Origin of the sequence: Rhodococcus sp. NPDC057014 (assembly GCF_042673295.1) — a bacterium.
GTDB lineage: Bacteria > Actinomycetota > Actinomycetes > Mycobacteriales > Mycobacteriaceae > Rhodococcus_F.
The window spans coordinates 6,740-52,491 of record NZ_JBHUSF010000024.1; the positions used below are offsets into that span (position 1 = coordinate 6,740).

General features: G+C 63.4%; 37 protein-coding genes, 4 pseudogenes and 1 other annotated feature. Of the genes and pseudogenes, 22 read left to right on the forward strand and 19 right to left on the reverse strand.

Annotation, left to right across the window (positions count from 1 at the left end):
- The first annotated feature begins 455 nt into the window (after positions 1-455).
- The gene (locus tag ACFTZB_RS07750; RefSeq protein WP_378430888.1) at positions 456-923 is read left to right on the forward strand and encodes a helix-turn-helix domain-containing protein; all 468 of its coding nucleotides are present in this window, start codon (positions 456-458) and stop codon (positions 921-923) included.
- A 571-nt stretch (positions 924-1,494) separates the two neighbouring features.
- Here ACFTZB_RS07750 and ACFTZB_RS07755 read toward each other — a convergent pair.
- The 4 genes from ACFTZB_RS07755 to ACFTZB_RS07770 are packed head-to-tail and all read right to left on the reverse strand — an operon-like array spanning position 1,495 to position 6,852.
- Complete coding sequence (locus ACFTZB_RS07755) at positions 1,495-3,858, reverse strand: FtsK/SpoIIIE domain-containing protein (protein WP_378430889.1); 2,364 nt, start codon at positions 3,856-3,858, stop codon at positions 1,495-1,497.
- A gap of 57 nt (positions 3,859-3,915) precedes the next feature.
- Entirely contained in the window at positions 3,916-5,961 is a 2,046-nt protein-coding gene (locus ACFTZB_RS07760) for a cutinase family protein (RefSeq protein ID WP_378430891.1), read from the reverse strand.
- Positions 5,962-5,977: 16 nt separating this feature from the next.
- The gene (locus tag ACFTZB_RS07765; protein WP_378430892.1) at positions 5,978-6,226 is read right to left on the reverse strand and encodes a hypothetical protein; all 249 of its coding nucleotides are present in this window, start codon (positions 6,224-6,226) and stop codon (positions 5,978-5,980) included.
- Between the two features lie 14 nt (positions 6,227-6,240).
- On the reverse strand, positions 6,241-6,852 hold the full coding sequence (locus ACFTZB_RS07770) for an RNA polymerase sigma factor (protein ID WP_378430893.1): 612 nt from the start codon (positions 6,850-6,852) through the stop codon (positions 6,241-6,243).
- A gap of 566 nt (positions 6,853-7,418) precedes the next feature.
- On the opposite strand from ACFTZB_RS07770, the gene ACFTZB_RS07775 reads away from it, so the two are divergent.
- From ACFTZB_RS07775 to ACFTZB_RS07815, 9 genes are all read left to right on the forward strand, one after another.
- Complete coding sequence (locus ACFTZB_RS07775) at positions 7,419-7,682, forward strand: hypothetical protein (protein WP_378430894.1); 264 nt, start codon at positions 7,419-7,421, stop codon at positions 7,680-7,682.
- Positions 7,679-8,860: a conjugal transfer protein gene (locus tag ACFTZB_RS07780; RefSeq protein ID WP_378430895.1), complete on the forward strand. Its 1,182-nt coding sequence runs from the start codon at positions 7,679-7,681 to the stop codon at positions 8,858-8,860. Before ACFTZB_RS07775 ends, ACFTZB_RS07780 begins: the two co-directional genes overlap by 4 nt.
- A 6-nt stretch (positions 8,861-8,866) precedes the next feature.
- A complete protein-coding gene (locus tag ACFTZB_RS07785; protein ID WP_378430896.1) occupies positions 8,867-9,193 on the forward strand; it encodes a hypothetical protein in 327 nt (108 codons plus the stop codon).
- Positions 9,194-9,350: 157 nt separating this feature from the next.
- A complete protein-coding gene (locus ACFTZB_RS07790; RefSeq protein WP_378430897.1) occupies positions 9,351-9,968 on the forward strand; it encodes a hypothetical protein in 618 nt (205 codons plus the stop codon).
- A 17-nt stretch (positions 9,969-9,985) separates the two neighbouring features.
- On the forward strand, positions 9,986-12,496 hold the full coding sequence (locus ACFTZB_RS07795; protein ID WP_378430898.1) for an ATP-binding protein: 2,511 nt from the start codon (positions 9,986-9,988) through the stop codon (positions 12,494-12,496).
- A complete protein-coding gene (locus ACFTZB_RS07800) occupies positions 12,493-14,772 on the forward strand; it encodes a hypothetical protein (RefSeq protein WP_378430899.1) in 2,280 nt (759 codons plus the stop codon). The genes ACFTZB_RS07795 and ACFTZB_RS07800 overlap by 4 nt, the downstream gene beginning before the upstream one ends.
- On the forward strand, positions 14,772-16,421 hold the full coding sequence (locus ACFTZB_RS07805) for a peptidoglycan DD-metalloendopeptidase family protein (RefSeq protein WP_378430900.1): 1,650 nt from the start codon (positions 14,772-14,774) through the stop codon (positions 16,419-16,421). The genes ACFTZB_RS07800 and ACFTZB_RS07805 overlap by 1 nt, the downstream gene beginning before the upstream one ends.
- Before the next feature lie 1,566 nt (positions 16,422-17,987).
- Complete coding sequence (locus ACFTZB_RS07810) at positions 17,988-19,283, forward strand: Rep protein (RefSeq protein WP_378430901.1); 1,296 nt, start codon at positions 17,988-17,990, stop codon at positions 19,281-19,283.
- A gap of 233 nt (positions 19,284-19,516) precedes the next feature.
- Complete coding sequence (locus tag ACFTZB_RS07815) at positions 19,517-20,524, forward strand: acyl-CoA dehydrogenase (protein ID WP_378430902.1); 1,008 nt, start codon at positions 19,517-19,519, stop codon at positions 20,522-20,524.
- A gap of 389 nt (positions 20,525-20,913) precedes the next feature.
- On the opposite strand, the pseudogene ACFTZB_RS07820 reads toward ACFTZB_RS07815, so the two are convergent.
- The 4 genes and pseudogenes from ACFTZB_RS07820 to ACFTZB_RS07835 all read right to left on the reverse strand — a co-directional run.
- Positions 20,914-21,174, reverse strand: a pseudogene (locus tag ACFTZB_RS07820) (alpha/beta fold hydrolase); the annotation flags it as partial.
- A 170-nt stretch (positions 21,175-21,344) separates the two neighbouring features.
- A complete protein-coding gene (locus ACFTZB_RS07825) occupies positions 21,345-21,605 on the reverse strand; it encodes a Txe/YoeB family addiction module toxin (RefSeq protein WP_072948949.1) in 261 nt (86 codons plus the stop codon).
- On the reverse strand, positions 21,602-21,853 hold the full coding sequence (locus tag ACFTZB_RS07830) for a type II toxin-antitoxin system Phd/YefM family antitoxin (RefSeq protein WP_005569061.1): 252 nt from the start codon (positions 21,851-21,853) through the stop codon (positions 21,602-21,604). Before ACFTZB_RS07830 ends, ACFTZB_RS07825 begins: the two co-directional genes overlap by 4 nt.
- A 124-nt stretch (positions 21,854-21,977) precedes the next feature.
- The gene (locus ACFTZB_RS07835; RefSeq protein WP_378430903.1) at positions 21,978-22,406 is read right to left on the reverse strand and encodes a hypothetical protein; all 429 of its coding nucleotides are present in this window, start codon (positions 22,404-22,406) and stop codon (positions 21,978-21,980) included.
- Between the two features lie 306 nt (positions 22,407-22,712).
- Between ACFTZB_RS07835 and ACFTZB_RS07840 the strand changes: the two genes are divergently transcribed.
- The 3 genes and pseudogenes from ACFTZB_RS07840 (at position 22,713) to ACFTZB_RS07850 (ending at position 26,206) form a co-directional block, all read left to right on the forward strand.
- Positions 22,713-24,419, forward strand: a complete 1,707-nt coding sequence (locus tag ACFTZB_RS07840) for a DEAD/DEAH box helicase (RefSeq protein WP_378430904.1) — start codon at positions 22,713-22,715, stop codon at positions 24,417-24,419.
- A gap of 422 nt (positions 24,420-24,841) precedes the next feature.
- Positions 24,842-25,291, forward strand: a pseudogene (locus ACFTZB_RS07845) (zinc-ribbon domain-containing protein); the annotation flags it as partial.
- A gap of 36 nt (positions 25,292-25,327) precedes the next feature.
- On the forward strand, positions 25,328-26,206 hold the full coding sequence (locus ACFTZB_RS07850; protein ID WP_378430921.1) for a zinc-ribbon domain-containing protein: 879 nt from the start codon (positions 25,328-25,330) through the stop codon (positions 26,204-26,206).
- A 24-nt stretch (positions 26,207-26,230) separates the two neighbouring features.
- Here the strand turns inward: ACFTZB_RS07850 and ACFTZB_RS07855 are convergent.
- The 5 genes and pseudogenes from ACFTZB_RS07855 to ACFTZB_RS07875 all read right to left on the reverse strand — a co-directional run.
- Positions 26,231-26,830 (reverse strand): annotated as a pseudogene (locus ACFTZB_RS07855) (IS256 family transposase); the annotation flags it as partial.
- 48 nt (positions 26,831-26,878) lie between these two features.
- Complete coding sequence (locus tag ACFTZB_RS07860) at positions 26,879-27,928, reverse strand: integrase (protein WP_378430906.1); 1,050 nt, start codon at positions 27,926-27,928, stop codon at positions 26,879-26,881.
- Between the two features lie 563 nt (positions 27,929-28,491).
- A complete protein-coding gene (locus tag ACFTZB_RS07865) occupies positions 28,492-28,809 on the reverse strand; it encodes a helix-turn-helix transcriptional regulator (RefSeq protein ID WP_007296740.1) in 318 nt (105 codons plus the stop codon).
- Positions 28,810-28,811: 2 nt separating this feature from the next.
- Complete coding sequence (locus ACFTZB_RS07870; RefSeq protein ID WP_378430907.1) at positions 28,812-29,864, reverse strand: tyrosine-type recombinase/integrase; 1,053 nt, start codon at positions 29,862-29,864, stop codon at positions 28,812-28,814.
- A 143-nt stretch (positions 29,865-30,007) separates the two neighbouring features.
- Positions 30,008-30,673: pseudogene (locus ACFTZB_RS07875) on the reverse strand (IS256 family transposase); the annotation flags it as partial.
- A gap of 32 nt (positions 30,674-30,705) precedes the next feature.
- On the opposite strand from ACFTZB_RS07875, the gene ACFTZB_RS07880 reads away from it, so the two are divergent.
- Both ACFTZB_RS07880 and ACFTZB_RS07885 read left to right on the forward strand, forming a co-directional pair.
- Positions 30,706-31,041: a zinc-ribbon domain-containing protein gene (locus ACFTZB_RS07880; protein WP_378430908.1), complete on the forward strand. Its 336-nt coding sequence runs from the start codon at positions 30,706-30,708 to the stop codon at positions 31,039-31,041.
- A 251-nt stretch (positions 31,042-31,292) separates the two neighbouring features.
- Entirely contained in the window at positions 31,293-31,661 is a 369-nt protein-coding gene (locus tag ACFTZB_RS07885) for an Lsr2 family protein (protein WP_378430909.1), read from the forward strand.
- A gap of 867 nt (positions 31,662-32,528) precedes the next feature.
- Here the strand turns inward: ACFTZB_RS07885 and ACFTZB_RS07890 are convergent.
- A complete protein-coding gene (locus tag ACFTZB_RS07890) occupies positions 32,529-32,732 on the reverse strand; it encodes a cold-shock protein (RefSeq protein WP_124396545.1) in 204 nt (67 codons plus the stop codon).
- A gap of 359 nt (positions 32,733-33,091) precedes the next feature.
- Between ACFTZB_RS07890 and ACFTZB_RS07895 the strand changes: the two genes are divergently transcribed.
- The 4 genes from ACFTZB_RS07895 to ACFTZB_RS07910 all read left to right on the forward strand — a co-directional run bounded on the left by ACFTZB_RS07895 (position 33,092) and on the right by ACFTZB_RS07910 (position 37,176).
- Positions 33,092-34,150, forward strand: coding sequence for a hypothetical protein (locus ACFTZB_RS07895; RefSeq protein ID WP_378430922.1), 1,059 nt, complete (start codon positions 33,092-33,094; stop codon positions 34,148-34,150).
- 6 nt (positions 34,151-34,156) lie between these two features.
- Positions 34,157-35,143, forward strand: coding sequence for a hypothetical protein (locus ACFTZB_RS07900; RefSeq protein WP_378430910.1), 987 nt, complete (start codon positions 34,157-34,159; stop codon positions 35,141-35,143).
- 84 nt (positions 35,144-35,227) lie between these two features.
- Positions 35,228-36,520, forward strand: a complete 1,293-nt coding sequence (locus ACFTZB_RS07905) for an adenylosuccinate synthetase (protein ID WP_378430911.1) — start codon at positions 35,228-35,230, stop codon at positions 36,518-36,520.
- Between the two features lie 8 nt (positions 36,521-36,528).
- Positions 36,529-37,176: an NUDIX domain-containing protein gene (locus ACFTZB_RS07910; RefSeq protein WP_378430912.1), complete on the forward strand. Its 648-nt coding sequence runs from the start codon at positions 36,529-36,531 to the stop codon at positions 37,174-37,176.
- Between the two features lie 424 nt (positions 37,177-37,600).
- On the opposite strand, the gene ACFTZB_RS07915 is transcribed toward ACFTZB_RS07910, so the two are convergent.
- Both ACFTZB_RS07915 and ACFTZB_RS07920 read right to left on the reverse strand, forming a co-directional pair.
- Complete coding sequence (locus ACFTZB_RS07915) at positions 37,601-38,029, reverse strand: nitroreductase/quinone reductase family protein (RefSeq protein WP_378430913.1); 429 nt, start codon at positions 38,027-38,029, stop codon at positions 37,601-37,603.
- A 372-nt stretch (positions 38,030-38,401) separates the two neighbouring features.
- Positions 38,402-38,644 carry a hypothetical protein gene (locus ACFTZB_RS07920; RefSeq protein ID WP_378430914.1) on the reverse strand — a complete coding sequence of 81 codons (243 nt, stop codon included), beginning with the start codon at positions 38,642-38,644 and terminating at the stop codon, positions 38,402-38,404.
- Positions 38,645-39,806: 1,162 nt separating this feature from the next.
- Between ACFTZB_RS07920 and ACFTZB_RS07925 the strand changes: the two genes are divergently transcribed.
- Together ACFTZB_RS07925 and mihF are read left to right on the forward strand one after the other, a co-directional pair.
- Positions 39,807-41,041 (forward strand): IS3 family transposase gene (locus ACFTZB_RS07925; RefSeq protein ID WP_378430915.1). Its coding sequence is split into 2 segments (ribosomal slippage): positions 39,807-40,086 and positions 40,086-41,041, totalling 1,236 coding nucleotides; the frame shifts between segments, so codons are not numbered across the junction.
- Positions 40,085-40,213, forward strand: a sequence feature (AL1L pseudoknot). Its footprint overlaps the gene before it by 129 nt.
- Before the next feature lie 42 nt (positions 41,042-41,083).
- Positions 41,084-41,401: an integration host factor, actinobacterial type gene (mihF, locus tag ACFTZB_RS07930; RefSeq protein WP_378430916.1), complete on the forward strand. Its 318-nt coding sequence runs from the start codon at positions 41,084-41,086 to the stop codon at positions 41,399-41,401.
- Here the strand turns inward: mihF and ACFTZB_RS07935 are convergent.
- Positions 41,391-41,822 carry a histone-like nucleoid-structuring protein Lsr2 gene (locus ACFTZB_RS07935; protein WP_378430917.1) on the reverse strand — a complete coding sequence of 144 codons (432 nt, stop codon included), beginning with the start codon at positions 41,820-41,822 and terminating at the stop codon, positions 41,391-41,393. The two genes, mihF and ACFTZB_RS07935, sit on opposite strands and share 11 nt — an antisense overlap.
- A gap of 528 nt (positions 41,823-42,350) precedes the next feature.
- On the opposite strand from ACFTZB_RS07935, the gene ACFTZB_RS07940 reads away from it, so the two are divergent.
- Complete coding sequence (locus ACFTZB_RS07940; RefSeq protein ID WP_072951035.1) at positions 42,351-42,830, forward strand: helicase associated domain-containing protein; 480 nt, start codon at positions 42,351-42,353, stop codon at positions 42,828-42,830.
- Positions 42,831-43,083: 253 nt separating this feature from the next.
- Here the strand turns inward: ACFTZB_RS07940 and ACFTZB_RS07945 are convergent, their stop codons facing one another.
- Both ACFTZB_RS07945 and ACFTZB_RS07950 read right to left on the reverse strand, forming a co-directional pair.
- Positions 43,084-44,199 (reverse strand): hypothetical protein, encoded by a 1,116-nt coding sequence (locus tag ACFTZB_RS07945; RefSeq protein WP_378430918.1) that lies wholly within the window; start codon positions 44,197-44,199, stop codon positions 43,084-43,086.
- 136 nt (positions 44,200-44,335) lie between these two features.
- On the reverse strand, positions 44,336-45,298 hold the full coding sequence (locus ACFTZB_RS07950) for an integrase (RefSeq protein ID WP_378430919.1): 963 nt from the start codon (positions 45,296-45,298) through the stop codon (positions 44,336-44,338).
- Positions 45,299-45,752 lie beyond the last annotated feature (454 nt).

Sequence of the window (45,752 nt, forward strand, 5' to 3'; positions counted from 1 at the left end):
TTTTTTTGTTTAACTTTCACCATTTTTTTTTTTTTGTGTGGTACCGCCAAAACCGCGTGCCTCTGTTGGGTGTGGCGGGTGAACACCCCGCCCCGCCACGTCCCCCTACACCCGACTGTCGCGATGTCTGGAACCACCCGTCGTCGCGACTGGGCAAATCAGACCGGGCGGGGAATCCGGCTGCATTCAGCCTAGCTAGCTGAGCGGCGCATACGGACGAGCGTGCGTCGCGTCGATGCGCAGAAGGCTGGGACAAGGGTGGGGCAGTTGAAACGGTAGTCGTCATCGGATGCTCTTTTCCGTTTAGCGGCTGGTCAGGCCGCATGTACGTGGGAATTGTTCGTACTCGAGCGCACCGGGGTTCGAAGGTCAGTGAGTGATCGTCAGCGCTGCATCGCATTCATCACTGGAATTTAAACCCGGTATGCAACGATGGTATCTACATCTTTAATAGGATGTCCAGCGATGAACGGACAATCGCAGTGAGATCGCCCCTGAACGGCTTCCAGCCCCAGGCCCTCGAAGACGCGCGCACTGCTGCCGGAATCTCGCGCGGCGACCTTTCCCGCGCAATAGGCGTCGACCCGACCACGATCCACAACTGGGAAACCTCGCGATCGAACCCTCAGCCCGACCACCTCGCCCGGGCCGCCGAGAAGCTCGGGATACCCCTCGACCATCTCATCATCGTTCCGGAGGACAATCGGACAATCGCCGACCTGCGGAACCTTTCGGGATTGACGCAGAAACATGTCGCGGACCGAACCGGGCTCAGCACCACGACCATCGGCCGGATCGAGCGTGGCGAAGGAAGCCTGTCCGACTCCCACGCCATTGCACTCGCTGACGCTCTGCGCTTGGAACAACGGACAATCCGTGACGCATTCATCCGCGCACGGAACCGTCCCCTTCCACCGCGGTAACGCAGCAATAATCACGGCGCACTCATGCGCTGTCGCCACGACGCAACCGTCGCTGCCGTCGACGATCGATGGAACGTCGCGCGCCGCTCAGCACAAAAGCTGCCGAGATTGCCAGCGCTGCCACGGCGACGATCAGCCGACGAAGATCAAGGCCGGCGCCGTCCGTGCCAGGAATAGTCACAAGCGGTGTCGCCGAGGCCGCAACTATGAACTCATGCGCGAGCAGCCACCCCGTTGCCCTACTTGATATCGCCGGAAGAGTTGCTGCGACCACACCCAAAGCCAGCGGGACAGCCATCAACAGAGACAGTTGGTCCTCGTCCGACAGGCATGCTGGTTTCTGCGCAGATTTGCGTGGCGGCTGTGCCTGAGTCGGTTGCATAGGAAGTCCTTCCTCCTGAAGTGGGCCTCTTGCATGGAGGAAGATCCGGTCAAGCGGACTTGTGTGACAAACGTCGGCGGTCTTCTCACAACCCAGCACGAGCAAATCCGCTGTCGGTCACCCGAGACGGCGCCGGACAACTGGGCGGTGACATCCAGGCTCAGTTTGCTGCCTCGCTGCTGTCGTTCCTCACACCGAAACCTGAAGAGGTTTACGAATCGATACGTAAGAGCTGTCGGGTAAGGCGAGTTCGCCGTACTCATCGCTGTCGCTGCGCCAGGTCAGGGATAACAGCGAATCGTCGATGATGTCTAATTCGGGATCGGTATCGACGACCACCCATTCGTCGAGGTCGTCTATCAGCAAAAGGTCCCCGAGTGCGACGTCCGCGGCGCGAACGTCGTGGACCGGCCCGTACTGGTCCTCGTCGGTCCGATGTGAAGTCGACCGATCGTCAACGAAGTCGGAGTCACGGCATCCTGGCATCTCCGGTTCCATTCCTGCCGGCTCTTTGACCAGCGCCAGCCGAGTGCGCATTGACTCCGAATCCTCCGAAGAGGATTCACCGGGTTGTGGAGCTGAAAGCTGATCGAGAAACGAGGCGGGATCGTTGGCGTCGTTCGAGGCGGTCAACGGCTGGGGGTGGTCGTTGGGTGCTCCGGTCGCTTCGACGGTCGGCGCGGCGCCGCCGCCGAGGAGTCCGAGGAGCGCCGTCGGAGATGCGATACCGTGGTCGACTTCGTGGGTCATGTTCGCTCTTCTGAGGATCGGATCGAGGTCGGGTCGGTCGCTGGCCAACACCCATTCAGCGTCTATGTAGTCGAAGTACGTCAGCGGCGCAGGTTCGGACGTGTTGTTGGTGGCATCGAGGTCGGGAAGTTCGTCCGGCGGGACGATCAGCAATCGAGGATGGCGTGTCACCGGGGGCCGGAGGGTGTCGAGTAGGTCCGCTTCGAAGGAGTCGGGTCGCGTCTTCCGCGGGTCAGGTACGCGGTAGCACTGGATCTCGATTGGTTGATAGTTGTCGGTGACGGTGGTGCCGCGACCGCGGCACTTGCGGGGCACGCTGGTGCCGATCGTTGGAGACTGCCACATCATCAGCGCACCTTGGGGAGAAAGTCGGCCCATCGAGATGCGCATGGCGAAGTTGTCACGCATGTCGCCAAAGAAGTACTGCGCATCGGGACGCTGGGTTCCGAAGACCAGATGCACCCGTGCGGTGCGGGCTTTGCGCGCCATGGACGCGAGCATGGTTATCACGGGCGGTAGACGGGGTCCGCCCTTCGATTTGACTCCCAGGTACCAATCTTCGACGTTCCCGCGGAATTCAGCCCATTCGTCGAGGAAGACCAGAACTGGCTCGAAGTCCGTTTCGGTAGCCTCGCCGGTGACAATTTTTTGGTACCGAAACTCCATGAGATCGCGGGCGCGATGGACCAACGCTACTTGCTGCTCGATGGTGGTGGCGACCACTTGCACGTTGGGCCAGTCCTGGAATCCCAGAAATTCGACGTACTTTCCATCGAGAACCCAAATCGGCCATCCACGTCGTGAGAAATTGACCAAGAGATTGTGCGCGGTAACGGTTTTACCGCTGCCGGGTGGTCCGATCAACATCATGTTCGGGTCGATCGCTGGTCGCCACACTACTTCGTTGCCGTCTTCGTCGATACCGTAGGGAATTTCGACCGAGTCGTAGCTGGCGAGGAGATCCGCGTCAGGGTCGAGGTCTGTCTTCGGCAACCAGATGCTGTCGAGGAACGCTGTGCGTAGTTCGAACCGGACCCAGTCCGTCTCAAGGTTCCATTTTGCTCGCCAGCGACCGGGCAATGTCGCGCTCATTCCTCGTTCGACTCGGGTCCGGTATCCCTCCGATGCCAGTTTCGGGCCGAGTTCGTGGCGGACTTCCATCGAGGTGACGTCGCCGGTTTCAACGTCAACTTCGATCGCTGTTGCGGCTGCGGTAGGCCCCAGCAGTTGAGTGACGATCCGCTTCGCGCGTGTGACCTGGTCACTGTCTGGGGCTTCTCGGTTCGGTTCGGCGGCGGATGTAAAGATCAGCCGGCGGCGGGCGGGGTCATGCTTGTCGAGCTCGAAGAAGCCCCAACCCTGGTGTTCGAAGATCTCGCAGATGTCGGCGAGCCACGTTTCATCATTCAGTGCCTGGGTCGAGTCGTAGTGCACGGTAAGTTTCCGCGGATGTCCTGGCCATTCGCGACGACTCCATCTTGCTGTGGACAGGACCGCCCGGCTCGCTTCCGGTAGCCCCACGATCGGACATAGCTTCTCTACCACCTCGTCGACGTCGGCATCGCGAAGCTGTCTTCGCTTGCCTGTTACTGCGGTGTAGGCGGCGGCGATCGAGAATCCTGCGGAGGCAGGCATTGGGAGGGCGCTGTACCCGAACAGCGGGGCGGCGGCACAGATACCTACTCCGGTTGTAGCTAGGCAGAAGCTGTCGCGGATCCATGTGAGTGACCGTGGCGGCAGGGAAGGGATCCGGGATGAACGGGTGAATCGCGTAGCACTTTGTTGCGGTGGTGGTTTCGTCATCAGTGGGCCTCACACTCGCCGTTCGTCGGGACGGAAATTTGAGCGGTCACGCGTGCTTCATTTCTGCAGGACACTGTGAGCACCGATCGGTTTAGCCACCGCCGTCGCGATCGGATCGCGGAAGTGGTTGGTCATGTCCTGTAGGGCCGTTGTGCCTGATGAATCGACGACGAGTCCCCCGTAGTTCTGGTGAGTTCCGGACCCGATGAATGAGGCGAACTTGAGTCCTTCGGCACCGATCTGGGAGAGGGCGTCTGCACCGTCTGAGCCTGCCAAGGCGGTGAGGCTCGAGGCGAGCCCTCCTAGGTCCCCAGCCTGTGACTGCTGGGTGGGCTGCTGTCCGGTCGTCGTGGACGCAGACGCTGAACCGAGCTTGGACGCCTCGGTTTTCTGGCCACCGTTGAGTGTGCCCACCGCGATCTTCGCGAAGTCGAGGATGTGTGGGAGTGCGCCGAGGCCGGCTCCGATGATGTCGCCGGTTTCGATGGCGTGCCAAAGTTGCTTTTGGAGTTCGCCGGCGGTGTTGGCCAGACCGATGATGTCGAGATTCCCGACGAGGCCGACGATCATCGAGATGATCTGTGCGGCGCCGGACGGGTCGGGAATCATCGCGATCAGGGCCGCAGCCGTCTTGTAGTCGAGTCCGGCGGCGAGTTTGATGAGTGGCTCGAACAGGACGTTGATGCGGTCGAAATCGGCGTGGACAGCCTTGACCTTTGACATCGGATCGAGACCCGGATCGAGAACGATGTGCGGGATCCGGTTGAACAAGATGTCGAGAACTGGCGGGATGTTGTTGGCGAGGTCGAATGCGTTCGTCCCGATGTGCGTGACCTGGTTGATGAGCACGCTCGGCTTGATGATCGAGAGTGCGTCCGCCGCGAGTGACAGACCATCGGCCGGAGCGGCGGCCAAGGGGGAGACCTGAGTGGACAAGGTGTCCACCGAGGTCTGCAGCTGCTGTACCCGATCCGGCGTAGAGGCATTCTGAACTGTCCGCGCGATGGTGTCCGCGGCCTGAAATGCACTCCCCAAGTCGATGCCCTTGACCTTGTCGACGATCTGACCGGCGGCGTATTCGGGAGTCGAAGCGTCCGCCGCCTTGAGCGTCTGTTCCACGGCCGGATTCTGGGTGACCCAGCTCGTCGTATCGGCCACCGGAACAAGGGTGTTGGCAACATCTGTCGCTGCCGATTCCATGCTCTCCAGATTCGGAGCGCCGGACTGCAGCTGCTGCTGCAGGGTCTCGATGTTGCCAGCCAATCCCGGAAGATCGACCTTCGAGTAGTCGGACACCAAGGCGTTCTGCAGACCCGCGGTGGTGGGCTGAGATCCATCGCTCTGCTGCGGACCGGAAGCAGTCGGAGGCTGCGCAAGCACCCGCCCAAGTCCTGCGAGCAATCCATCCTTGCCGGCGTTGGTCGAGCAGTAGAGGTCGTCGGGGGCGCAGTACGAACGCGTGACTGCAGCAGTCTTTCCGAACCCGCCCGGCCTGGCCCCCGCGATCCCAACACCGTCGACGGGCGGACCGACGAGAGTGTTGTCGCCATTCAAACTCTGTCGTGGGTCTGCAACAAGCCCGACAGCGATCAACTTCTCTGCGGGGATCGGTCCCTTGTCGTGTCCGATCAACCATGCCAAGTCGCCGGCCACGTCCGCACCCTGGCTGTAGCCGCCGAGTGCGAACTGAGTGTTTGGGCATTGCGTTGCACGAGTTTGCATCACGCGCGCACCGGCCTTGATGCCGGATGCCTTACTGGTGCCATAGGTCTTGCCCTTGTTGAAGGCGGACGCTTCGTACGCCGGGTAGGTGATCTTGATGGAGCTGCCGAACAGCTGGGAAAGGGGATCGGTGACCTGCTTGAGCAGACCCGTCGCGATGTCAGGATTAGCGGTCGAGTCCGTTTCGAACGTTCCCGGCATCATCACCACTTCCACTGCCGGGCAGCCCGACGATGCCGGCACCGCCTCGGCCTGACGTGGCGACACAACCGTGATGAGGGAGGCGAGGAGTGCAGCGTGCAAGAAGGCGACGAGTAGGGGCACCCGGGCACTGTGATTGGTGCGACCGCCCGCAGAAGTTGGCGCGTGAAGGTTCGTCATGAGTGTTCTCTTTTCGTCAGCGATGCAGCGCCGGCTCGATGACCCGACCGCTGTCAATGTGAGTGGTGATGTCGCGGGGGAGGAAGTCGGCGACAGTGAGAGCGACCCTGTTCATCGCATGCGAGGACTCGGCGAGCAGTCCGGGACGAGTGATTGTGGGGTGGGTGAGTGCAGCATCGAATCCTCGCGTCGCTGCGAGGAGCAAGGACGTTTCGGTCAGAAGAAGCGCCGCCGCGATGAAGACCATGACGGTGAACAGAGGCACGAAACTACGGGCCATCAGATCGCCGCAGTAGTCGTTGCGGTCCGACGACGACCACGTGCAAACCGGGGTCGAGAAGGCGGCTGGTTGGAGGCGGCGACACTTTTACGAAGGCGTGTGACCGCGCGGTAGAGCCGCTGGCGAAGCGCTGCCGGAGTCATCCCCACCTCCGCGGCGATCCCGGCCAGGTCGCAATCGGTCTGCTCGAGGTATGCCCGCTGAATCAGGGTGCGATCGAGGTCGTTGATGACCTTCTTGTCGACCGCCCAGGCGAGCAGAGCTGATGCAGAGATATCCGCTTCCGGCTCGTTCTCAGCACTGTCCGACTCGTCCATGACATCGGAGGCGGGGATCTCCTGGGCGAAGGTTTCCTCACGCGTGATCTTCTTCAGCGTGTGCAGGAAGAGCGCCGCGTAGACGTTCTCACCGGACGGCCTGTAGGTGGCGATCAGAGACATGAACGTGGCCACCGTGGAGGCCGCTCTCTCATCGCACGCGTGGAACCGATCGTGCCCACTGACCCGTGCGTGGCGCGTCAGGGCGATGAGCTTGCCGAGCATCAACTGCAGTAGCGCTCGCCCGGCAAGGGAGCTTCCTTCCTGATGCAGTGTCAGCAGTGCCAGAAGCACACCATCACGATCTCGGCGGTGCGCCGCGGCGAGATCGTTGAGATCCGCGACCTCACGGAGCGCGTCCTGGCTCACCGACCACGTCAAGACTTCGGCGGCGGCTACGGGGCGAGCGCACAGGTACATCCACTCGGTGTTCAAGCGGCTGTACAGATTGCTCGGCGCGGTGCTACGAACCGGCGTTGCCGATGACGCTGTGGTGGCGGTGGGGGCGTGGGTGGACGTTTCCACGATCGGTCTCCTCTGGGCGCGGGCGAGGTGGTCTCGCGCCCAGTGCAGCAACCGGATATTGCCTCTGACCTGCATGTTTGTTGTTGCCGGAGGGGTTGTCGGTTATTGCCAAGGCGTTGTTGCCGTGAAGGTTCCGGCAGTGCGGCGGTGGGCAGGGAGTGCCCCTCACGTGCGCTCTTTCGGCTGAGGCAATAACCCAGTGGCGACAGCAGAAGAAACTTCAAAAAGTTTCGCGAGCGATGTCACTCAAGCCCCCCGGACCCGGATCTTCCTCCAAGTACAGCCCACCTTTTCTGTGTGGCGCTCTTCCACACCCCAGTCGCCAGGAGGACCGGATGCACGAGCTCGACAACTCGCTGCAAGCCCAGCTGCACGATCTCGGCTACGTGCACGCCGTCACCGAAGAAATCCGCCGAGTCGCGGCAGCCCTGGCGGTGAACCCTCTCGATGAAGAGGCGAGCACTTCGCTGTGGCTGTTGGTGTTCGTCGGAGCGCCAGCCGCGCGCGCCGCGCTGTCGCGCGCGTGCGCACTCGACATCGCGGATTCCGTCCCCGCTTGCACATCCCCCGACCCGACGACAGAAGCCGGCATCCGATGAAAATCGACCTCGCGAAAATCAACAACTTCGGCCGCAGCCCCAAGAGCACGACCGATCCCGCGACCGAAAACGGCGCCGACTCCGTTGTCGACGAAGCCGAGGAGTTGGCGCGCGCGGAGCGTGCACAGTGGGGCCTTCGGCAGGTGTGGACCACCCGAATTCTCAGGGCAGGAATCCTCGCCGCACTCGGCGCCGGAACAGTCGCCTTGATCCTTGTCGTCTTCGGATCCTCGCCCACTCCAAACCTCACCGACAACGCCACCAAGGACACCGCGGCCGTCGACACAATCGGTCAAGCGAAAGCCGAAGATCTTGCTCGGCAGTTCGTCGTTGCCTGGCTCCAGGCATCGCGTGGGAATGAACAAGAACTCGATCATTTCGTCTCGGGAAACCCCAGCCTTCCGACCGCGCCGTTGTTTGCCGCGACTGATCCGGCCGTCGCGTCGATCGACTTCGAGCAGAAGTCACGGACATACGCGGTGACGGTCTCGGTGTCAGTTCGAGCCGCCTCGAACGCGAATGCGGCCACAGTTCGTCGCTACTTTCAGGTGCCGGTTGTGGTTACCGAAGCGGGCGTGAGGGCGGCCGCATTCCCCGCCGAAGTAGCTGAACCGTCGACCTCGATCGACGTCAAACTCGGCTACAAGTACCGGGTCGCCAACCATCCCATCGCCACGTCCGCGCACGAGTTCCTGTCCGCGATGTTGACCGGCAACGGGGAAGTAGCCCGCTATCTCACGCCGGGGGTTTCGATCGCCCCGATTGTCCCGGCGCCGTATCGCAGCGTGGCAATCACCGATGTCTATTCGTCGGAAGACCTGAGCGCTGCCAGTGCATCGGCACAGCGGCCTGACGGCGATGTTGTGCGCCTCCTGGTGACGGCAGCGCAGAAAGTCACCGAGGCCGATTCGGTCAGTGGGCAGTACGCGCTGACGATGACCTCACGCGGCGGCCGGTGGGAGGTCAGCGCAATTGACGCAACGCCGTTGTACCCGCCGGCGGCACCCCGAACACCATCCTCGTCAACGACCACACCGAACTCGACCACACCACGTGCGGATGCCCCGGAGTCCGCATCGTCTGAATCAAGGCAGCCCCCCGCACTTTCAGTGCCGACTGCCGGCGACGTGCCGTTGTTCTCGCCGTCAGGAACCGATCCTCATTCATCCGGAAGGTAACCCATCATGTCCACTGCGCTCGCAGCCACCGATCCCAGCAACGCGGTCCTCGCAATAGGGCTTTTCGACAAGGCGCAGGAGATCACTAGCGACGGCAAGCTGCTCCTCCAGTCGGCCGCCGGCTGCCTCGTTTTGTTCTTTCTTCTCAAGAATCTGATGGCCTCATTCACAGTTGCCCGACTCATCATTTCCGCGCTCATCGGCGGCGCAGCACTGTGGGTCGTCTTCAACATGGACGTCCTGAAGGACTCGACAGGTGAGGAGTTGGAGAGCGCTCCCGCCGTGGTGCACATCGTGGCCGAGCCAAGTTCCGGCTTAGACCTGCCGGTGTGATCTCCGCCCGTTCGCACCGGCTGAAAGACGACTTGTCGGCAATGACCTCATTGCGCGACGACCTCTTCAAGGAGGCTCCAATGTTCGATGTAGCTAGCACTGCGGAACCGGGTTCGCGGCCTCGCCGGCATGAAGTCACGAGTGGGCCGGTGCTGCGATGAGCGACGAGCGCACCACCGGGGAAGTCATCAAGAACTTCACCCGCGCTCGCAAGGTGCCGCAGCTGATCGGGCGTACACCTGACGGAAAGAAGCTGCCGTTCGGTCCCTATACTGTTCCGCAGGCCGTCAGCGGTGCGATCGTCGGTGGGCTCCTGTGGCTCTTGCATCCACTGTGGCTTCGGGACAGCATTTCCTGGAACGTCGGATTCTTCGCCTTCTGGTCACTGGGCACCGTCTTTGTCGTCGGCAAACTCCGGTTTGCCGGCCGGAGCCCCGCCTCAGTGGCACAGGGAATCTGCGCCGCAGCCTTCGCGCCGGCCGGTGCCAAGATCCAGATCAACGGCCGCCGGGTGACCATCCGGCCACCCCACCTCGTGCGTCCGAGTGGCTTCATCACTGCCGACCCGACGGCCGCCGAACTGAGCGCCACGGTCATCCCGCAGGCCGTGCACATCGCCACCGCCGAGGTCACCGGAACCGCATCGGCGGAACATGTCGCACCACGACCGCCGACCTCCGCTCCGGTGCCCACACCGGCGAGCGGGCCCACCCATCGCGCCGGCCGATCGAGCGTCAAGGAACTCCTCGCTCTGGCTGCTGCAGGCGCCTCCTAGTAGAAAGCACCGCCACTATGGAACAGCCGACGCTGTCAATGGCCGCGAACATCCGGTGGACGAAGTCCGGCGTTGTCTGGGCGGACTACGTGCTCACGGGAATCGACTACGGTTACCGCCCCGACGTGGACAAGCGCACTGCTCGTACCCTGCACACGATGCTCGTCCGCGCCCTTCCGGGCGAGTCACTGTTGATGGGCATTGCAGCATCGTTGAGCGCCGAGGCCGTCGTTTCCCGAATGACCGAAGGCGTCGATCTCGATGCACACCCGGACTGGGCAACCGAATGCGAAGCGACTCTCGACTCGATCGAGCTATACCGCCCAGGCCAGCGGATCTACTGGCTGAGCATTCCGCTGACCACACCCAGGGTCGTCGATCAGGTCAAGGCCGCGGCTCATTCGGCCTGGACCACACTCTCCGACTGCATCGGGCTGCCGCGGGCCGCAATTGACGATGACGAGATCCGGGCCCGTGTCCGGCAGGCCAACCGGATCATGGCCGACATCCCCGGTGTCTTCGATGCGCAACCTGCCACTCCCGCTCAGATGGTGTGGCTGTGGCGGCACGCGATGACGCGCGGACTGCATATCGACCCTGACCTGCCGGACGCAGTCGTGACGCCAGGAGCAAAGTCAGGTGCCGCCCTGTCCGCATGCCGGATCGACGAGGGCGCCCAATCGGATCGAGAGAAGGCCTCGGGTTGGCGAGGCAAGGTCCCGACGTTCAGTCGGGTCCTGAAAGTCGACCAGCCGTACGAAATCGTCGACCACCCTGCCTCCTACCAAGTGCTCCTCGCGCTCGCTGACACCCCCGCCGGTGGCGTCTATTTCCCCGGCTCGGAGTTCTTCACCCTCGCTGACGACTTCGGCGATATCGATGTCGATTTCGCGGTACGGCTCAAGGTCACCGCCGGTGCCGATGTCATGCGAGCGAACAAGCGCGCGCTCGAGAACCTGAAGGAGCAGTACGAACAGCGGGAAGGAGAGTTGGCCGGCGGCCAAGGTGTTCTCGACCTCGCTGCCGCCGCGTTGACCGAATACACCTCGTTGCTCGAGACGAACCGCGATGAGGTCGAGGTTGCCTGGACGGCGTTATTCGCGGTAGGAGCCGATTCCGAGGAGCGCGCACTCGCTGACGCGAAGGCATTGGCGAAAGCGTTCGAACAGCAGGAATACAAGGTGGTCGCACCGGTCGGCTACCAGGAAGACCTGTGGTGGGCGATGTTGCCTGGCGTTCCCACATCGAAGATCGTCCGCGAGTTCGCCCAGATCACCACGTCGACGCATTTCGCGGCGTACATGCCGTTCATTCGCAACGATCTCGGCGATGGCAGTGGTCCGCTACTGGCACTGAACATCACCACCTCTCGGATCGGTGTGGTTCACCACGACGTCGCCGGAAAGTCCCTGCGCGACCAGTCCGGATCCTTCGCGGTCACCGGTGAACTCGGATCGGGCAAGTCGGTCACCATGAAGGTGATCGCCGGCCAGGTCGTCGACTGCGGGGGACAGGTCATCGGTATCGACCAAAGCGACCTCGGCGAGTACGCCAACTGGGCCCGCGCCGTCACCGAGGCAGTCGTGGTCGACCTCGTCGAACCCGAATACAGCATGGATCCACTGAGGATCTTCGACGCCGGGATCGCAGCAGAAATGGCCCAGTCCGTGTTGTTGACACTGCTCCGGATCCAGCCATCCTCAGACCTGGGCATCGCCTTGGCGAAGGCGCTCGAGCCCGAGTACCGCGCAGAGCACCCCTACCAGGGTTTGGGCGAGCTGACCAAACACCTCCTGTCCGGTGCTTGCCCGATCGCCCACGCCCACGAGCTCGGCGAAGCGATGAACGTCTACGCCCGCCGCACCTACGCGGCGGCACTGTTCGGCACAGATCTACCCCCGCTGCCCATTACTGCTCCCGGCATCATTTTCCGCACCCACAAGGTCGACTTGCCGACCCAGCTGCAGACCGAGAAGCAGCACCTCTACGAGAACCTGCCGCTGGAGAAGCGATTCGGTCACGCGGTGTACACCCTGATCGCGAAGCTCGCCCGCGGGCAGTGCTTCGCCGACCCCGACCAGATGGCGTTATTCCTCGTCGACGAGGCACACCACCTCCTGGGCGCCGACGACGGAATCGACATCGTCGAGGACTTCGTGCTGCAGGGCCGCAAATCCTCGGCCGCCGTGGGACTCGGCGACCAGGACTGCGCGTTCGGCACCCCGAAGCTACGCGGACTGATCAAGACCCGCATCGCGCACCGTCATACAGACGACACCCTCGCCAAGCGCGCCATTGAATGGCTCGGCCTCGACCCGGACGACGACGGACTGGTCAAGCAATACATGGAGCAGACAGCTCCGGTAACCGGAAAAGACAAGTACGTCGAACCTCACCGCCGCGGTGAAGGCTACATGCGCGATGGCAGCGGAAACGTCGGTCGTATCAAGACGCTGCTGCCGGCAACCGAGTCTCGCCGAATTGCAGTGTCGACCACTCCGAAGGACACCAAGCTGGTGAAATCATGACCGCGGCCGCGGCGCCCTCCCGTGAACGGGAGGTGGTCGGCACCCCCGAACCCCGGGAGTATTTCAGTGTCCGCGCCGCGGCCACACGCTCACTGCTGTGGCTTGTCACCGCATGGATTCCGCAATCCTGGCTGACCGCACTGATACACCTGACCCGTCCGGTAACCCGCTGGCTGTGGGCACGCTGGTGGAGCCGGCTACTCATCCGCCTCATCGCCGGCTGGCACGCGGCCGGCGCCATCTTGATGATCGTGGCCACCCCGGCTCTCGCCGATCCCGCCGGCGGCGGCGGTGCGAACCCGTTCTTCGCCTGGATGAATCTGAAAGATTCGCACGGCATCGACGCGTGGAGCTACTTCCTGTCCATCGACAAAGGCAACGCCTCGGTGGGCGGCGGCTGGCGCATGATCTGGGCGTACATCATCACCCTCGAATACGAGGTCTTCCGCTTCCTGATGGCAACGGCCATCTGGTTCATCACCTGGGTGCTCTCGTTCGAATGGCTCGACCTGATCCTCACCCCCGTGCGCACCATCGCCGACTCGGTCACCTCCATCACCAACCAGTTCGCGTTGACCCCGCTGATGCTCACAGTCGCCGGACTCAGCGTCGCCATCTGGATCATCCGCGGCCGATTCTCCACCGGAATCTACGAGCTCCTCATGTCCTGCGTCATCGCGGCCGCGGCCGTGGGCGTTCTCTCGAACCCGGTCGACCGGGTCCTCGGGGACGACGGGCTGGTGCTGTCGGCGCGAGATGCGGGCCTGGAAGTTGCCTCAGGGCTCGCGAACGGTGGTGATACCAGCGGAAACCCGCAGACCGAGATCGACACGATCGAATCGAAACTCATCGATACGTTCATCCGCCAACCAACGCAACTGATCAACTTCGGAGTCGTTCTCGATGCCCCGGAAAACAACGGGAAATGCGTCAAAGAGTTCGACGCCGCGTACCTCGCGACGCCCAAGGAACCTGGACTCGCGGATAAAGCGCAGGACGTCGTCTCCGAGGTCGCCCCTGGGGCAGGCGTAGCCCTTGACCTGATCAATCCCGACGCGAAACCGGAAGACCGCGTCAAAGATGCCATCGCCAAGTGTGAGGGGGAGGACGGGCCGATGAAGGCCTATGCCGACAACCCCGGTCCCGGACAAGCGATGGGCCTGTTCTTCCTGAACTTCGCCGGCGCACTCCTCATGGCCTTCGCGATCTACCTCGCCGGCCGATTGATCATCGCCGCAGGTGTCTCGATCGGCAATGCCATCAAATCGATACCAGGAGTCGTCCTCGCCATCGCACCCCCGATGCGCGGGCAGTTCTGGCGGACCATTGCCAACGCCGCAATGGCGTTGCTGCAGATGATCTTCGCCATCGTCTTCCTCGTGGGATACGTCATGGTTGTCGAGGATCTCTTCGCTGCAGACGAATCGAACCTGATCCGCACGGTGTTCTTCGTCGACATCTTCCTGGTCACCGCACTTCTCCTCTTCCGCCGAGCGGTCAAGGGAATGAAGCGAATGTCGGACAACCTGGCAACAATTCTGGCTAAACGGCCTAACGCCGCACCGACCGCCATCAGTCGCTCGACGCCCACCACAGCGCGCGACATCGCTGCGATGGCCGCCAACGGACGCCACATGTACCAGGGCGGAAAGGCCGTGGTGAAGGGAGCAGGAGCACTAGCGAAGAAGTCCGGCACTGCCGCGGCAACGACCGGAAAGGTCACAGCCGGAGCCACGTCGACCGCAGCAACCGGCGGGGCGGCTGCAGTGCTGGTTGCCGGACGGGTCCTCTCCTCGACGGCGAAGCGAGCGAAGAACAAGGTCGACTCGATCGCCGATCCCGACAGCTACCCGAAGTCCACCTCCGGCGCGGTCGGTGCCCAGACCAGTCGTGGAACCGCCGCTACGAACGCTGCTGCCGACGCTGTCCGGAGTCGACTGTCGAAAACGGCGGTGTCGGACAAGGCCGGCATCAAGCACCCCATCGGGGTCGCCCCGTCATTGCCGGTCGCCCACCCTGGCCAGGTCCGTGCCTCGGCCACGACAACCAGTGGTCCGGACGGTCGCCGATTCCGCGCATTCACCACCTCATCTGGGGCGCCGGTGATGTTGCCGACTACACCGAGCCGCACCCCGCGACCAGCCAGACCCGCCTCTCCTGAAACAGGGATCCCCAACGGTTCAGCGTCGAAGACTGCTCAGCTGCTCGCTGCCGCCGCGCAGTCCGGATCCGCGCCGTTGGTCAAGCCAAGCGCACTGGCCCACCGAGCTCGCTGATGACGCTCCTCGACACACCACCGTCGACCCCGGACACACAGGACGGCAGCTCGAAAAAGTGGTGGTGGCTGCTCGCCGGCATGCCCGCCTTCGCCATGGTCATCATGATGGCTCCGATTCTGGTCATCCTCGCGACGACTGGCAGTGACACGAACTGCGGCCAACCTGTGCCAGACGCCGGGGGCGGCAGCCTCATGGGAATCAAGCCCGGATCCCTCGCGGTCCCGATGGCCGAAGGCACCTACACCATCAGCTCACCCTTCGGTATGCGCGCGGGAGGCATGCACGACGGCCAGGACTACGCAGCACCACTGGACACCCCGTTCTACGCCGCCGGTGACGGCGAAGTCATCGCCGCCGAGCCCGCCGCCGGCTACGGACACTGGATTCGGATCCGGCACACCATCGATGGCCGGATCGTCGAATCCCTCTACGGGCACATGCAGGCCTCCGGAGTCCTCGTCCACACCGGAGACAAGGTCACAGCGGGCCAACTGATCGGCAAGGTGGGCAGCGAAGGACAGTCGAGCGGACCGCACCTTCACTTCGGCATCTACCCCGGAGGCTGGTCACTGGGCGGCGGAGTAGATCCCATTCCGTGGCTCACACAACAAGGAACCATCTCGCCCAATGGCGGACCAGCAGAGTTGGTCGCACATACCGATTCCACCGGTGGAGATCTACCGCGGCTGCCCGCCGACAAAGGCAGCGAAGCGCACATGCAGGTCGACTCGATCCGCGTCATGCGCACCATCGCGGCAGCTTTCCCCGAGATCACCAGCATCGGCGGATGGCGCCCAACGGACGACGTCGCCCCGGACCACCCCGACGGGCGCGCGGTCGACATCATGATTCCCGACTCCGCGAGCGCCCAAGGGAAGGCGCTCGGCGACAAGATCGCCCTGTACCTCCAGCAGAACAAAGCGGCCCTCAACGTCGAGTCCGTGATCTGGCAACAGCGTTACTGGGATGGCACCGGCGACTGGTCACTGATGGAGGACCGTCACGGCTACACCGCAAACCACTTCGACCACGTACACGTCACACTCACAGGCGGCGGGATGCCGACCGCCGACACCCACTACGGCAGCTCGGGCGGTACGACCACCACGGAGCCGTGCCCGCCCGAGGTCGGTGATCAGATCAAGTTCGCCCCTGGCAGCATCCCGCCGCAATACACCAACGCAGTCTCGGCCGCTGGGTCACTGTGCCCAGAGGTGAGTCCGGTTCTCGTTGCCGGCATCGTTCAACAAGAGTCCGGGTTCAATGAGAAGGCCGTCAGCACAGGCGATGGAGTAAACCAGGGCGGCGCCGAAGGAATGAGTCAGTTCATGCCGGGGACCTGGAAGGCATTCGGTACGGATTCTGGTCTAGATCGAGACGGAAACACGGAACCACCGAACGCTGCCGACCCGTTCAATCCGTACGACGCGATCGCCTCGGAAGGGCGCTATCTCTGCCACATCGCCGACTACCTTCGACCGCATCATGACAGCGGGGCCGTCCGCGGCGACTTCACCGATCTGATCATCGCCGCCTACAACGGCGGGGAGGGTGCCATCGTCACCTACGGCGGGATTCCGCCATTCGCCCAGACCCAGGCATACGTTCCCGCCGTCCGTCAGCGCATGACGAAGTTGGCAGCCTGATGCCCGCCCGGAACGTTATTGCCTCAGAACGATCAATGTCGCTTGTGTGCAGCCAATTGCCGGCACGATCGCCGGCCGGATACCGATCGCATCTTGCGATCGGTATCCCGTCTCGTGCCCCTGGCAATCACTCAGAACGATAAGAGCGCCGCAACGGGTATGCACTCGCGGATCAGTCAGAGGCGAACGGAAACCGCTCGGCGCACAGAGGCTTGCTCGTCACGGTACCGGGTTGATGAAAGGCGACGGAGGCGAAGGGAACCGTCCAGGCTAGTGTGTGGGATTGCGAAGTCAGCAATTCGATGAGACGCAATGCCTGGGACATTTCACCTCTGGATGGGCTCGGCGGGGCACAGAAAGTTGTTGCCTGAGCGCGAGAGAATCCTCCAGCGGCGCTTGCGCTCCACCCTTGCTCTCTCCGTTGCGCTGTGTGGAGCGTATCGCACGTGTCAAGGGCTGGTTGGTGAATCCAGTTGTTGTCATGGCTCACTGCATCTGAGGTCGACTCGGTGAATCTGATGCGAACTGCGGCCAATCTGACCCCGGCAAAGGCAGTTTGATTCGGGGTCCCTGACCAGCGCTCCGATCGCGGGTGTTGCTTTCCAGGAAGTTTGCGACGACAGGCCACTGTCCGTGTGCATCCGACTGGTTGAGCCGCGCGACGAGGTCGACACGGCCAATCTGATGCATCTCGGGAACAGGATGTCGTTTCTCATCAATTTCGTTGAGTCGGGACAGGTGTCTTGCCACGCCACCACTCCATCACGGCGGTTGCACACCATCTGCTAGGCGGGATTCTTTGGGACAGCTGCGGAAGACTCCACGTGAAGCGATGCCGCACGGCAGTGATTAGAAGGTTGCAGCGTTCGTGTCACACACGTCCCCCTTCCAGGATCTTCCTCCGAGTATGGGAGAGCAGTGGGCGACGAAGTTGAGTGCAGCCCACATGGGAGAGGAGCAGCGTGGAAATGCGTTCTGATTGGCGAGTAGTAGCCGCAATTTTCATGACGGATAAGCAGTCCGGCGCGTCGAGTGGAAGACTGCGGGCCGCCGAATACAGACCAGCTGCCTGTTCTAGGGAACTCGGGTGACCATGCAATCTTTCGGCTGTGAAGGGTTATGCGATCCCACGGCGGCGATCATCGGGCAGATCCGCTCGGTCCCAGCCCCACAGCGGCTATCTCTTCCCTCCAGCCCGCACCGCATTCGGCTTGACCACTTCGACCACAGTCCATCTTGACACTCTGCGATGCACTAGGCCGGCCATGGCGAGTCGGCACCCAAACCTGCCCATAGCGAGGCGATGCCCCTGACCCAAACCACCGCGCGACCCCGATGATCAAACTTCATTTCGTAGACCCTCAGAGACACGAAAACCCCCTTGGTGGGGTGGCTTCGGATTCACGAACCGCTCCGCGGCATGCGTTGAGGAGGACTCGCTCGTCCTCCTCAACCACGAGGGTGAAGGCCTCGCCGAGCCGTCACATTCTCTGAGGGTGAGAGTCGGAGGTTCGCTGCTTCCGACACTCGTACTGCATTCCCCGAAGGGACCTACCTATGCCAGGTATGTCGTCTCATGCTAACGCATGCCGTAAATCAGCTTCAACACAACTCGTTTCGCCCACCGAGTCCAGGTCGTCGGCCTGCGGCGGGACGCGCATTCCGCAGTCCTCGGAAGTCGACACCTGGGAGGCGTCCGTCTACGCCGCCACCCAGGCAATCAACGAGCTCCACGAGTACAACCGCGATACCGGGCAACGCGGCAACTCCTTCACCCTCCCCACCACACCAGGATGCGAAGCCACCATCCCCGTCTGGTCCGGACGCATCGAATGGTTACGCCAGGTACGCCACCACATCACCCACAACACCATCGGCCAGGCCGCACTCACCACCCACAGCATCAGCATCGAACGCCTGATGGCCGTCGCCGCAGCCCATGCCCGATTCGCGGATTCCACCACCGGCCGTGGTGTTACCGCCTCCCGGCAACTCATCGCACACCACGCCGGCGTCTCACTCTCAGTCGTCAACCGCGCCCGCCGCGTGCTCAAAACCCTCCACATGGGCGTCGAACTCGAACGCGGACGAACACTCCGCACCCACGAATACATGGCCGCTGAAGTCCACCACGGCGGCCAACAGCACCAAGCAGCCTCCGTGTGGGCACTCAGCTCCCCGAAACACATCGTCGACACCACTCCCCCACCCGCGAGCCGACCCCAGCGGCCCCACCGCACCCGCGCCACCCGACGCCTCGCACGCCACCGCACACGACCCCAACAACCCACCACCGCAACTCATCCCCAGGCCACCGGCGCTGACACCCTATCCCCCAGTTCTTACGTTCCTACACATATTCTTTCGTTACGAAGTACTCACCAACGCGCATATGCGCGGCACACCACATCCACCCGGCAACCTCGACCGCTCCACCTCCAACGAGCAGCCGCCACCCTCGCCTCCCGCTCCCCTGTTCTCGCCCACGACCATATCGGCCACATCTGCGACACCCTCCGGGCCGCGGGCATCGACACCACCCACTGGACCGGTCACGACATCGCACACACCCTCGACCGAGACACCCGAGAACGCGGCTGGACCTGGCCCAGGACCGACCACATCGAAGCACCCGCCGCCCTGCTCCGCTGGCGACTCACCCAGATCAACTGGACCGAGCCATCCCCCACCCAACTCCGCGCCACAGCCGACGCAGAACGGCGCCGTGAGCAGGCAGCCCGCCGCACCGCGATCGCACAACGCAACGCCACACAAGCAACCCTCGAACAGCGGCAAGCCGCGCTTGCTCAGATCCGCCGAACCCTGGATCACACCACACATCAGCGAGTTGACCTCCGATGAGCCATTCGGATGGAGGTGCACTGCGCTCCCGCCGGCACCGGGCCGCACGCCAGATGATCAACCGGACGCAACTTCTGAGGGCAACAAGACGATACGGGGCTACCTAGATCATGCGTTGTCTCAAGGGATCTCTCTGCCGCAGTTCGCTTCTCGTTGGCGGTCAAGGATGAACGGTACCGCCCACCATTGCACTGGGTCGGCGTGGTGCGGCGCATGATGGATACGGTGTCGACATGACTGACTGGGTACAGCAAGCGCAGCACCTCACCGACGAGGTACTGCGACCCGCTTCGACGGAGGTGGACGGGTCGGGGATGATCCCGCAATCGCACTTCGAAACATTACGCGACCAGGGGTTCTACGGCCTCGCCTTCGCCTCCAAGGACCCCGTCACCACCCTCGCGGACGTCGGCGAGATCCTCGTCAGTGGGTGCCTGGCGACCGCATTCGTCTGGGCCCAGCACCACGGGACCCTGCTCCGGTTGATGATGTCGAGGAACGATGCCCTCAAGGCACAATTTCTCGCCGACCTGCGAAGCGGCGCCATCACGGCCGGCGTTTCCGGTAGCGGCTACGCCAACCCGGACAACCCCCTCGTCGTCGCCACCGAAACCGACGATGGATACACCATTACTGGGCGGGCGCCGTTTGTCACGGGATGGGGCTACGTCGACGTCATCGGGGTCACCGCATACGACACCCGAGCAGACAAAACCGTCACCTTCCTCATCGACGCGACCGACGGCCCTAACATCTACTCGAAGCGAATCCCGCTGTCCGCGGCCGACGCATCCAACACCGTGCAACTGACCTTCAGCGAATTCGAAGTTCCCCACACTTCGGTCATCCGCGCCGGCAAACCCAGTCGAGGCGGACTCGGCGTCGCGGACCGCGCCGTTCTCCGGATCAACGGCTCCCTCGCCCTCGGCGTGGCGAGAGCATGCCTGACCGAAGCCGCCCGCATCGGACACCCCTCCTCACAACTCTGGGAAACACACACCACCATCCGCGAGGCCCTCAGCAACCCGGCCAGCGGCGACGGAGACATCTACGACGCCCGCGCCCGCGCCAGCCAATTCGCCGTCACCGCCGCCAACTACGTCGCCACCGCCGCAGGAAGCCCATCCGTCCAACGCGGCGAACCCACCGAGAGAATGGTCCGGGAAGCCGCCTTCAGCATGGTCTGCACCACCACCCCGGAAATCAAGTCACGCATCCTGACCACCTGTCACCCCCACTGAACCTGCGAGACCGAGGCGCGATGACACCCGAATCGAGTGAAACGTTCACGACAGTAGCGGCAAACTGCTCACACATCCTCGGTCCCATTGCCGGCGTCCCGCTCCCGGCACGCCGTCCACGAACAGCGGGAATCCGCACTCGCACAGATCCGCCAGGCCTGCACCAAGCCCGGCCGAAGCAACACGAGCTTCGATTTATCGCAACAGGGCGTGCACCCACCGACGGGAGCCCACCACGCGGGCACCCGAGTCCTCACAACGATCGTCTGCAACGAGCCCAGCGTGATGTACGGTGCATCACCTGCACCCCGGATCGTGGGTGCGACCAGACCGGATGGCGATCTCTCTGCAATGTCTGGCACGGTCAATGCCCAAATCAGCGATACACCTCAGGTGTCATGCAGGAACGCTCGAAGTCGCTTAAGCACCAGCTCAGGTCGTTGATCGACAATCCAGTGACCGACGCCGTCGACCGTCTCGAGCCGAAAACCATCTGTGTGCTCGGCATACCCGCGCAGCAGCGTCGGAGTGATCACCGGGTCCCCCACTCCGTGCAGGAACCGCATCGGAACATCAACGGAGGTATTCGCGAATTCACCGGTACGGATCAATTCTCGCGTCAGGAATATGCGATACCAGCGCGAGCCGGCCACGCAGCCCCGCCACCAAGATGTCTCCCAACTCGGTGGGTCGGCCACACCTCAGCCACCAATCGTGCCTACACGCCCTCCCGAAACGCGGACAGTCGGAGCGTCACGCCAGTGGACTAGAACCATTCCGTAGTCGTTGTCGACAAGCCCCGCCGCCGTGGTGAGCGCGATCAGTGTCCGTAGTGGTAACGGCAGGCAGCAATGCGGATCTGATCATCGACAATTTTATAAACCAGCCGGTGCTCATCGGTGATACGCCGGGACCAGTAGCCCTGAAAACCGTGCTTGAGGGGCTCGGGCTTGCCGATTCCGTCATTCCCGTTGCGTTCGACATCCTTGAGCAGTGTGTTGATCCGCTTGACGATCTTCCGATCCTGCGCCTGCCACCAGACGTAGTCCTCCCACGCAGACTCGTCCCAGACAAGCTTCATTCAGCCAGATCCCGGACAGTTCCCCCGCCGGACTCCAACCGATCGATCGACGCCAGCAGCCGGCGGGCGTTCTCCGGACTCCTGAGCAAGTATGCCGTTTCCTTCAACGACTCATAGTCGTCGAGCGAAACCATCACCACCGGCTCGTGACCTGCCCGCGTGATGACGATTTCTTCCCGGTCATCGACGACGGCGTTGAGGACCTCGGCGTACCGCGCGCGAGACTCCGAGTAGGTCATGGTTCGCATGAGCACACCTCCAGTTGTTACGTACAAGAAATTGTACGTAACCCGACATGCTTCCGCAAACGAAGGGGACGACCCACCGTGGTGCGAGCTCGAAAACAATATTCACCCCGTGGTCCGCATCCCCTCACCGCCCGCCGATCCCCCGCCGCTCCGGCGAGCGACTCGTCCGGACCCCGGACCGAGCGCGTCCACCAACCGGTGCGGGGCTGCGCAGCGATCCCTGGCCGACGCCCATCCGGATCGAAAATCCGAGAGTGAGGACCCGCAGCGGGACAAATGGGCGGAGCAGCTGCTGCGCAGCCTGGACGTCGCCTCCGAGGACACTCCCGTCGCGATCTGGCACGGCGAGAAGGTGCTGCGCAATCCGACGAATGCGGAACTCGCCCGCATCGTCGGTCTTCCGGTCCCGGACTCGGCCCCGGACGCGGACGCGGCGCCACCGATGCGCGCCGCGATGGCCGGCGATCCGGATACGCTGCGTGCCGTCGCGGACGATGAAGGCACCGGACGCGGATCCCAGCGCAGCGAGGGGGTCATTCGATGCGATGCTCACGGTCGCTCTGCGTTACGACCGGGCGATAATCCTCGGATGGTCGTCGAAACTGCAGATCGAGATCGACTCCCAGGCTTCGTGGCTGCGTCGCAAATCAATATAGTGTCGACAGCGTTGTAACCGTCGGCCGAACCCGAGGTTGTGGAGACCATCGACGTAGATAATCGACCTGCCGTTGCGTCGGCCCTCGCGCCCGCGGCGACAGCCCGCGATTCCTTGGCTCCAGCCGCTGCGACGGTCGCCGCCACACTGGCCGCAGTCGACGTCGTCGATCCCGTCGATTCGCCTTGGGAATAGCCTGCACTCATGGCCGCACGGAAGACCACCCAGCGACGCTCCAGTCCCAGACGAGCCAGCGCCGCGCCGCTGATACCCACCCCGAGGCACGGGGAGCAGATCTGGATCCTCGACGTTCCATACCGGGAATCCGCGCCCGGCGCCAAGTACTACAAGGCACTCAAAGCGTATGCCTACATCGGCACTCAATTGCCTGACGAACTCGCCGTCTACGCATCGAAACCGTACTCGTACGCTCGCTGGGTCGAAGAGGACCTTAACGGCGTGCGGCAACCGGGCGCTACCGGATTCCACAAGATGCCGCGGCCAGAACAGGTGGACGCCGCGAAGGCGATCGCGGCGGCCTTTCGCCACGGCAGACGCGGATTCTTGTTGGCCGACGAGCCCGGTGTAGGCAAGACCGGCAGCGCAATCCTCGGCGCGAAAGCTGCGCTGAAATTGGGGGGCGGCGACACCGTACTCATCACCGTGGACCGGCCAGCCCAGATCACCATCGCCGCGTGGCGCGACGCCCTCGCTGCGTTCGGCGACGGTGGCTATCGGTGGCTGATCATCTCCCCGGACCAGCTCAAGAAGTTGCTCGGACGCAACGGCCAACCGAAGTACTCCTTCTCCCTCGTCATCAATGACGAGGCACAGCAATTCAGGCATCTCACGGCCCAGCGCACCCAGTACCAGCGGCGCGTCAACCGCCTCGCCGCGACGCCGGAGAAGGCGCCGTTCGTCATCACCGTGACGGCGACGCCGGGTCATCACCCAGGCGAATACACCTACTTGTCTTCGCTTTTCGCGCAACTGCACGATGACCCGCCGGGCGAGTGGGCCGATCTTGGCAAGAAGCTGGTCGAGCACGGACTTCCCCTGGCTCCCGGGTGGGACAAGGGCAAATGGGACTGGAACGACCAAGCAAAAGGCTCTCAGCAGCTGCAGCATCAGGCCGTCACCCGCGTCCGGAAATGGATGACCGACTGCGACCCGCCCGTCATGATGCATCGCGACGCGCCCTGGGGGCCGCCACCTATCGACGGCCTGCCACTCGACTTCACCGCCACCCAATGGGCTGCGTACCACCAGGACTGGAGCGAGTTCCGGAGCGCGATGAAGATCGCCCGCCAAGGGAACGACACCGCCCGCGGCCGTGCCGCCCTGATACGGTTCCGGCAGAAAGCAGGCATGCTGAGAGCCCCGCAGACCGCCGAGTTGGTAGCCGCACACGTCGAACGCGGCTACCAGGTACTCGTCGCCGTCGAATTGGTCACCACGGCCGCCGACCCGGTAGCCAACCTCGTGGAGGAGCACGGCATTGGCGTCTCGCGCATCTTCGGCGGCGGCGATCTCGAAACGGAGCGCATCAGATTTCAGCGCGGCCACAACCCGGTCGTGGTGTTCAACACCGCATCTTCGATCAACCTGCAGGCGTCCGAGTTGATGGTCGACGGTTCCCGAGCCTCATCCGCACGCCGCATCGGGTTCTTCCACCAGCCTCGCTACTCCGGAATTGCCGCACGCCAAACGATGGGTCGCGCGCATCGCGACGGGCAGGTTTGCTCATGGTCACTCCTGTTCGCCACCGGAACGGTGGAGGAGCAAGCGGCTCGGATCATGATCAGTCGGCTCATGGTGACATCAGCCAGTGTCGATGGCGATCTCGAGGCGTTCGGGGAGCTCGCGCGGCTGTTCGACGCAGACTGGCTTCCCGAAAGCATATTCGAGTAGGAATGATGCCAGGACCAGGGACCTCCGCAATCGCGAGTGAGCGGATGTACATATCGCCCCGCGAGTGTGCTCACAGTTGGGTGTCCACCTTGGTGGACAGAAGACCGACAAGGCAATGCCGCGGCGGGATACGAACTCCTTCGTCGTCCGGCCGACGTCTCTGCTACGCCGCTGGCGGTCACGTCACCTCGCCATCCTTCTTCGACGCAAGTCAGCAGATTCGCCATACCCTGCGGCAAACCAAAGGCAAAACCCTGTCCGATGATTCACGGACATCCCAGCAATCGAGCGGACCGCCGTTGCCAAGGCCCCACCACACCGCGAGGATCCGCGACATGACCGCGGGGTTGCAGCCCCACAACACACGCACTGACCGAGCCATCCCCGCTTCAACTGTCAGTGCGCGCTGCTACTTTCGGCGCATGACGACCCGAGGCCAGCTTTCAGTCGCTGAGAGGGCACCGTATTTGGTTGTTGAATGGCACCCAGACCGGAACGGCGACCTCACCGCGGACCGCGTCAGCTACGGGACCAACAAGCCCATTTGGTGGCGCTGCCAGAAGTGTGGGCATGAATGGTTGAGCACGCCTCGGACAAGAATCCGGTCGACCGAGACCACACGTTCACACCGGATCATGGGGTGCCCGTCATGCTGGAAACTCAGCACTAGCACCACTATGCAAACTCGGGCCAACAAACGGAATGCAATGTCACTCGGCCACCGACCTGACCTTCTCGAAGAGTTTCACAAGTCGAAGAACTCTGACGCGAGCGCAGAGCACGTCACCTCTCGGGACCGAGTCTGGTGGACATGCCGACAGTGCGGATCTGAGTGGAGGACCACGGTCGGTGTTCGGCTTGCAGGGCACGGTTGCCCTCGATGCGGCCGGAGATCCCACAACGCAAAGATGAGGACACCGAAGTCGGGAAACTCCCTCACAAAACGCCGACCCGACCTCGCCGCGGATTGGAACTGGGCCAGGAACGGACGCGGCCCGGACCAGTACAGCTTTGGAAGCTCGCAAGAGGTCTGGTGGCTGTGCAAAACCTGCGGTCACGAATGGGAAACCACCATCAACCAGCGGAGCCACCGCACCAAAGGAAGCGGCTGCCCAGGATGCCGGCTCTGGGGTACCAGCGGGGAAGAGATCAAACTTCGATGTGAACTGATCGCAGCAGGTGTCCCAATCGACCCGGTCAAACGAAAGGTTCGCCTCGAATCCCCTGCTCGTTCCTACAATTGCGACATGCTCTGTCCCGAGTGGCGGCTGATAATTGAGCTCGACGGGCACCATTACCACAAGTTTCCACAGAACGTAAACCAGGACCGCGTCAAAACCACCGCACTGACCGACGCAGGCTGGACAGTCGTACGCGTCCGCGTCGACCTTCCGCAGATCACAGCCAACGAGGTCCACGTGACACGAAAGGACAGAGAGCTCGACCGCGCCAAGCTCGTCCTTATGAAGCTTCTGGAGCTCGACTACCGAATCGAATATGCCGAAGAATATTTGCTATCCGAGATGCCGTGGGCGTCCCGGGCCGCGGCAATTGAGCTGCAGCGAGAACTTGCGCGCTCCCTCGGCACCGAATACCCAGACCTCGCGGCCGACTGGCATCCGACCAAGAACGACCCACTCACTCCGTTCAATGTGGCTCCCCACACCGCCGCCATCGTGTGGTGGAGATGCGTTGTGTGCTCCCACACCTGGAGGTCGCGCGTTCAAGCCCGCACATATGGACGCGGCTGTCGCATCTGTTCGCGCAAGGCGGGAGTGTCCGATTAACGGTGGATCCGACCTCGGCGTCGGTTAGTCACCGTTCGGGGTGATGCGGCCTTCGAAGGTGATTGCGAACGCGTTGAGCGCTGGCTTCCACCTCATAACCCATCGTGCCTTACCCTTCCCGGTGGGGTCCAGAGCCCGTGTGGCGAGATACAGACATTTCAGGGCTGCTTGCTCGGTCGGGAAGTGTCCACGGGCCCTTATCGCGCGCCTGTAACGGGCGTTGACGGACTCGATTGCGTTTGTCGAGCAGATGACTCGTCTGATCTCGACGTCATAGTCCAGGAACGGCACGAACTCTGTCCACGCGTTTCCCCACATCCGTACGATCGCCGGATACCGCGCGCCCCACTTCCCGGCGAATTCATCGAATCGTTCCTTGGCCGCCGACTCGGACGGTGCCGTGTAGACCGGTCTGAGATCACGCGCCATCTCATCCCAGTACTGCCGGGCAGCGAACCGAAAGGTGTTGCGTATCAGATGAATAATGCAGGTCTGCACCACTGCGAGTTCCCACACCGTGTTGATGGCATCGGGCAATCCCTTCAACCCGTCACACACCACGATGCAGACGTCGGCGACACCGCGGTTCTTGATCTCCGTGAGCACTGAGAGCCAGAACTTCGCAAAAGCGCACACGTTCGCGCGAACGTGTGCGAGGTGGCGCCTGAACTGTCACGGGTTCGGCAGCCGGGCGAAGTCGACGTGGTCGGAGAGGTAGGCGATGACGGCCTCGTTGGTCATGCCGTAAGCGGCGGCGACGAGTTTCGCATCGACCGTGCCGACGAGGTCGACCAGCCGAGTGGAGCGCAGGATTCTGGGTTGGATACCGACCTCGCGCAAGGTCTGCTTGACGTAGCTGTCGGAGGCGGCCGCACGGGTGGCCTTGGTCTGCATGGTGATCAGCACATGGGCGTTGTTGCTGCCCAGGTTCTTACGGTGCTGCAGGCAGCGTTGCAGCGCGGTCCAGGTCCACGGGTCCAACGGGATGGGCTGCGGTCGACGCCCCAGCCTGATGCGGTGCTGTTCATGGTCGATATCGTCGTCGGTGAGGTGTTGCAGTTCCTGGGTGGTAGCGCCGTGCAGTAGGGCGGCCAGCCCGACGAACGGCTCGTGCGGGTGCACCTCGGGGTCGGTGCTCCATCGCCGGAACAACTCGCGCTGCCGGTCGACGGGAAGCGTCGGTCCGCTGAATGCCATGGTCTGCGGCGCTTGCACCCCTGCGGTGGGGTCGACGAGCATCAACCGTCGGCGCAGCGCGTAGCGGCAGAATTGGCGCAGTCCGGTCAGGTAGGAGGCCCGTCGGCCGGGATGTGCGTGCAGGAACGCTTCGATGTCGCCGACATCGGCGGTCGCCCAGTCGGTCTTGCAGCGGCGCGCGGTCAGAAATTGCGCGAAGTCACGCACCGCGGTGAGGCGAGCCTCGAGCGTGGTGTGCCCGCGCGGGCGGGTGCCGGCGCGGCGGGCGCGATCGCGGCCGGCGACAAGGTGTTCGGCGAACCCGGTCACCGCCGGTCGCAAGGGGGCGGGCACCGCGTCGATGCGGGACTGGCGGCGGGCGGCGGCGCGGCGTTCCTCCCGGTCCGGCGGCAGTGCCAGCTTGCTCGCGGTGAGGAAGTCTTCCAGGGCCCGCGCGAGCGGCACGTCGTCGGCGACAGCGTCCAGCAGTGCCTGCGGATGCGTCGGGTGCTCGTCGGTCAGGTGCTTGCCGAGTCGGGTGAGCATGGCGCACGCGCGGCTGGGGTGATGGCGGCCGACCAGGTAGGCGGCGAAGGTGCCCAGCCAGTTTGGCGGATCAGCTAGTGCCTCGGTGAGATTGGCGGCGCGGACGGTGATCCTGTGCGGCGAGCGTGCCCAACAGGATCGACACCGCCCAGCACCGTAAAGCCGGGTGACCTGGCCGCAGTCGACGCAGGCCGTGTCCGGATTCGGTGGCCGGCCCGGATGCGAACACGAACCGCACAGGCCGGTGGCCGGTCGCAGTATCCGGCGTTTGCTGCAGCGCGGGCAATGAGCTCGATCGGCGTCTCGCCGTTGCCGTCGGAGACATTCCCTGCACAGGTCTCGGTCGACGAACAACACCGGGGCCTGGCACTGTCGGCAGGTGCGCGAGCAGCGCACGCAGCGGCCGGTGTCCGGCTGCAGGACCCGGTCGACGCCGCAGCGCGGGCAGGGGTGGGTGACCGGGGCGTGGGAGGCCGCCCAGTGGCAGCGTGCACACAGGTCACGGTCGGGTTTGCCGACCGCGCGGCCGCAGCGGCGGCAGTCCCGGATCCGGCGGGTCATGCTCAGATCGGCGGCATCGACCGGCCCCGCCGCGACGCCTGTGTGTCGTTCGCCGCGACCTTGGTCGGGTTCGACGAGATCGGTTGTGCGACTGGGGTGGTATCGATGTCGAACAGGTCGTTCGGTGTGCAGTCCAAGGCGGTGCACAGCGCGATCAGGGTGGACAGCTTGAGCTGGCTGGGCTGTTTGGTGAACAACGCCGACACCGACGCCGAGGACAGTTCCAATCCGGCCTTCTCGGCGAGCAGCCGTTGCAGCTGGGTGCCGGTCCAGACCTCGCGGTGGGCGGCGGCCATCCGGAGTTTCCACCTGATCTGCATGCTCACTCCTGTCCGGTCAACTCGGTCAGCGTCGCCGAGATCGCGCGTTGGTAGGCGTCTTCGATGAACGTTTCCGACGGGCGCACGTACCGCATGGTCGACGCGACCGTCCAGTGGCCTAGAAGTTGTTGGATGGCAACCAGATCCACGCCGCGCTCGTAGTTGTGGGTGGCGCAGGCGCGACGCATCGCGTGCGGGCTGAACCACTCCGCTTCGGGCCGTCCTTCCACGCTCATCAGGTGCCGCAGCCGGTTGCGGATCGTGGCCGCGGCCATCCGTCCGCCGGACTCGTCGCACAGCAGCGCCGCGCTGTCCGGGAACCGGCCGCGCACGTCGTCGAGATACCAGCGCAACACCAGATCCAGCCCGTCCAGCATCGGCACCCAGCGCGGCCGCGGCCCGGATCCTTTGGCGCCCTTTCCGAAGCGCACATGCAGTTTGCCGAACGTGCCTCGCCCGAAGTGGACGTCGCCGCGGTCGAGCATCACGACCTCCTCGGATCGTAGGCCGGCGTGGTACAGCGTGCGGAACAACGCGTAGTCCCGCGCGGCCGGGCCGTACTTGCGGGCGGTCGCGATCCGTTGCTTGAGGACCTCGAAGAACGCCGCCACCCGCTCCGGTGTCGGCGGTGCCTCCGCAGCCGGCGAGTCGTCGCTGACGTGGCGGGTGGCGTTGAACTCGTCCAGCGGACAGGCCAGCCGCACCCCGAATGCTGCCTCGATCTCCGCGGCCTTGCGGACCTCGAGGAACCGGTGAAACCCCTTGAACACCTGCAGGTAGTTACGCCGCGTCGATACCGCTCGACCCGAGTTGGCCAGCTCGCCCACCACCCGGTCGACGTCGGCGGCGGTCACCTCCCACACCGGCCGACCCAGCCCCGCGAGCATCCGCTCCAGGACACCGATGTCGTTGGCGATCGTCGATGCCGCGAATCCACGCGCGATCCACGACGCGACGAACGCCTCCACGCATTCGGCCTGGAACCGCTGCGGATCTCGCGTCGCCACGATCGGTGCGACGTCGCCCGAGATCACCCGCAATCGCTCGTCGCCCACCGCACGCCTTCCTCGCACCTAGCATTTCGCGGTAACACCTTAACTCGCGGGCTTCCACCTCGAAGATCAACGACACGCCAATCAGTGGGAAACCCTCAGGCAGCAGCACAAAACTACGGAAACGAACCTGTGCGCGTTCCATATCCCTCACCACCGTCGCCGGCCCACACACCCAGAATGTCGCGTTCGCCGTTGACGGTGACCCCGATCGCGACGTACATCGGCCGGTTCGTGACCTGCCCATCCCGCACTTTCACGTGAATCGCATCGATGAAGATCACGGGGTACACCCGGTCCAACGGACGGTTCTGCCAGTCGGTCATCTCGCCGACGACCTTGTCGGTGATGCGCGAGATGGTGTCCTTCGACACCGTCGCTCCGTAAATATCCTGGAAGTGGGCAGAGACCTCACCGGTAGTTAAACCCTTTGCTGTCAAGGATAATACGATCTCATCGATACCGGTCAGCCGACGTTGACGCTTCTTGACGATCTGCGGGGCGAACGAGGAATCAGTGTCCCTCGGGACATCGATTTCCACAGGTCCGATCTCGGTCAGCACCGTCTTCGTCCGGGTGCCGTTGCGTGAGTTCCCGCTCCCGCGGCCGGCGGCGTCGTGTTTCTCGTAGCCAAGGTGCTCGGTCATCTCCGCGTCCAGCGCGGTTTCGAGGACGTTCTTGGTGAGCTGATTCAATAGCCCGTCCGGGCCCATCAAATCCACCCCCTGCTCCTTGGCCTGGGCCAGGAGTTGCTCGGCCAACTGCTTCTGATCCACTTCGGTCGCTGCCATGGGATCCAGTGTTTCGGTCATCATCGATCCTTCCCGCCAAGCAGCAGCTCGGCGTGTCGAACCAAGATCAGATCAACCGTTATTCAGACAGTCCCCGCAAGGCTGGCAGTGGTCGCCCGCCGAAGCCAGGTGCGTCACTGGCCGACAAGCGGCCGGACGTCGTCGCAGATTGGAACTGGGATAGAAACTCCAACATCACACCAGATCAGGTCGGCGTGAACAGTGCCAGGATGATTTGGTGGAGGTGCAGCGACTGCGGACACGAGTGGTCGTCGCCGATCAAGTGCAGGGTCCGATCGAGAACTCATCGACGGGGCATCTGCCCAAGGCGATCGAGGAAGACGCCCGGTGCCCTTGCCCGCGAAAGCGATGCGCGCAAAGGGGTCTGAACCTATTCTCAGCGGCTCCACTCGGATCTATTCGGGTCGGCGAATGGTTTTACGATTGGTGTCACGACGAAATCCATTCGACGTTGGGAGTCGGCGTAGTTGGGCCTCGCCCTCTTGCTGATAAGGTACCTTCCATAGCTATCCGACCGATTAGCCATTCTTGATGTCGCAATCCGACTCGCTCATATTCATTGGGGCGAGCAGTGCGTAACGGACGTAGAGTGAGTGCGGAAGGTGACGAAGGAGTTGAAATGGCGCGCCAAGTAGTTGTCGAGCATGTCGACGATATCGACGGATCCCCCATTGTGGAGGGCAAGGGTGAGACGATCACATTCTCCGTGAATGGAATCGACTACGAGATTGATTTGTCGGCGAAGAATGCGAAGGACTTCCACAAGAAGCTTGATTACTACATCGATCACGCCACACGGGTAGGTGGCCGCAAGAATCGATCAGCGGGCACACTCACGTCGGGTGATGAGGTCAAGCGGAAGCCTGCACGGCGGGACCGTGATCATGTGAGGGGAGTGCGGGAATGGGCCCAGGAGCAGGGGTATGACATCGGGGTCCGCGGGCGCATTCCTACCGAGATCGCGGAGGCGTACAACGCTGCTCACTGACGACCATTAGGAGAGCGCAGTTGTTAGTTGAGTTCCACGGCGGAGTGGATGGAGTGGAAGCTGAGAGACGAGGCGGGAGTGCGGGTGGCATGTCTGCGACAAGCCCCTGCCCTAAGACTTGCCATTCGACGCGCATGCCAGGTCTCGGAGCAACCCCGACCAGTCCCCGTCCTTCCGGTGAGCGATTTGTCAATCGAGTAACCGCCCCAATCTCCTTCGCGGACTCTCGTTAGAATCCGACCTATCCTGGACAGCCCGATCGATAAGTAATCGCGACGCCTATTCATCGATTCGGCGGCATTGTTCTAGCGCACACATGCTTACGCCACCGCCATGATGACCGAAACCGCGTCCGGCCGAGCGTATTCATCCACATCACATCAGCATCGAACGCCTGATGGCCGTCGGCGACGCCCGGTTCGGGGCCCCCACCCGACCGAAACGTGGATCCCGGCTGCCGTCTCGGTGAGGCCACTCGGTGACGTGCGGTACTGGCACCGACACTGGCGCGGACGGGCAACTCCGCACGGCGATGGAACCGACCGACACCAACGTCCCGTGGTCGGATGCGCTAACGAAGGTGCCAACTCGCAAGGTCGATGGTCGTACCGCAATTGTCCAGTTCACGAGCGAACACTCTGCCGCCCATTTTTGGGCGGCTAGCGCTGCACAATAAGGCGCTGTGCTGGACGTCGCGTGAACGAACCCCGCCTCTCTGCGCGATCAGTCGCGCTAAACCAGCGCTAGACCGGATCGGCGAGACCACGGGTTTCGGACCTCTTGTTGAGGCACTCCTCGCGCGGGAACCGATCCGGCGATTAGAAGTGGGGACCGCACCCACTGGATGCGGTCCCCACGTGACACTGGTCAGACAGAGCGTACGTTCGTGGCCTGCGGGCCCTTCTGCCCTTGGCCGATCTCGAACTCCACACGCTGGTTCTCATCGAGCGACTTGAAGCCGCTGCCCGAGATCTCCGAGTAGTGCACGAAGACGTCCGGAGTTCCGTCGTCGGGTGCGATGAAACCGAAGCCCTTCTCACCGTTGAACCACTTCACAATGCCCTGCGCCATGCCGATACTCCCTCAATCTCGATCCGGACCCTCACATCGAGGTTCCGATCTCGATCACTCGATACTGCCACTCTTGGTGCAGTCGCGAAGACCGCCCACCGTTTTCACACCGACCTACGACCGGTCATCGATGCACCGTCAATGACCTGCGGTGGCGGATTGATGGTGCCGGTGTCTCATGTGACCGAGTCGTTCACACCAATCGGGGCCGACTCCAGGTGTGAGTGAGTGGGGATCGCGGCGATGCACTCGTGGGTTCCGCCGACATAGGTGGCCATCGATCGACATTGCTTCGACCGATCCCAGCGGTGGGATTGCACTTCCTTGTTTTAGTCATTTAGACTAAAACTATGGAAACGATGATCGAGGCACTCGACGTCGTCGGCGCGGCAATCGTGCCGAGCGACCTGTACGGCCCAATCACCCACGACCCGGCAGCTCAGCGCGCCGCCCGCCGGCGGTTCCACCGCCTGTCGGTCCTGATTCACCCGGATCGGGTTGATCCGGCGTACACCGCCCGCGCCGCATCGGCATTCACACATGCGTCCGACCTGTACCGCCGCTGGCAGCGCGCCACGACCACCACGGACGCGGCCACAGCCACCGTCGTGGACGGCAGAAACGGCTCCTACCGACTCGAGACCCGGCACGCCCGCGGCTCGATCGCCGACCTGCACCATGCCACCGACAGCGGCGGCGCGGACGTGGTGATCAAGGTCCCCCGCAATGTTGCCTCGAACGCCCTGATCGACACGGAACGAGCCGCGCTCACCGAGATCGCGGCGTCCGCCGAGGACGGGAACAACTGGTTGCGCGCGTACTTCCCGCAACTGATCGACCACCTCACCCACGCCGACCCTGTGACCGGCGCCCGGCGACAGGTGAACGTGCTGGACTCGCTGACCACCGGATTCGTCACCCTCGCCGAGGTCCAGGCCGGCTACCCGGATGGGCTCGATCCGCGGGATTGGGTATGGATGCACCGGCGGCTGTTGCGGGCTCTGGCCGCCGCGCATCGCGCCGGGTGGGTGCACACCGCGGTGACCGCGGACAACGTGCTCATTCACCCTGAGCGGCATGGGGTGGTGCTGGCCGGATGGTCGTTCGCCACCCGCCCCGGCACCGTTCCTCTGGCGACGATCCCCTCTCGGCGGGACCACTATCCACCGGAATGTTCCACCGACTCCCCCGCAACCCCGGCCTGGGATGTGTTCATGGCCCATCGGTTGATGCTGACCATGCTCTCCGATACGGCCCCGGACCGCCTGCGGGCGTTCGCCCGCGGCTGCCTGCAACCCCAACCTGGTCTGCGACCTGACGCCGTCGATCTGCTCGAGGAGTTCGACGACCTGCTCGACACGCTCTACGGGCGGCGACGCTTCCGCCCGTTCACCATGCCCACCACGAAAGGACAGTGATCCACCATGGGATACGGCAAGTGGGATGACGACACCTACACCGCGGCCAAGACGTTCCGCGCCGCCCGCGGCGTCGACGACTTCGGCTACACCAGCGCGATGTACACACAACCGAGAGACCAGTGGAAGGCCGATCCAATCCTGGACCCGCTGGGCGTGACCGTGCGGGAATGCCGGGATTCAGCCGGGCACCCCGAGTCGCTACCGATCGCCGTGCTCTTCGACGTCACCGGCTCGATGGGCGGCGTACCGCGGATCATGCAGAACAAGCTCGGCAAACTACACGGTCTGCTGCAGCGCAAGGGCTACGCCGACGACCCGCAGATCCTGTTCGGCGGCATCGGGGACGCCGACTCCGACCGAGTGCCCCTGCAGGTCGGTCAGTTCGAGTCCGGCAACGCCATGGACGAGCAACTCCGCACCATCTTCCTCGAAGGTAACGGCGGCGGTCAGAAATCTGAAAGCTACGAACTGGCCGCATATTTCATGGCCCGTCACACCGCCACGGACGCGTGGGACAAACGCGGCCACAAGGGCTACCTGTTCATCATCGGCGACGAACTGAACAAGGCCCGACTGTCGGCCCGGCACGTGCGCACGGTGATCGGCGACGACCTCGACCGCGATGTCACCGTCGAGTCGGTGTACCGGGAACTCGAACGGCGCTGGAACGTCTACTTCGTACTACCGAATCAGTCCGCGTACTACCACGATCCCGAGATCGCGGAGCACTGGCAGCGCCTGCTCGGGGAACGGTTCCTCAAACTGGACGACCCGGGCGCGGTGTGCGAGCTGATCGCGCTGACGGTCGGCATGGGCGAGGACCGCATCGACCTCGGCGAGGGGCTGGCGGACCTGCGTGACGTCGGCTCCGCCGCCGAAGCGGACACCGTCGGTCACGCGCTCGCCGCCCTCGGTGCGGCGCGGGCCCCCGTCGCGGTGAGCCCATCGCCGATCGATCCGGCCGGCAGCGACGACGTGTCCTTCACCTGACACCCGTTCGAGAGGCGGGGCTTCCGATTCCCGCGCCGGGTGCGAGCCCCGCCTCCCGACTCCCCCTCTACGACAGGAGATCCCATGACCACGGTGTTCGGTGACCGCGACATCATCGTCGTCGACCTGGGCTTCGGCGACGCCGGCAAGGGCGCCACCGTCGACTGGCTCTGCTCACCGGACGCCGGCCTCGATGTCGCAGCCGTCGTCCGGTTCAACGGTGGCGCGCAGGCCGCGCACAACGTCGTTGTCGACGGTCGCCACCACACCTTTTCCCAGTTCGGGTCCGGGACCTTCTCCGGCGTCCCGACGGTGCTGTCGAAGCATGTCCTCGTCGAACCGATCGCCCTCGCCGCCGAGGCCCGCGCCCTGGCCGGGCTGGGTGTGCCGAAACCGCTCCAGTTACTGCACATCGACGCCGCCGCGCTACTGACCACGCCGATCCACGTCGCCGCTAACCGTGCCCGCGAGGATGCCCGCGGTAACGGCAGGCACGGCTCGTGCGGCAAGGGCATCGGTGAGACCGCCGCCTACGCCCTCGATCACCCGGACGCACCCACCGTCGGAGACTGCCACCGCCCAGCCGTTCTGCACGCCAAACTCTCCGCGATGGCCGACCACTATCGGGACCTGGTCGCCCCCAGCGTCCATCGGTGGCCCGACCTCGACGACATGGTCACGATGTACTCCGAATTCGTAGCCGCTGTCCGGATCGCCCAGGATGGCGATCTCGCGGCCCTCACAAACCGGGGGCGCTTGGTTTTCGAGGGCGCACAAGGAGTGCTGCTGGACGAGTGGCGCGGGTTCCACCCGCACACCACCTGGTCCACCGTGGAACCGAGCAACGCGCACTCCCTCTCCGCCAAGCACGGTCGCGGCAGCCACGTGCTCGGCGTCACCCGCACCTACACCACCCGGCACGGTGCAGGGCCGATGCCCACCGAGAACCCGACACTCGGCGCGGTCCTTCCCGAACTTCACAACGACACCGGCAGCTACCAGGGCACCTTCCGGATCGGAGACCTCGACGAGGTACTGCTGCGGTACGCCGCAAACGTATGCGGCAGCGTGGACAGTCTGGCCGTCACCCACCTCGACGCGGTGACCCGCGCCGCAGCCGAGGGGAACCCCATCCGCAGCGCACGCCGGTACCCCGACGTCGGCGACCTACTGCCTCTCGGACCGTGGCGGGACCTCGCGCATCAGCAACACCTCACCGACGTCCTGTCCGCGCTCACCCCCGACACATCGGAGTTGCCGACCCATCCGGCAGACGTCGCGACGCGCCTCGGATCGCTGGTCGGCGCACCGGTGGTACTCACCTCCAGCGGTCCCAGCCGGGCCGCCCGTAACGTCCGTGAGCCCGCTATCGCATGATCACAGGTGTGGAACAGTCATCCGTCTCCGTCGATGTGGTCGCTCTCCGGTTCGGCAACCCGGAACCCGACGCGCTGCGCTACGGCGTCGCGCCCCGCCGCTGGGAGCCGTACACCGGGCACACGGCCTTGCCCGGTGTCCTTCTCGGCGCCGGTGAACGCCTAGAAACGGCCGCCCGCCGCGCCGTCACCACCAAACTCGGGATCCCGGACGACGCGATCCGGGCAGTGGGACAACTCGCGGTGTTCGACGAGCCCAGCCGCGACCCACGCGGGCCGACCCTCTCCATTGCCATGTGGGCCGTCATCACCGCCGACAACATCACCACCGACCCCGCCGCCGCGACGCAGTGGCGCGGCTTCGACGAACACGGCAGCCTCGCCTTCGACCACGACCGCATCGTCGCCGCCGCACGCCGCATCCTCGCCACCAGCCTCCTTTGGCGGGACACAACATTCACCCGGGCGCTCCTCGGCGCCGAATTCCCCGCCACCCACGCCGTCACCGTCACCACCGCACTCGCCGGCAACCGGCCCGATCAAGGCAACCTCAATCGCACGCTCAAGGCGATACCCGGACTCGAACGCACCGACGAACGCGTCCGAGTACAAGCCACCGGCCGCCCCGCAGTCGTATGGCGTTGGACCACAACATAAGAGACACCACACCCACCCGCGCCGACACCCGGCGCCAAGCACACCCCTGAGCCGCGACCCACTGGGCTCAACCGTGAGCGTGCAGACAGCGACGGGGTCCGGGGCTCGGCTGTTCGACGGCCCCATCCCAGACTTGAGCACGATCACCGGGGATCGACCAATGCACAGTGCACGCCCACGAACCGCAGACGTGTCGCCACTCATCCGATCAAGTTCAGTGAAGGGTCGAACCATCGCCTGGCCGCACCTGCGCACATCGGCTCGTCAGACACGTGCTCAGACGCCCCCGACCACACCAGCGGCAGAGCCCGCCACAACCCCCCGTAACATTCCAGCCTGTCCCCGGCGGCCAACCTGCGGGAACGGTGCACCCGAGCGCTCGGAACGACCCGGATGCCCCACCTGCCCGGACCCTCATCGACTCTCACCTGCGGCGCAGCACCAGCACGGGAATTGTCCGGATGCCCGCAGTCTTCTCCGCGTAGTCGGCAAAGCCGGGATACCGCCGCGCCTGCTCGGCGAAGAGGAGATCGCGCTCCTCGCCCGTCACCTCACCGACGGTTACCGCGTATTGCTCGGTGCCCCGTTCGATCTCTGCCTCACCGGCGGTCACGAGGTTGTAGTACCAGTCGGGATTGGTCGGTGCGCCCGCCTTGGACGCGAAGACGTAAATCGTGTCCGGATCTTCCTCATCTGGCAGATACATCATCGGGCTCACCCGATCTCGCCCGGTCTTCCGGCCCCGGTGGTGAACCAGCACCACCGGCGCACCCTCGAATGGGCCACCAACTCGGCCCTCGTTTGCCCGGAATTCAGCAATGATGTTCGCGTTCCAGTCGTCGGTGCTACTCATCCGGCAGATTCTCCTCTTTCGGCACAGGATCGGTCAGCAATCGGGTTGACGCGGTTGCCTCCGTGTCGCACCCGGTCTCATTCAGGGCGCGCTCCGATTTTTTCAGGCGCACCCGCAACCGTCTATTTTCTCGTATTCGTGAACCGTTCACCGCCACACCGCAGGCCATAGGCGAGCCTCGGCAGATCAGCGAGTCCCTTCTAGATTCGCGGCCGGATTGGACAGCAAATTTCGGGACTGCCGCGGTATCGGTGAAAGCGCCCGAACAATGCCCAGTCGCATGCTCAGACTGATCTCGGGGAAGCATTGACAAGCCCGTCCGAACGTTCGCGGACCACACAGTCAGTTTGTGCCGCCCCCTTGCCCGGAGTCCTATTTGCCGATATCGACGGTGAGGTCCTCGATGTCGGCGAAAACCAAACGCCCGTCATCGAGGGCCACCGCCCACCGATGCACCGGTGCCCATTCGTGGCCACGTTCGGCGGTGTCGGTCAGCTCGGCGTAGTCCTCGACGATGACGCCGGTCGCCGCCTCGGATCGCCTCCGCACCAGCACCCGGGTACCCACGCTCAACACATCGGATGACGCCTGCTTCTTCTCGCTCTCGTCACTCATGAACTGCACCTTCCCTCTGTCCTCGGAGCACAAGCATGGCTCGAGCTCGCCCACCAGCCGAACTCACGCCGCCAGCCGCTGGGCGCCCAGTTCAGCGTGGGATGGCGGGCCTTCCCTGGCCATGGACGTAATGGCCGTGTGTGCGCCCGCACCTGCGGATCACAGTCCGGTCGACTTCTTGCTCCCGGCGTTCGGAGTAACTCCATATCCCACGGGTACTCCCGACCTACGCTGCGCTCCGGGCTCGACGGTCCCGGTAGCAGCCAGGCCCTCCCGCCAGCGCTCCCCTTCGCCGGCCGGAGGGCCGTCCGCCGCCCACGGCTCGCGGGCCCGGCATCAATGGGTCCGCCCCCTACTACTTCTGGCCGCTGGGCCGACGCTTCTCAGGATGACCGAAGCGCACAGCGGGAGCCGAGTGGATCGGCCAGCGGAAATTCGACACTCATAGATTGGTCCCCGACAATCCTCGCGTCGGAACGATGGTTCACTTCACTCGTCGCGGGTGCCACCGAGCTCGCCATCATCGCGCTCCGGCTCGGATCGGCTATCTGGGCGCACCTCCGTGTCAGGCCATTTAGCGAGTTTCACCCGGTGGAGGCAGGGGATCTTCCGCACGTATCCGTCCTTGGTGACACACCGCTCACCAATCCCTACACGGCAGTGCGGACATGGGATATGGGCAACGAACTCGAATGGATCCATCGCTCACCTCCACGGCTGTTACCTCGTAATACGACTATGACCGACCACGACGAATCATGCAGCACCGACGCACACCCCACCACCGATACCATTGCGCAATCCACTTGCAGCGTGAACCTGATAACCGTCGCCGAATCGACTGCACCAGCACAGATAGCCGCAGCACGCCGCCCCAAGCTCATACCTCTGAAATTACTGAGTCGGCAGCTTCGCAAATTACTGAGTCGGCAGCTTCACGACGATGACCACCCACACGACATACTGTTCGAATACACCGTCGGCCACACCCGTAGACGTCACAACCACCACCCGGAGCTCGGTCCCCACTGATCTGTACGCGGACATGTCCGTTCCACCTGGCACGATGGCAGTGACAGCCAGACGAGCTGGCCGAACAACGCAACAAGGTGCTCCGCCCCGGGTTTGATGGAGACATCCAAGACCCGGGAGGATGATCCACATGGTCGCACCACGGAAGTACCCCGACGAGCTGCGCGAACGCGCCACCCGGATGGCCATCGACGCCCGCAAAGACCCCGAGACCAGGGTCGGCGCGTACAAGCGCGTCGCTGACCAACTCGGCGTTCATCCCGAGGCGCTGCGGACGTGGGTCAAACGCGCCGAGATCGACGAGGGCCTGCGTCCGGGGACCACGAGTGACGATGCATCCCGCCTGGCCGAACTCGAACGCGAAGTCAAAGAGCTACGCCGAGCGAACACGATCCTCAAGCAGGCTTCGGCTTTCTTCGCGGCGGAGCTGGACCGCCCACACAGGTGAAGGTCGAGTTCATCGACCAGTTCAAAGGTGACCACGGCGTCCAGCCGATCTGCGACACGTTGAAAGATACCGATGCCGCGATCGCGCCGAGCACCTACTACGCCGCCAAGACACGGCCGGAATCGGCCCGTTCGAACCGTGATCGGGAGTTGACTGACCAGATCACCACCATCCACGACGACAATTACAGCGTCTACGGCGTCAGAAAGGTCTATGCCGAAATGCACCGCCAAGGCACACCGGTGGCCCGGTGCACGGTGGCACGACTGATGAAGGAGGCAGGTTTGAAAGGTATTGTGCGGAGCAAGAGTCCACGCACCACACGACCGGGGGCCGAGACCGAGCGTCCCGCCGATCTGGTCGAGCGCCGCTTCGTCGCCGACGCTCCGAACCAGCTGTGGGTCGCCGACATCACCTACTGTCGAACGTTCTCCGGCTGGGTCTACGCGGCGTTCGTGATCGATGTCTTCTCCCGCATGGTTGTTGGCTGGCAGGTCGCGACCTCGCTGTATACCGATCTCGCGCTCGACGCACTGGAAATGGCGATCTGGCGGCGCACCCGTGCGGGAGCTGACCTGTCGGGTCTGATTCACCACTCCGACCGCGGAGTGCAGTATCGAGCGATCCGCTACACCGACCGCCTCGACGAGGCAGATGCGGTGGCTTCTGTTGGGTCACGGGGTGATTCGTACGATAACGCCCTCGCCGAGGCGTACAACAGCCTGTTTAAAGCCGAGCTGATCCGCAATAAAGGCCCCTGGTACGGCATCAACGACGTCGAGATCGCCGTCGCCGAATACGTTGACTGGTTCAACGAGCGCAGGTTGCACGGCGAACTCGGTCAGGTCCCACCCGCCGAGTTCGAGATGATGCATGCCTCGAACCTTGAACAGATCCCACTACTGGAAACCAGATAACCGACTCTCCACAAAACCCGGAGCTTGACAAGGAGCACCATCATGGCACTACCTGTCTTGACACCGGAACAACGCGCCGAGGCACTGGCGAAGGCGGCTGAAGCCCGCAAAGCGCGTAGCGAACTCCTCGCAGCAGTGAAAGCTGGAACCCTCAGTGTCGAAGCGGTGCTCACCAAGGCCGAGACCGACGAAATCGTGAAGAAGACGAAGGTTTCGGCGCTGCTGAAGGCGCTCCCCGGCGTCGGATCAGTGAAGGCTTCGAAACTCCTCGAAGAATTGGCGATCGCCGAGACCCGTCGTATCGGCGGCCTCGGAGCCAACCAGCGCCAGGCGCTGATCGAAGCGTCGTCTAACTCCTGACCTCGGAACTGCCGCAGCCTCCGGCCAACTCGAAATGAGCTGGCCCGAGGCTGTTTTGTCGACGCCGCGAGGACTTGGCCGCAGTGAGCTGCACTGTACGATCCCCCGATCTGATCGGGATATGCCAGCGCGTGGACAGTTCGTGACCCTCCGTGGTCGGCCATTCTCGAATCTCTTTTGCGCGCTTGCGACCCCCGCAGGGTCGACCATGCATTCTTCCACCGACGCGAATTGCATGATCGATGTACAAGGTGAGAGTGCTATGGAAATTCTTGGCGTTCTTGGCCTTCAGATCGATCCTGTAGTCGACACCGTCGCGAGAGAACGGACCGGTCTGCTCTTTTTCGTTCTTGATCGAAGTCCCGTCGATACGTTCGACCACAATCGCGCGCGACAGTTCCGTTCCCTCACTGTCGAACACCCGGAAACACTACTCCGAGATAATGTTCGTATCTCAAATGATGGCAAGTTTCGACAGGACATCGCGGATTCCAGCCGAGTAGAGCTCGATCAGTGCCGCTCGCCGCACGCTGGCGGTCATTGGCATAGAACCTGGTCAGGATAGACGCTCGTCTCGTTGGAACCGCGGAAAGTCCATGCAGTCCACATCCCGCCAACCGCACAGCCTCTCATCGGTGGAGGTTGACCGGCATTCCCGACGCACCGAGAAACCACGACTTCCCACCGCCGGCTGAAACTTCCAGACCTGCACGGCCTGAACACCAAGCGCAACGAGGAATCTCCCTTGGCCAGAAATTGTTCTGGCGGGCGAGCGGAGCGAGAGGACACGATCGATCGATCTGAGGTGGCCAGATACTCGGCGCCACTACGGCAGTCGCTTCACCATGATCGGGTGATTTTCACGACACACGGTCAATGTGGTTGACATAGCGTAAGAAGAAGCTATGTACTTTACAAATATTTGGATTCCACAGAAGGACTGATCTCGATGCGTACTTACCGGTCCGCAGCCTCGGCGCTGGAGCTGTACTCAGCATTCCGGCAACAACATCCTCACACAGCTATACCCGAGAACTACCTTACCGAATCTGGTTTCCAGCTCGGTCGCTGGCAGTACCGCCAGCGCGTCGCTCGAATGCTCGGCACACTTCCGGAAGAGCGCATACGTCAGCTCGATTCAATTGGATTCGTGTGGAGCGACGACGATGCCCCGCTCCCCGCCATAACTCGCACCGACAGTAAGCGCCGCCGGATGCTGGCCGAAATCGCCGCTTACCGTGAACAACACGGCAACGCGCTCGTGCCCGCGAACTATGTCAACGCGGATGGCGAGCAAGTCGGCCAGTGGCTCTACCGGGCCGTGAAGAAGTGGAGAGCAGACGCGCTACCCGAAGACGAGCGGGGTCCACTTGCGGCGCTCGGGGTCTCCCCCGGTCCTCGCCCACGCGGACCGAGAACCGCCGCATAACGCACATCAACTCCCAGGCGAGCGAGAATCGGACTCCAAATTGGTCCCACTCGCGGCCGTTACGTCCGAGATCGGAGACCTGACTGCACGTCGCGCCAGTGCGCGGAGGACGCCCCCATTCGGCACAACCCTTCGCGCCTCACTTGTGCTGAACCGGCGCGATCACTCAATGAACTGGCACGCTCACACGCGCATCGTGCACCGGATGTCGCCCCTGGACCTGCTGCCCGCCGGCAGTCTCACCGACCAGAGACTACGACAGGCCCAGTTGCGCCAACAGTTCCTCTGTCCGACCCAAGATCGCCTCGGTTTTCCTGTCAATCTCTTCAAACGCGTCAGCAAGATCCCCCAAAGCCCGGACATCCGCGTACTTCCGAGCAATAGCAGCCTCGTACTGTTCGTTGAGCTCGTCCGGCGTGAGCTCGACGCCTTCTATCCCGACCTCGAATCCATCGCCTCGGGGCGGAGAGAAGTCTTCAGCTTTAGCCTCCCTTGCAGTGGGCCGAGGATCCAGCGGCTCGGACCGGGTATGTCTCGTTGAGGCGGCGCCCGTCAGATGTGCAGCGACGATCGCCGCAACCGCTCTGCCCGACAGCCCGCGCCGATCGCGACGGACCGCAGCGAAATGTCCCCACTGATCGAAGCTCGGCAGCAGAGGGCCATCTTGGTTCTCCCGCAGAGCCGGCAGTGTTCCGTAGGACTCTGCGGTGCCATCTGCATTCTCGTGACTTCTGATAAGACTTCGAGCAAGGACCCGGTTCGAGGGATAGCGATCAAAGAACGCTTGGAGCCGTGCCCATCGCAGATAGATCGCGACGGGACAGCGCTGTGGGTTGTCCCGTGCTGGGTGCAGCTGCAGGTCGTGCCCGCCGCCGACCACCACGATCTTCCCGTCATACGTGACGTCACTGCGTTGCAGGTAGCCCACTTCCGTCGCTGATACTCCGTTGATGCAGTGGAGCACAAGGAGTAAAGCGTCCCTCCGCCCAAACATGCCCTGCGGCCAACCGGAAGTCGGAAGTGCCACCATTGCCTGAGTGGCGGCGCGAGTGAGATCGTCCCGTTTGGTTGCGCGTACCGACAGCACCTGACGGATTGCTCGCGCAGACCCAGGCGCCGGGTACCCAGTGGCGGTGTGTACCCAATTGATCGCTGCCACGCGTCGCCGTTGGGTCGCACGCGCTGCAGGATTTTCGTCGAGGAAGCTCGCAAGAGCGAGAGGATCTGCGGGCAATGCCACTGCTTGGAACGCTGCGCACCAATCAGCGAACAACGCCCAGTCGTATCGATAGCCCGAACCCTGACCCTTGTCGACGAACAGAGCGGAAACATTCTGCCCGCCTGTGAATTCCGTCTGACCGTTCGTCACTGCTCAAGGTTAAGCAATCCGCGGCGACCAATCACGCTTCGGAGACTTTGTGTCGCCATGAAGACTGCCCTCGGCCAAAGCTGGTTCACTCGCTCGCAACACCGGGCGTGACCCCAGGTCGCCAAGTGCATATGGATCACGACAACTGCGAAACGTCGAGGAGGCGCTCTGCAGTAGCACCGGCCCTCAATGACTGACCACCTACCCTGCTGACCACCTCGTCCGGATAGCCGGCGAGGGCTGCACGCCGCCGTATCGCAGCGTGAATCGCAGAGCCGGACAGCGTTGCCGCACTGATGTTGCCGTTCGCGCGTATTGCGCGGAACACAGGCACCGCGGGGTCGGGAACTACTGGCGGCGCGAAAGAGCAGACGTGGCTGTCGAACTCCTCATGCCCGCGAAGCAATCGCATCACGCCCGGACGACCGGACTCGTAGACATTTGCAACTACCTCCAGCCAACGCCGGTAGGCGCACGGAGCACACATCGAGTGATCCCGCGATAGAGGGACATGCTTGACGAAGTCGTCGTCGACGGGACCGTCATGCGATCTACCACGCCGGACACGCAGATCGCCACGGCGAGAGAACGTTACATCGTCGACAGCTAGCATCGACAGTTCCGATCGCCGATACGCCCCCATGAACCCCAACAACAACAGCGCGCTGTCGCGGCGCTCCCGTGCGCGCTTGACCCAAGTCGTCGCGTCTCGACGACTCACGTCGACAATTTCTTCGAGCTCACCGAAGCGAAGTGGGTACGCCCTCCTGGTTGGCCGTTCACCATTGTCCCTATAGATCCCGCGGACACTCGAAACTGCGGCCCTGACGCAAGCCGCTTCGCCCGGCACAGGTAGTCCAGAATTGCGATGCCAGTAGTTGATGGACGCCACCCACCGGTTCAACGTCGCAATCGAATACATCCGATCACCGGCCCCGGAACGTCTCGCCGCGTTCTCACTTACATACTCCGCGACCACCTCTGGATCTACGGGCATCATCGAAATCCCACGGTCCGCACACCAACTCGCGAATCTGACCCAGTCCTGCCGATAGTTGCGCGCAGTGCTGGCGGAATGCGACCGGTAGAGATCAGCCACGATACGAGCGTCAACTCCCGGCAACGACTCCGATACGCCAACCGAGGAACGCGCGCGACTCCCCTCTGCAGATGGATGCTTCGATGGGAGTGGCGTGTCTTGATGACTCACGTGGACATCATTGCAGGCGAAGGTGTCAGTTTCGAGAATTCTCGGCGCGCGGCGACTCGGTCGGCACCCCACCAGCGGAGGGCCGTGCAGGTTCGTGATGCACGGTGCATCACCAGCGGAGGGCCGTGCAGGTTCGTGATGCACGGTGCATCACCAGCGGAGGGCCGTGCAGGTTCGTGATGCACGGTGCATCACCAGCGGAGGATCGTGCAGGTTCGTGATGCACGGTGCATCACCAGCGGAGGATCGTGCAGGTTCGTGATGCACGGTGCATCACCAGCGGAGGGCCGTGCAGGTTCGTGATGCACGGTGCATCACCAGCGGAGGGCCGTGCAGGTTCGTG

Coding starts and splice junctions, on each gene's coding strand:
- ACFTZB_RS07900 (WP_378430910.1), top strand. CDS start 34,157: ATGGGATACGGCAAGTGGGATGACGACACCTACACCGCGGCCAAGACG.
- ACFTZB_RS07810 (WP_378430901.1), top strand. CDS start 17,988: ATGTCGTCTCATGCTAACGCATGCCGTAAATCAGCTTCAACACAACTC.
- ACFTZB_RS07750 (WP_378430888.1), top strand. CDS start 456: ATGTCCAGCGATGAACGGACAATCGCAGTGAGATCGCCCCTGAACGGC.
- ACFTZB_RS07795 (WP_378430898.1), top strand. CDS start 9,986: ATGGAACAGCCGACGCTGTCAATGGCCGCGAACATCCGGTGGACGAAG.
- ACFTZB_RS07755 (WP_378430889.1), bottom strand. CDS start 3,858: ATGACGAAACCACCACCGCAACAAAGTGCTACGCGATTCACCCGTTCA.
- ACFTZB_RS07760 (WP_378430891.1), bottom strand. CDS start 5,961: ATGACGAACCTTCACGCGCCAACTTCTGCGGGCGGTCGCACCAATCAC.
- ACFTZB_RS07905 (WP_378430911.1), top strand. CDS start 35,228: ATGACCACGGTGTTCGGTGACCGCGACATCATCGTCGTCGACCTGGGC.
- ACFTZB_RS07940 (WP_072951035.1), top strand. CDS start 42,351: ATGCGTACTTACCGGTCCGCAGCCTCGGCGCTGGAGCTGTACTCAGCA.
- ACFTZB_RS07815 (WP_378430902.1), top strand. CDS start 19,517: ATGACTGACTGGGTACAGCAAGCGCAGCACCTCACCGACGAGGTACTG.
- ACFTZB_RS07780 (WP_378430895.1), top strand. CDS start 7,679: ATGAAAATCGACCTCGCGAAAATCAACAACTTCGGCCGCAGCCCCAAG.
- ACFTZB_RS07885 (WP_378430909.1), top strand. CDS start 31,293: ATGGCGCGCCAAGTAGTTGTCGAGCATGTCGACGATATCGACGGATCC.
- ACFTZB_RS07865 (WP_007296740.1), bottom strand. CDS start 28,809: ATGCAGATCAGGTGGAAACTCCGGATGGCCGCCGCCCACCGCGAGGTC.
- mihF (WP_378430916.1), top strand. CDS start 41,084: ATGGCACTACCTGTCTTGACACCGGAACAACGCGCCGAGGCACTGGCG.
- ACFTZB_RS07800 (WP_378430899.1), top strand. CDS start 12,493: ATGACCGCGGCCGCGGCGCCCTCCCGTGAACGGGAGGTGGTCGGCACC.
- ACFTZB_RS07825 (WP_072948949.1), bottom strand. CDS start 21,605: ATGAAGCTTGTCTGGGACGAGTCTGCGTGGGAGGACTACGTCTGGTGG.
- ACFTZB_RS07775 (WP_378430894.1), top strand. CDS start 7,419: ATGCACGAGCTCGACAACTCGCTGCAAGCCCAGCTGCACGATCTCGGC.
- ACFTZB_RS07790 (WP_378430897.1), top strand. CDS start 9,351: ATGAGCGACGAGCGCACCACCGGGGAAGTCATCAAGAACTTCACCCGC.
- ACFTZB_RS07840 (WP_378430904.1), top strand. CDS start 22,713: ATGGCCGCACGGAAGACCACCCAGCGACGCTCCAGTCCCAGACGAGCC.
- ACFTZB_RS07785 (WP_378430896.1), top strand. CDS start 8,867: ATGTCCACTGCGCTCGCAGCCACCGATCCCAGCAACGCGGTCCTCGCA.
- ACFTZB_RS07890 (WP_124396545.1), bottom strand. CDS start 32,732: ATGGCGCAGGGCATTGTGAAGTGGTTCAACGGTGAGAAGGGCTTCGGT.
- ACFTZB_RS07915 (WP_378430913.1), bottom strand. CDS start 38,029: ATGAGTAGCACCGACGACTGGAACGCGAACATCATTGCTGAATTCCGG.
- ACFTZB_RS07850 (WP_378430921.1), top strand. CDS start 25,328: ATGAGGACACCGAAGTCGGGAAACTCCCTCACAAAACGCCGACCCGAC.
- ACFTZB_RS07805 (WP_378430900.1), top strand. CDS start 14,772: ATGACGCTCCTCGACACACCACCGTCGACCCCGGACACACAGGACGGC.
- ACFTZB_RS07830 (WP_005569061.1), bottom strand. CDS start 21,853: ATGCGAACCATGACCTACTCGGAGTCTCGCGCGCGGTACGCCGAGGTC.
- ACFTZB_RS07895 (WP_378430922.1), top strand. CDS start 33,092: ATGATCGAGGCACTCGACGTCGTCGGCGCGGCAATCGTGCCGAGCGAC.
- ACFTZB_RS07860 (WP_378430906.1), bottom strand. CDS start 27,928: ATGCTCACCCGACTCGGCAAGCACCTGACCGACGAGCACCCGACGCAT.
- ACFTZB_RS07920 (WP_378430914.1), bottom strand. CDS start 38,644: ATGAGTGACGAGAGCGAGAAGAAGCAGGCGTCATCCGATGTGTTGAGC.